This window comes from Sphingobium sp. IP1 (genome assembly GCF_002708645.1).
Taxonomy (GTDB): Bacteria; Pseudomonadota; Alphaproteobacteria; order Sphingomonadales; family Sphingomonadaceae; genus Sphingobium; species Sphingobium yanoikuyae.
The window spans coordinates 57672-105185 of sequence record NZ_NOIW01000007.1; the positions used below are offsets into that span (position 1 = coordinate 57672).

Sequence of the window (47514 nt, forward strand, 5' to 3'; positions counted from 1 at the left end):
TTCATCGCCCCCTTCATCCTCTGGATGCTGCTGGCGCGGCGCTGGACCGTGGCGGCCTTCCACGCGCTGACCCTGGTCGCGATCGTCATCGTCTGGGCCAAGATCTGGCCCGGATTCCTGCTTCATGCGCTGGGCGCGCCGACCGATGTGCGCCCCTCCGCCGGCGTCGCCGACAAGGTGGGCAGCCTGTTCCAGCGCCTGGGCGACCGCTGGCAGCCGCTGGTCAATCTCAGCCGCTATGCCGCCTGGAACAATATATTGATGGTGCCGCTCGCGGGCCTGGGCGTGCTGGCGATGCGCTGGCGCGATGCGATCCGCGGGCGTGAGATCGCCCTGCCGCTGGCGCTCGGCTGCCTTGCCGGGTGCCTGCTGGCGCTGGCCCAGGGCTATGGCTGGGGCTTCCGCTATGCCCATGGCTTCATTGGCCCCTTCTGCCTGCTGGGCGGTCTTGGCTGGGCGCGCTTCCGGCCACAGGGCGCGATGCGGCCGATCTTCATCGGCTTCGTGGTGACGCTGCTCACCGCCGGCTTCCTGGTCTGGCGCACCCATGTCTTCGTCGAACCCTATGCCGCCAGCCACCGGATGATCGACGCCTCGCGCGCGGACGTCGTGCTGGTCGATCCGCGCGGCGGCCTCTACGTCACCGATCTGGTGCGTGGTCGTAATGGCGTGCCGGGCAAGCCGATGGTCATGAACCTCGGCATGCTGACGCTCGATCAGGTGGACGAGCTGTGCAAGACCTATGTGGTCGAGCTGTTTGACCGCGCCGAATTCCGCCCGCTCGGCGTGCCGCTGGCGCGCTGGAACCTGGGGCGCATGGACACGCTGCGCGCCCATATGAAGCTGGCCGGATGCGATCGCCCGGTCCAGCCGCCGCTGCCCGAGACGATCGACGACGCCATGAATGCCGCCGACAACGCCTTCTAGATACCATGGCCGTCATCGCGAGCGAAGCGTGGCGATCCATGGATTGCTTCGCTACGCTCGCAATGACGCAATGCGTTAGCTTGAAGGGCAAGTGAGGGGCATCACTGCCCCTTCACATAGACCCGCTTGCCGTTGATCCAGGTTTCCAGCACCTGCGTGCCGCGAATGTCGGTCGGGCTGGCCGTCTCGATATTGCGGTCGATCAGCAGGAAGTCCGCCCGCTGCCCCGGCACCAGGCTGCCGAACTTCTTCTCGGCAAAGCCGGCAAAGGCCGCCTGCCGGGTAAAGCCGTCCAGCGCCGCCTCGAAGCTTACCTTCTGCTCGGGCGTCCAGCCGCCGGCCGGCTCGCCCTTCGCATCCTGGCGCGACATGGCGGCAGCGATACCGGGGAAGGGATTGGGGCTTTCGACCGGCACGTCGGAGCCGAACGCCAGCGGCACCTTATTGTCCAGCATCGCCTTCCAGGCATAGGCGCCCTTCAGCCGGGCCTCGCCCAGCCGCGCCGTCGCCATGCGCCAGTCCGACGTTTCATGCACCGGCTGCATCGACGCGATCGTGCCATAGCGGGCAAAGCGCGGCAGGTCGGCCGGATCGATGATCTGGGCATGTTCGACCCGCCAGCGCCGGTCGCCGCTATAGGTGTCCGACATTTCCTGGATCGCGTCGAGTATCTCGCCATTGGCGGCGTCGCCGATCGCATGGACCGCGACCTGGAAATTGTCCATCGCCGCCCGGCTCATGATGTTGCGCAACTGGGTCGACGGGATCATCGGCAGGCCGCGCTGGCCCGGCGCATCGCTATAATCCGCCTTCAGCCAGGCACCGCGTGATCCCAGCGCGCCGTCCAGCAGCAGCTTGATCCCGCCCATGCGCAGATGATCGTCATACAGCCAGGGCGTGGGTTCCGGCCCGGCGATCAGCACCATATTGTCGAGGCCATAGGCATAGGACATGATCCGCACGCGCAGCGCGCCGCGGTCGGCCGACCGGCGGAAGGCCTGCCAATCCTCGATGCTGGTGCCCATGTCGGCAATGCCGGTGATGCCCACCGCCAGCAGTGCGCGCTGCGCCTTTTCCAGCGCATTGTCGCGATCCTTGGGGGCAGGGGCGGGCACGACCTTCTGGATCAGGTCCATCGCCTTGTCGACGAAGACGCCCGCAGGCTTGCCCGCCGCCATCTCGATCCGCCCACCGGCCGGCGCCTTGGTCGTGGCGCTGACGCCGGCTGCGCGGATGGCCGCACTGTTGGCCCAGCCCGCATGGCCGTCGACCCGTTCCAGCCAGACCGGAATGTCGCCCACGGCCGCGTCCAGTTCGGCCGCTGTCGGGAACCGGCCCAGCCCCCATGTCTCCTGGTTCCAGCCGGTGCCGATGATCCATTTGCGGCCGGTATTCTCCTGCGCATAGGCGCGGATCTTCGCCTGCGCCTCCGCCAGCGATTTCGTGTCGGACAGGTCCAGCGTGATCAGCGAAAGGCCAAGGCCCATGACATGGCCATGCCCGTCGATCAGACCGGGGATCAGCGTCTTGCCGCCCGCGTCCAGCTTGAAGCTCGGGCCTTTCGGCCGCTCGGGCCAGGGCTGGCCGCGCTTGGGCTTCTTGGGCTTATATTCGGGCTCCTGATAGCGGCCCTGGATCAGCTTCTCGACCTTGCCTTCATCGTCGATCATCAGCGCGCCGAAATGGACGATCTTGCCATCCGGTCCGATGGCGATGCCGTTCACATTGTCGATCACCCCCGATGCATAAGCGGGCATGGGCAGTGCAAGCGCGGCGATCGCCGCCAGCATCATCTTCCTCATGCGCGGGTGATCCGCCGCACCAGCGCGCTGGTATCCTGCCGGTGGCCGCCCATCGCCTGCACGTCGGCATAATATTGATCGACCATCGCCGTCACCGGCAGGGTCGCGCCATTGGCTCGCGCTTCCTCCAGCGCGAGCCCCAGATCCTTGCGCATCCAGTCCACCGCAAATCCGAAATCGAAACTGTCCTGCGCCATCGTCTTCCATCTATTGTCCATCTGCCAGCTTTGCGCTGCGCCCCCCGAAATCGCCTCGAACACCTTGTCCAGGTCCAGTTCCGCCGCCTGGGCAAAGCGCATCGCTTCGGCCAGGCCCTGCAGAACGCCGCCGATGCAGATCTGGTTCACCATCTTCGTCGTCTGGCCCGCACCGGCCTTGCCGACATGGACGATGCGCGCGGCATAGGCCTGCATCACGATCGTCGCGGCCGCCACTGCCGGGGCGGACCCGCCGCACATGATCGACAGCCGGCCATTTTCGGCGCCCGCCTGACCGCCCGACACCGGCGCATCGACGCAGTGAAGGCCCAGGCTCTCGCCCTCGACGGACAATTGCCGCGCGATCCGCGCCGACACGGTCGTATGGTCGATGAACAGGCCGCCCGGCTTCATCGTGCGGAACGCGCCTTCGCGCCCCAGCGTGATCTGGCTCAGGTCATCGTCGGTGCCGACGCAGCTGATGACGATGTCGGCCTCCTCGGCAGCCTTGGCCGGGCTGATCGCGACCTCGCCGCCATAGGCCTCGGCCCAGCTCTTGGCTTTGCCGATCGATCGATTGTAGACGGTCAGATGATGCCCCGCCTTGGCCAGATGCCCCGCGATTGGGCCGCCCATGACCCCCAGGCCGATAAACGCGATATTAGCCATAAGCCTCGTACATTTCGTGCGTGCAACCAAGCCATAGGGCCAGTTTTCGGCAAGTGCCAGTTTCTTCACCGGCAATTTTGCGTTAGGGCGCTGCGCCATGAACACGCTGAGCAAGATAGAGGGCGCCCTGCCGCTGCCCGTCACCGTCGATGACATCCTTGCGGCCCGGACACGCATTTCCGGGTCGATCGTCAAGACGCCGACGCTCATTAGCCAGACCTTCTCGCAAATGCTTGGCTGCAACGTCTATCTGAAGTTCGAAAATCTCCAGTTCACCGCCGCCTACAAGGAACGCGGCGCGCTCAATCGCCTGCTGCAACTCGATGAAGCGGCCAAGGCCAAGGGCGTGATCGGCGCCTCGGCCGGCAACCATGCGCAGGGGCTTGCCTATCATGGCAAGCGTCTTGGCGTGCCCGTCACCATCGTCATGCCCACCACCACGCCAATCGTGAAGGTCACCCAGACCCAGGGCCATGGCGCCACCGTCGTCCAATATGGCGAGAAGTTCGATGACGCCTATGCCCATGCCCGCAAGCTGGAGGTGGAGCAGGGCCTGACCTTCATCCATCCGTTCGACGAGCCCGACATCATCGCCGGCCAGGGCACGGTCGGTCTGGAAATGCTGGAGGATGCGCCGCAGATCGACACGCTGATCATACCGATCGGCGGCGGCGGCCTCTTCTCGGGCATCGCCACCGCGGCGCGCGCGATGAAGCCGGATATCCGCCTGATCGGCGTCCAGGCGGAGCTGTATCCGTCGATGTATGATTTCATCAAGGGCGCGGACCTCGCCTGCGACGGCGACACGCTGGCCGAGGGTATTGCGGTGAAGCAGCCGGGCGAACTCACCCGCCGCTTCGTCGAGCGTCTCGCCGACGATGTGCTGCTGGTCACCGAACGCCGGCTGGAGGAGGCGGTCAGCCTGCTGCTCCAGATCGAGAAGACGGTGGTGGAGGGGGCCGGTGCCGCTGGCCTGGCCGCTCTGCTCAGCTATCGCGAGCAGTTCGCCGGTCGCAATGTCGGCCTGATCCTGACCGGCGGCAATATCGACACCCGCCTGCTCGCCAATGTGCTGCTGCGCGATCTCGCCCGCTCGGGCCGTCTCGCCCGCTTGCGCATCATCCTGCAGGATCGGCCCGGCGCGCTGTTCCATGTCGCCCGCATCTTCGATCAGGAAGCGGTCAACATCCTGGAACTGTCGCACCAGCGCATCTTCACCAATCTGCCGGCCAAGGGGCTCAGCCTCGACGTCGAGTGCGAAACCCGCGATGGCGCCCACCTCCAGCGGCTGATCACGGCGCTGGGCGCGGCCGGTTACGAGGTCGCGCCGATCGAGGTTGCCTGATTTTGGGACATGCTTAACCATCGGTAAAAATTTCGTGGTAAATGACCTTTTCATGGTTGGGCCGGGACGGCATAGTCCGACCATGAAAAGGCAAATTCGCATGACTGAATCGGGGGGAGAGGCATGAGCGCACCATTCCGCTTTCCGCGTTTCTTCGTGACGAACCCCAGCCCTTGCCCCTATCTGCCGGGCAAGAGCGAGCGGAAGGTCTTCACCGAACTCAACGGCGACAATGCCTCGGAACTCAATGATGCGCTCGGCCGCATCGGCTTCCGCCGCAGCCAGAATGTCGCCTATCGCCCCAGCTGCGCCGATTGCTCGGCCTGCGTGTCGGTCCGCGTCGTCGCGCAGGAGTTCAAGCCCAACGCGACCCAGCGCAAGCTGATCCGCCGCAACAGCGACCTCGTCGTCACCGCCTGCAAGCCCTGGTCGACCGAGGAGCAGTTCGAATTGCTCCAGCGCTATCTGCGCGCGCGGCATCCCGGCGGCGGCATGACCGAAATGGACGAGATGGACTTTGCCGACATGGTCGAACAGACCCCGGTCGAAAGCCATGTCGTCGAATATCGCCTGCCCGGCGAGGATGGCCACCCCGGCAAGCTGGTCGGTGCCTGCCTGACCGATCGCCAGGGCGACGGCCTGTCGATGATCTACAGCTTCTTCGACACCGAACTGGAAGATCGTCCGGGCCTCGGCAACTTCATCATCATGGATCATATCCAGCGCGCCGCCCGTGCGGGCCTCGCCTATGTGTATCTGGGCTATTGGGTCGATGGCTCGCAGCGGATGCAGTATAAGATCCGCTATCGTCCGCTCGAAAAGCTCAGCCGCGCCGGCTGGGTCCGCTTCGATCCGGAGGAGCAGGCGCAGGCGATCCGGGTCGTCATGCCACGCGATGAGCCGCCGCTGCCGGTCGAACTGGCCGCCATTCTACGCCGCTGACGGGGCAATTTCTGTAATTTACAGATTCCCGGTCATTCCGGTTACGTGCAGGCTTGTTTAAGCTTTTCCTGCATCATCGCCGGCATGAGGAACAGGGCGGCACGGCAATCGGGGATGGGCGATGGATCGCTTCGCTGATCGGCGCTTTGGCGATGGCGCCCGCGAATTTGGCGGGCCTGCGGCCCATATGCCGTCCGGCGCCCATGTCGCGCACAGGGCATTATCGTCCAAGATCAAGCATGTACGCCCGCCCGTCATTCACTGGTTCGCGGATTATCGCGGTCGCCTGCTGACCTACTGGGTCGAGGGCGAGGTGCGGGGCGGGGGGCTTCGCATGGGGCTGATGCGCCATGGCTGGCGCAAGGGCTTTGATTCGGTCGATATCGGGATCATCATACGGGCCGCCGCCGCGTCGTCGCAGCCGGAACCGCTGGTCGTTCGCCTGCGTTGCGCAGATGGCGCAAGCCGCTGGTGCCTGCTCCGCATGACGCGGCAGGCAATGCCCGCAGGGGCATGGCGCTGGTATGGAACGGTCGAGGATATGCATGATCGTCGCGACAAACAGGCTGAACTGCTGGAAACCGCGCTGGCGGAAAGTCGCGAACATCATCGCTGGTCGGTAGAGCTCAGTCCTCAGGTTCCCTGGACGGCCACCCCCGATGGCGCGATAGAGGAGGTCGGGCCGCGCTGGCGCGATCTGACCGGCAGCTCGCCCGAACAGGCGATGGGCGCCGGCTGGATCAACGCCCTGCATCCCGACGACATGGACCGGACGCTGGCGCTATGGCGCGAGCGGCTCCAGTCGGGCGATCCGGTCGATGTCGATTATCGCCTGCGCCTGCGCGATGGCAGCTATCGCTGGATGCGCGCCCGCGCGGCCGCCCGGCGCGATGGCAAGGGCGCGATCATCCGCTGGTATGGCACGCTGGAGGATATCCATAATCAGAAGCTGGCGCAGCAGGCGGTGGCGGAGAGCGAGGAGCATTTTCGCCTCGCGGTGCAGTCGGCGCGGCTCGGCATCTGGGATTATGATGCCCGCTCGGGCCAGCGTAGCTGGTCGGCGGAGTTCCGGGCGATGCTGGGCCTGACGGCGGACGCGCCGGCGACCACCGAACTGGCCCTGTCGCTGGTGCATCCCGATGATCGGCACAAGCTCAAGGCGATGATGGACGGTGTCGCCGCCAATGTCCTGCCGCCGCATTTCGAGGCGACCCTGCGCGTCCATCGCGCCGACAATGGCGCGCTGCGCTGGATCCGCAGCACCGGCTGGGCGACGCGCACCGAAGTCGGCCAGTTGCGCCGGATCATCGTCACCTTCCTGGATGTCACCGAACAGCGCGATGCGGAAGAACGCATCCGCTGGGCCGCCACCCACGATCCGATGACGCGGCTGCCCAACCGGACATTGTGGCAGGGCGTGCTGGAGGAACTGGCGGATCAGGCGCGCCCGACCGGCGCGGGCTTTGGCCTGATGCTGTTCGACATTGATGACCTCAAGCGGATCAACGATTCGCTTGGCCATGACGCGGGCGATGCGCTGCTCTGCGGCTTTGCCGAGCGGCTAGCCGCGGCGGCGCCGTCCGATGCGGTGGTCGGGCGCCTCGGCGGCGACGAATTCGGCCTGATCGCTGCCTCGCTGGTGGATAGTGCGACCGTGCAGGCCTGCAGCCAGGCGATATTGGACAAGATGCGGGTGCCCTTCGCCTATCAGGGGCAATTGCTCGAAGCCGGGGTCAGCGTCGGTGGCGCCGTGTTCGGCGAACATGGCGACGACGCGCATGAACTGTTCAAGGCGGCCGACCTGGCGCTCTATGCCTCCAAGGCGAGCGGCCGCAGCCGACTCACCATGTTCCATTCCCAGCTGCGCGCCGACGCGCAGCAACGCAGTTCGATGATCCACATGGCGCGCCAGGTGATCGCCGAGCGGCTGGTCGAACCCTATTATCAGCCCAAGGTCGACATGCGCAGCGGGCAGGTGCTGGGCTATGAGGCGTTGCTGCGCTGGCAGCATCCCCGGCTCGGGGTGCAGGCGCCCGCCACCATCGCCGCCGCCTTCGAGCATGGCGAACTGGCCATCCGCCTGACCGACCTCATGCTCGATGCGGTGCTGCACGACATGGCGGCCTGGCTCCGGATGGGCTTCGATCCCGGCCGGGTGGCGGTCAATGCCTCGGCGGCGGATCTGCTCCAGGCCGATTTCGCCGATCATGTCCTGGCCCGGCTGGATCAGCATGGCGTGCCGGCACAGAATTTCGAGATCGAGGTGACCGAATCGGTCTTCCTTGGCCGCGGCGCCGATCAGGTCGCGCGCGCGCTTGATCGGTTCGCGCGCGGCGGGGTGCGCATCGCCCTCGACGATTTCGGCACCGGCTTCGCCTCGCTCAGCCACCTCAAGCAATATCCGGTCAATGTGCTGAAGATCGACCGCAGCTTCGTCAGCCATGTCGACAGCGATGCCGGCGACGCCGCCATTGTCGACGCCGTCATCAAGCTCGGAAGCAGCTTCCGCATGGAGGTGGTGGCCGAGGGCGTGGAGACCGCCGAACAGGCCGCTTTGCTGCTCCAGCACGGCTGCCATATCGCGCAGGGCTATCATTATGGCCGGCCGCAGCCCGCCGCATCGGTCCTCGCCGCGCGCGGCGCGGCGCCTATCGCGCCGAAAAAGTGACCGCCTCTATCTTGTTGCCGTCGGGATCGCGCACGAACGCACCATAATAATGCTCGTCATATTGCGGCCGCACGCCCGGCGGCCCGGCATCGCTGCCGCCCAGCTCCAGCGCCAGCCGATGAAATCCGTCGACTGCGCCGCGATCGGCCGCGACGAAGCAGATATGGATGCCGTTGCCGGCGCTCGCGGGCGCGCCATCGACCGGCGTCTCGACGCTGAACACCACGTCGGTCACGCCATAGTCGAGCGAATGGGGATGGTCGCGCAGGCTGCGATAGCCCAGCAGCGCCATCAGCGGGTCGTAGAAGGCCCGTGCCCGCGCCACATCATTGGTGCCCACCGATACATGATGCAGCATAGCGCCACTCCCGTCGCCTGATCCCGCCCGTCAACGCACCAACCCATGGTTGCGGTTCCGGACGGTTCAGCGCGGCGCTGCCTCGGTCGCGTAGCGGGTGGTCGCCTGGGTCGTGCCATCGGGATTGATGATGATGGTCGTCACCAGTGGCGGCGGATAATAGAAGCCGCCAGAAATATAGCCGCCCGGCGGCAGGCCGGGCACCGGCGGCGCGGCCGACACGACGGTCGTGGTTGCCGGCTGGTTCGACCAGTGCGTGCCGCTCGTCGCCGCCACCGATGCTGGCGGAGGCGTCGGAGCCGCCGCAACAGTCGTCACCGTCGGCGCGCTCGGGCTGACGGCGCTGCTGGCATAGGCCGGCGCATCATAGTCCACGCCGGGGCGGCTGGACGGGGCGGGCTGTGGCGTAGGCTGCGGCGCGGGGCTATAGGTCACCATGTCGTCGGGCGCGCTATAGCCGGCCTCGCCACCGGAACTGGCGATGACGGCCGGCTGCGGCGCGCCCTCTTCATAGCCGCCCTCATAGCGCGACCAGTCGATGCCGCTGCGCACGTCGCGCACCCGGCCATATTGGTCGGTCATCACCGCATCGTCATAATAGCGCGACCAGCCATAGCCGCTGGTCGGCGCCGGCAGGCCATAGACGCCATAATTGGCGATGAAGAAGCGTGGATGGACCCAGTAGGCGGGCAGGGCAAAGCCCACGCGCGGCCGCTGATAGCTTTGCCAGCCACCCGGCGCGGCCCAGCCTGCATACCAGCGCCCGTCATAGCGCGGCCCCCAGCGATGGGCAGTGGCGGTCGTTGTCGTCGCCGTGGTGGTGGTGCGGACCACGCTCGTGCCGGATGCGACCGGTGCCTGCGCGGCAACCGGCCCCGCAAGGCTGGCGATCAGCGCCATGGCGCTGCTGGCGAAGAATAAGCGCGCGGCCATCATCATGCTCCCTGTTCCTGCAGGGGCGTCAGGCCGCCCGCACGGTCATCATGCTAACGCGGAAATTAGCATGACGATCCGTGCAACGCCATGTTCGGCTTATGAAATCCTGTCCCGGAACGGGGCAGGGCGGCGATCAGCCGATGCGGCCGGCGACCCGCGCGACCAGCGCTTCCAGCCCCTGCTGGTCGGCACTGTCGAACCGGGCGGGGCAGGGGCTGTCCAGGTCCAGCACGCCGATCAGCCGGCCGTCATGCACCACCGGCACGACGATCTCCGACGCGCTCGCCGCGTCGCAGGCGATATGGCCGGGGAAGGCGTGGACATCGGCCACCAGCTGCGTCTCGCGCGTCTGGGCGGCGGTGCCGCACACGCCGCGGCCCAGCGGGATGCGGATGCAGGCCGCCTTGCCCTGGAAAGGCCCCAGCACCAGCTCATCCTCGACCATGCGATAGAAGCCGGCCCAGTTGAGGTCGGGCAGGAACTGCCAGATCAGCGCCGACAGGTTGGCCATATTGGCGACCGCATCGGGTTCGTCGCGGGTCAGCGCGTCGGCAGCGGACAGAAGATCGGCGTACAGCGTCGCCTTGTCGGCGTCGGCGGAGGGAGCGAAATCATACATGGGCACGCATATAGGATGGCCCGCACCGCTCGGCCAGAGGCGTAATTGCGCTCAATCCATCCTGACCCGGCCGCGTCCCTGTTTCACGGCGGCGCGCTTGACCTTGCCGTCGACGCGGCGCTTCTGCGATGCCTTGGTTGGCTTGGTCGGGCGCCGCTTCTTGGGCACGATCGTCGCCTCGCGGATCAGCGCGAACAGCCGCTCGCGCACCTCCTGCCGGTTGAGCAGCTGCGACCGTGCGCCCTCGCTGCGCAGGATCAGCACACCGTCGCGGGTCATGCGCGATCCGGCCAGGTCCGCCAGCCGCTGCTTCACTACATCGGGCAGCCCGGGCGATGCGGCGACGTCGAAGCGCAGCATCACCGCGCTGTCGGTGGTGTTCACATGCTGGCCGCCCGGCCCCGACGCGCGCGCGAAGCTCTCGACAATCTCGTCGCTGTCGATCGCGATGGAGCGGGTGACGGGGATGGCGACCATGGCGGCGGGCCGGGGCTTACAGCCCGGCTTCCTCCAATATCTCGGGGCCGAAGCCTGCATCGACGAAGCTTTGCGGCAGCGGCGCGGTCGCCTGCGCGGGCGGCTTGTTGTCGCCGCGCGGCACGCTCAGGAACCGGCTGTGCAGCAGCATCGCGCCTTCGCCGTCGCCATAGACGGGGTCGCCGACAATGCCGAAGCCCAGTCCATGCTGGGCATGGACGCGGATCTGGTGGGTGCGGCCGGTTTCCGGCGTGAAGGCGATCAGCGCGCGGCCGTCCTTCACCGCCAGCTTGCGCCAGTGGGTGACGGCGGGCTTGCCCGCCTTGGCCGCGATCATGCGCCAGCCCTGGGCCTGGGTGCTGACCTTCTTGAGCGACAATTCGATCGTGCCCTCATCTGCCTCGGGCACGCCCTCCAGCACCGCGACATAGCGCTTCTCGACCGTGCCGGCCTCGAACGCGGCGGCAAAGCGCTTGTGCGCCTTGGGATTGCGCGCCAGCAGCAGGCAGCCGCTGGTGTCGCGGTCCAGCCGGTGGACCGCCAGCGGCCAGCGCTGGAAGCCGAAGGTCAGCGAGGCGAGGTGGTTTTCGAGGGCAATCGATCCGTCGCGCGGCGCGTCGACCGGCAGGCCGGCCGGCTTGTCGAGGATGATGGCCTCGCCATCGATGAACAGCACTTTGTCGCTAAGCAGGGTCAAATATCAATCCGATCGGGAAATCTGGCGTCCGGGTAATCTGGCTGGGCGATTGACGCCCACGTCGCATCCTATAGGGCGTGGAACCGATGGAGAATAGGGGCCTTGCCTGTCAACATGCGCCGCAGCGGCTCGACTGGGTCGATGTCGCGCGCGGCATCGGCATCATCGCCGTGGTGGTCGGCCATGTCTGGACGCGCGGCGCTTTGCGCGACGCCATGTACAGCTTCCACATGCCGCTCTTCTTCCTGCTGTCGGGCATGCTCTCGCGCCCGCATCCCGCCGGGTCCTTCACCCGGCGCCAGTTGCTCGGCCAGATGCGCCCCTATGCGGTCTTCCTTGCGCTGCTGATCCTGGCCGATCAGATCATCGAACCGGCCAAGGGCAATCTGCCGATCTTCCATCAATGGCCGCGCGATCTGCTGCCGATCCTGCTCGGCGGCTATTGGCTGCGCGGCCCCTATACCATCTTCTGGTTCGTGCCCTGCCTGATGCTGGCGCGCATCCTGTTCAACTTGGTGCTCAACCGCTGGCCCGATCCGCTCGACCGGCGCTGGCTGATCCTGATGCCGGGACTGCTGGTGCTGGCGGAGGGGCTGGGCTGGATGACGCCGGCTTCGCCGCTCGGCCTGCTGAGCGTGCCGATGGCGATGATCCTGCTCTGGGTCGGTGCGCTCTGGCCCCGGCTGCACTGGCGCAACCTCTGGATCGCGCCGCTCGGCCTGCTCGCGCTGGCGGGGCTGGTCGGCTGGCTGCCGACGCTCAACATGAAGGCGGCCGACTATGGCTGGCCCTTGCTCTCGATCGGGTCGGGCATTGCGACGTCGCTACTGCTCTTCCGCCTGTCCGCTCGCATCGCGCCGGTGGCAGGACCGCTCGCCGCGATCGGCCGGGCGTCACTGGTCATCATGTATCTGCACGTCGCGATCATCCATTATGGCACGCCCTATCTGGCCAGGCCCTGGCTGCTCGCGCTCGCCCTGCTGGCGCCCTTCGCCCTGTGGCACCTCATCCGCCTGTCGCCCCGGCTCAGCCGCTGGATGCTCTAGGACAAGGACGGCGCCGACGCTGGCCAGGATCGCCAGCCTGCCAGGAAAAAGGCGATGGCCGCCATGGCGCGCGCATGCGTCCGGTCTGAAACGCCGGCCGGCTCGATCCCCTGCGCCGCCCGGTCCAGCGCCTCGCCGGCAACCAGCCGCACGAACATGTCCGCGCCCAGCCTGACCGTCTCTGCCGGCCGGCCGCCATCCTCGGCCAGGATGGCCGCGATCGCCGTGCTCGCCCGCTGGAACGGGCCATCGACGCTGAGCGCCAGCCCCGGCTGACGCGCCGCCTCCGCCACGATCATGCGATATAGCGCGATCGCATGGGGATTGAGCAGCCAGCCGAGCAATATCTCGCCCGCCGCCTGCAAGCGCTGTTCCAGTGGACCGGCCTCGACCCGCGCCAGATTGGGCATGCCCGACTGGCGGGCCAGGCGCTCGACCACCTCGACGAACAGGTCCGACTTGGTCCGGGCGCGGCGATAGAGGGTGCGCTTGGTCACCCCGGCGCGGCGGGCGATGGCCTCCATGCTGGCCCCCTGGAAACCGGCCTCGATGAAGGTCGCCAATGCCGCATCCAGCATCGTCGCTTCAATCTGTTCGGCCGCCTCGCGCGATGGCCGGCCGGTCGGCCGCGCCGATCCGTCGCTCCCTGATCCGTCAGCCCGCTGGCTGGTGTCGGCGGCCATCCCTGCTTTCCTTCCATTCGGCTCCGGTATAAAAGGATACGGCACCGGATACTTTGAGTCGAGTTTATTTCCCATCGGTCATGCCGTCGCCCGGCGGCGATAATCAAGGAGCAGTTGGAATGGCGTTGTTTCAGGATCGGGTCGCGATCGTCACCGGCGGTGCATCGGGCATCGGCGAAGCGGTGGTGAAGGATTTGCTGGCGGAAGGGGCGAAGGTCGTCATCGCCGATTTCGACGAAGCGGGGGCGCAGCGTCTCGCGCAATCCTGTGGCGAGGATCGGGCGCGCGCCTTCAAGGTCGATGTCAGCGATGCACAGGCGGTCAGCGCCAGTGTCGACTTCGCCGTCGAAACCTTCGGCGGACTGCATCTGGCGGTCAATAATGCCGGGATCGGCGCGCCGTCCACACCGCTGGCCGACATCGCCATCGATGACTGGCACCGGGTCGTCGGCGTCGATCTGCACAGCGTCTTCTACGGCATGAAATATCAGATCCCGGCGATGCTGAAATCCGGTGGCGGCGCGATCGTCAACATGGCCTCGATCCTGGGCGCGGTCGGCTGGGCCGGTTCCGCCGCCTATGTGACGTCCAAGCATGCGGTCGTCGGCATGACCAAGACCGCCGCGCTCGACTATGCTGGCCAGGGTATCAGGGTGAATGCGGTCGGGCCGGCCTTTGTCGAGACCCCGGCGCTCGGCAAGACCATGACCGATGGGGAACGGGCGGTCCTCGCCGGCCTGCATGCGTTCGACAGGCTGGCGCGCCCGGAGGAGATCGCTGCCATGACCAGCTTCCTCCTGTCCGACCGCGCCTCCTTCATGACCGGAACCTATTATCCGGTCGATGGCGGCTATCTGGCGCGCTGACGGCGCGGGGCGTCATCCCTGCTGGATCAGCGACAGCCGATGATCCTCGCCGGCGCGGGCGACCAGGGCGTAGGCGGCCTGGGCGATGACCTGCGCCTGGCTCAGCGCGGCGGCATCCTCCTGCTGGGCGGGGGCGACCGGGTCGGCGACGGCCGATGCCGCCGGTGACGCATAATAGCCCGCGTCGGACAATTGCGTGTCGAGCGTGGTTTCCGGCGCCGCGACGACCTGCGATCGCGGTGCCGGCGTGGGCGCGCTATAGGTCAGGGGCGACAGCGAAGGTGACAGGGCAACGCTGTCGCTGACGACGACCGCAGGTTCGCTCGCGATCACCGGCGTCGGCGCGGTCGCTGCGGCAGTTGGTGTCGTTTCGACCGCCGGCTGGACGCTGGCGACCGGCTCGCTGGCCGCAACCGGCGTGGTGGCCGCCGGTGTGCTCGCCTCTGTCACTTTCGCTGTCGTGCTGCCGCTATTCTGGTTCCCCTGCCGAACCTTTTCGGCAAATTCTTCCATCGCCTTCTTGAACTGGCCCCAGCCATTGCCCGAGCCGCCGATCGCACCAACCATCTCTGTTTCGCTCCCGGTCCCCGATCCGGGCATGGCGCGGCAGGGGCTGCGATTTTGACAAGGAACGGGCTTATCCGGCGATTAAGCATTCAATGGAGATGGCGCAGCTTGTCCGGGTTGCGCATGATGTAGATAGCGGTCACCTGGCCGTCCTGAATGTCGAGCGCGGTGGTCTGCAACTCGCCATCGGCCTCGCGGGTGACGAAGCCGGGCAGGCCGTTCACCATGCAGGTGCGCAGCAGGGTCGACCCATATTTGCCGAACAGCACGGCCAGCGCCTTGTGGACCTGCATCACCTGGCCATGGCCGATCGCCGGGCGGATCGCGGCCGGGCGCTTGCCGCCGCCATCGCTGTGGAAGCTGACATCCTGCGCCAGCAGCGCGCCCAATGTGCTCATGTCGCCGCTGCGCGACGCGGCGAAGAAGGCGCCGGCAATCTCCAGCCCGCACTGTTTCTCGATCTGGAAACGGGGGCGCGCGTCGCGGACATGATCGCGCGCGCGGGCGGCAAGCTGGCGACAGGCGGCGGCATCGCGCTGGATGGTCCTGGCCACCTCGTCAAAGGCGAGGCCGAACACATCGTGCAGCAGGAAGGCGGCCCGCTCCAGCGGCGACAGTCGCTCCAATGCCAGCATCAGCGGCAGGGTGACATCCTCTTCCTCGTCCGCTTCCTCGACCACCGGCTCGGGCAGCCAGGGGCCGACATAGGTTTCGCGCTGCGCCCGCGCCGACTTCATCTGGTCCAGGCAGAGCCGGGTGACGATGCGGCGGAGAAAGGCTTCGGGCTCGCGCACCGCGTTGCGGTCGGTGCCCATCCAGCGAATGAAGGCATCCTGCACCACATCCTCGGCATCGGCGACCGATCCCAGCATGCGATAGGCGACCCGGATCAGGCGGGGACGCAGCGGGTCGAAGCGCGCCGCCGCGTCCGTCTGCGTCCCCCGCGCCATCAGGCTGCTGCCTTCATCGGCATGTCGTACCAGAGGTTGAAGCCGACGGCGATGCGGTTCCAGCCATTGATGATGTTGATCATCAGGGTCAGCTTGACCTGTTCCTCCTCGGTGAATTCCCAGTTGAGCGCCTCCTTGGCGGCCTCATGGGCATGGCCCTTGGCAATCTCGGTCAGCGCCTCGGTCCAGGCCAGCGCGGCGCGCTCGCGGTCGGTGTAGCAGGGCGCCTCGCGCCAGGCCGACAGCAGGTAGATGCGCTGTTCGGTCTCGCCCTTCTCGCGCGCTTCGTACGTATGCATGTTGATGCAATTGGCGCAGCCGTTGATCTGCGACGAACGGATCTTCACCAGTTCGATCAGGCTCGGCTCCAGGCTGTCGGCGACAGCGGTGGACAGCGCGGTCCAGCTCTTCATCAGCTGCGGCGCGGCGGCATAGGGATTGATCTTGTCGGTCATGATACAGCTCCTTTGCTTGCTATTGCTGACATGACGAGACGGCCGTGCCCGATGTGACATGGGCAGCAACTTTTTTCGCGAGGGGCGAAAATATTTTGCCGATTCCGGCTCTGGACAGGGGGCAGGGGCAGGCGCTAGCGGCCGCGCCCTATGTCTATCATTGCCACCATCATGAACACGGCCACCGGCCAGCCCATCCAGAAGATGAAGTTCGAGCGCATGCCCAAGCCCTGGGTGTCGCTGAACCTTGAAAATGGCGAACTGGTCACCGCCGACCGCGTCGTCGTCGGCAAGCCCGCACCGGGCAAGTTCATCACCCCGGTCGAAGTCTGGGTCACGCCCAAGACGCTGGGATAATAAAACGCAAAAGGAGCTGGCGCGCAGTCCCGGCGTGCCAGCTCCCAACAACCTGATGGCGCACCCATGCGACCGAAGAACGCAGCCAGGCTGCGTCCCCCAGACGGCGCGGGCGGCGATTAACCGTGCAGCTTGATCGCGGTTTCGGCGATCCGGCGGCCCTGATAGCGGGCGCCGTCGAGCTCTTCCTCGCTCGGCTGGCGGCTGCCGTCGCCATCGGCCAGGGTGGTCGCGCCATAGGGCGAACCGCCGCGCACCTTGTCGACGCCCATCTGGCCGGCAAAGCCATAGTCCAGGCCGACGATCGTCATGCCGAAATGCAGCAGGTTGGTGATGATCGAGAAGAGGGTGACTTCCTGGCCGCCATGCTGAGACGCGGTCGAGGTGAAGGCGCCACCGACCTTGCCGTTGAGCGCGCCGCGCGCCCACAGACCGCCGGCCTGATCCAGGAAGGCCGCCATCTGGCTCGACATGCGGCCAAAGCGGGTGCCGGTGCCGATGATGATCGCGTCATAGTCGGCCAGTTCGGCGACGGTCGCGACCGGGGCGTCCTGGTCCAGCTTGAAATGGGCAGCCTTTGCGACTTCCAGCGGTGCGGTTTCGGGCACGCGCTTGATGTCGACCTGCGCGCCGGCGGCGGCTGCGCCTTCGGCCATGGCCTTGGCCATCGTTTCGATATGCCCGTAGGACGAATAATAGAGAACCAGAACCTTAGCCATTGTCACGTCTCCTCATCTGAAACTGAAAGGTTGAAAGGGTGGTCGCCCGCACAAGGGAGGGAGCATGCGGGCGACCCGGACCGGTCCGTCGGGGGGAGGGGATGACGGACCGGTGCGTAAGCGTCATGTCTATTCGCTGTCGACCAGGACGATCTCGCTGTCCTCGACCGCGGTGATGGTGATGGGCGCGCCGCCGATGATGGCCGCGCCGTCCCGTGCCTCGAAGGTCTGGCCGTCAATCTCGATCCGGCCCGTCGCCGGGACCAGATAGAGATGGCGACCTTCGCCGGCCTGATAGGTCACGCTGTCGCCGGCCTTGATCGTGCCGCCCAGCAACCGGGCGTCGGCCCGGATGCGCAGCGCTTCCTTGTCCTCGTCATGGCCGCTGGCCAGCACGACCAGCTTGCCAGAGCGATCGCCCTTCGGGAAGGGCTTGGCGCCCCAACTGGGCGACCCGCCGACCGACCGGGGAATGACCCAGATCTGGAACAGCGTGGTGGTCTCGTCCTCCAGATTATATTCGGCGTGGCGAATACCGGTGCCGGCCGACATCACTTGGACGTCGCCCGCCTCGGTGCGGCCCTTGTTGCCCAGGCTGTCCTGGTGGGTGATCGCGCCGGTGCGGACATAGGTGATGATCTCCATGTCGCTGTGCGGGTGGGGCGGAAAGCCCGAGCGCGGACCGATCTCGTCGTCGTTCCATACCCGGATCGCGCCCCAGCCCATGCGGGCGGGATCATAGTAATTGGCGAAGGAAAAATGGTGCCGTGCGTTCAGCCAGCCATGGTCGGCATGGCCGAGCGACGCGAACGGGCGGCGCTCGATGCGGCTCGCGGTTGTCGTGCTCATGGGGTCTGCCTTTCGATTGCGATGCCGGATGCTTCCGGCTTGCTTTCCGACAATCTAGCGATCAGGTTCGTTTCTTGAATAAGCAGTGTTGAAACGGATTGTTTCCCTATGCGCCTACCTGATTTCGAGGCCTGGGCGATGTTCGCCGCCGTGGTCGAACATCGCAGCTTTACCGACGCGGCCAAGGCGCTCAGCGTCTCCAAGGCCACCGTATCCAAGGCGGTGACCCGTCTGGAGCAGCATCTCGACACCAGCCTGTTCAGCCGCACCAGTCGCCGCCTGGCGCTGACCGAGAGCGGCCGGCGCCTTGCCGATCATGCCCAGCGCATCCTGGCCGAAGGGCAGGCGGCGGAGGAGGCTGCGCGCGACGAGACCGCCGAACTCTCCGGCACGGTGCGGCTGGGTGCGCCGATGAATTTCGGCCTGCTGCGGATCGCGCCGCTGATCGCGCAGTTCACCAAGGAAAATCCGCTGGTCGATGTCGACCTGCATCTGTCCGATGCCAAGATCGACATCGTCGAACTCGGCCTCGACGCCACCATCCGCATCGCCGACATGCCTGACAGTTCGCTGCGCGCGCGCCGGCTGGCCGACGTCCATATGCATGTCGTCGCCTCGCCCGCCTATCTGGCCGAGCGCGGCCGTCCGACCCATCCGTCCGACCTCGGCAGCCATGACTGCCTCTGCTATTCCAACGTCACCGCGCCCGATGTCTGGCGCTTCACCGGGCCGGGGCAGCAGAATGTCACGGTGCAGGTCCGCCCGCGCATCACCGTCAACAGCGGCGAGGCGATGATGCCCGCGCTGCGGCTGGGCGTCGGCATCGCCCGTTTGCCCGATTTCATCGTTGGCGATGCGATCCGCTCGGGCGAGCTGGAGGAGATTTTGCTCGACTGGCGGCCGCCGCCCTTCGGCCTGCATCTGGTGACGCCGCCCTCGCGGCTGCGGCCGGCACGGGTGGAGGCGCTGCTCGACTTCCTGACCCGCCACCATGGTTGCTGAGGCTGGTTTACGAAGTGCAAATTTCCGCCTTGTGACGGCCGTGGATCGCCCGTGCGAAAGGGGGAACCAGGGCAGGACTTTGCTCGTTTCATCCCGTAATCCAGCTTGACTCGGCGGGCTTCGTTACGGGGTCAACGCTTTGTAAATAGATTCGTTTTTATACGACTCGCGGATTCCTGCGGGTTAGCGAAAAATTAACCTTTGTCCTTCAGAAGTTTTTTGGTTAATGATTGCGAGCAGAAACCGTTCTGGTGGGGTGAACGGACCTGCGACACGAAGGGGCTTCCAATGCGCGTGCTGCTGATTGAGGACGAACCGACCACCGCCAAGGCGATCGAGCTTATGCTCACGACCGAGGGCTTCAATGTCTACACCACCGATCTCGGGGAAGAGGGCCTCGATCTCGGCAAGCTGTACGACTATGACATCATCTGTCTCGACCTGAACCTGCCCGACATGCACGGCTATGACGTGCTGAAAAAGCTGCGGGCGGCACGGGTGCAGACCCCGGTGCTGATCCTGTCGGGCGTCGCCGAAATGGACAGCAAGGTCCGTTCCTTCGGCTTCGGCGCCGACGATTATGTCACCAAGCCGTTCCATCGCGAGGAACTGATTGCGCGCATCCATGCCGTGGTCCGCCGCTCGAAGGGCCATTCGCAGTCGGTCATCCGCACCGGCAAGCTGGCGGTGAACCTCGACGCGAAGACCGTGGAAGTGGACGGCAACCGCGTCCATCTGACCGGCAAGGAATATGCGATGCTGGAGCTGCTTTCGCTCCGCAAGGGCACGACCCTCACCAAGGAGATGTTCCTCAACCATCTCTATGGCGGCATGGACGAGCCCGAACTCAAGATCATCGACGTCTTCATCTGCAAGCTGCGCAAGAAGCTGGCGCTGGCCTGCGGCGGCGACAATTATATCGAGACCGTCTGGGGCCGCGGCTATGTGCTGCGCGATCCCGATGAGGTCGAGGCGCTCGAAGCGCGGGTTGCCTGATCGACCGCTGATTGCATGTCAGGGGGTGGAAAGGCCGGCGGTCCGATGGGATAGCCGGCCTTTTCCGTGCTCGCATGATTGTGACAAAACATGTAATTTATGTAAAATTTAAAGCGATGTTTACTGCCTTCCGCTACGTCAGGCAGGAAGGAGTTTTCACGCTGATGGCCCAGTCCATTCATCCACATAGCCGCGATGCCGTCTGGGACGCCATCTGCCGTTCGCAGGCGGTGATCGAGTTTGCACCGGATGGTACGGTGTTGTGGGCGAACGACCTGTTCCTGACCACCATGGGCTATGCGCTGCACGAAATTGCTGGCCGGCATCATCGCATGTTCTGCGATGAGGAGCTGGCGCGTTCGGCTGTCTATGCCAATTTCTGGGAGAAGCTGGCGCGGGGCGATTTTGATGCCGGTGAATATTGCCGGCTTGGACGGGACGGGCGCGAGGTCTGGCTGCAGGCTACTTATAATCCGGTGCTGGATTCCAATGGGAAGGTCGAGCGCATCCTCAAAATTGCGACCGATACCACCCCGTCCAAGATCTTGCGCGCGGAACTCAAGAGCACGGTCGACGGGCTGGTCGATATTGTCGAGACGATCAGCGGCATCGCCAACCAGACCAATCTCCTCGCCCTCAACGCCACGATCGAGGCGGCACGGGCGGGCGAGGCCGGGCGTGGCTTCGCGGTGGTCGCCGCCGAGGTCAAGAAACTGGCGGGGGACAAGCGCGCGGCGACCGATCGCGCCCGCGCCATGGTGGTCGCATCCAGCTGATCCCGTCGCCCGATTGCGGACATGATGCGGCCGGCGATCCGATGGGGATCGCCGGCCGTTTCCGTCAGGCGACGGCTACGGGGTTATGGGGTCAATCGGTCGCCTGATCGGAAGATGAAGGGGTAGCGGCCTCGCTCTGCGGCTGGCTTGTGCTGCCATGGGTCTCGCCACTGCCCGAAACCTGCCCGCTGGCGTCGATCGAGGCAGCGCTGCCGACGGCATTGGTCGCGCTGCCCGCGACATTGCCCGCCGCTGATCGCGCGCCGCCGGCCGTCGAGCCCGCCCGATCCCGCGCGGTGGCAACCGTGCTGCCTGCCCGGTCACGGGCCGATGCCACGGTGCTGCTCGCCCGATCACGCGCCGTCGCGACGCCGCTTTCCGCCCGGTCCCGTGCGGCGCCGACCGTGTCGCTCGCCCGGCTGCGCGCCGCATCGGCCGCGCTGGTCACATCGCTGGTGCCCAGCGTATCGACCGCCAGATTGCCGCTGGCCGATCCCGATCCGCTGGCCGAGCGGCTCTTGCCACGACGGCTTGCCGATCCTTCGGCGCGGCCATTGCCGTTGCCGCTGGCACCGACCCGGCCATTGTCGAGGTCGATGCTGCGATCGAGACTCCCCGATCCGCCGAAGGAACCGCCCAGCGTGCCGCCCAGGCCGCCGGTCATGCCGCCCAGGCCGCCACCGCCAAGCCCACCACCCAGGCCGCCGCCGCCCAGCAATTGGGCCGAGGCGGGGGCCGTGGTGAGCGCCGCGAGGCAGGCGGTTGCGATGATAATCTGCGTCTTCATGGACCGTCTCCTTGGTCATCTTGATCCGATGACAGGACAACGGCGGGGCGTTTCGCTTTAATCCCGGACGTCTGAATCTTTCTCGCAAGATACGGAAATTCAATCAATATTTCTGCAGGTGTCGCACAATATGCCGGCGCCATAGCCCTTGCCGCGACCGGGTTTTGCCTCCCGCCGCAGCGCCTCGACCGATCCGCCAGCCATCAGCCGCCCGGCCACCAAAGGCGCCGCAAAGGATGTGCCGCGCACCTTGTCCCGGCCGCCCGCCATGTCGGCGGCCATCATGTCCGCACCGGGCGCGGCGAAATCGACATGGGCCGCACGCCCGGCCTCGGGCAGCAGCCGTCCACGCCCGTCCACGCCGGTCACCGCGATCACCTGCGGGTAGGATGCGGGGTAGGCGGGCGGGGCGGCGGGGCCGTCATTGCCGACCGCCGCGACCAGCATAACCCCCTTGTCGCGCACCAGCCGGATCGCCCCGGCCAGCAAGGGATTGTCCGGCCCGACCAGGCTGATGGTCACTACCTTCGCGCCGCGCGCCGCCATCCAGCCCAGCGCGCGGACGATGGCAAAGCTGCTGCCGCCGGCCGGATCGTCGCCATAGACATCGGCGACCAGCAGCGGCGTGCCCGGCGCGGCGCCCTTCACGCTGCCATATCCGCCGATCAGCGACGCGACCGCCGTGCCATGGGCGCTGGCCCGCGGCGAGCCCGCGCTGCCCGACCGCGCCGGCCGGCGCGGGATGGGCGGCCACGCCGCCATCGATCAGGCCCGCCGCGCCGCGCCCGACACTGCCATGGCCCGCCAGTGTAGCGGATCGTCCCTCCGCAGCCGCGCCGCTCGGGAAATAGAGATTGTCGGCGCTCGCCTGCGCCTTGGGCGCGATCTTGCGCACGCTGCGCAGCGCCCGCGCCAGGCTCTGTCCGTCCGGCACGGTCAGGCGGGTGATCGCCATGTCGATCCCCTCGGCCTCGATCCGTTCCACGCCATAGCCGGCCGCACGCAGCGTCTCGATCGCGGCCGCGTCCGCCCCCGTCAGCAGGATGATGCCGCGCCGCGCCGGCTCTCGCCGGTCATCCAGTTCGACCGCGTCGCCATGCTGGCGCAGCAGCGCGTCGATCCGCGCCGTGCGCGCTGCCGCCAGCCGATCGGCCAGACGTGCCGGTGACAGCCGGTCCAGTCCACTCTGATCGACGATACCGCCCAGCCGGTCGAGCGTGTCGGGCACTATCTGGCCGACCCCGCCCAGCGCACCGCCCCCCAACGTCCCGGCGGCCGGGGCGGGCAGCAATTGCGCCTGCGCACCCGGTGCCGCCAGCCACAGCCCCGCGATCAGCAACGGGCGCATCCATCTCATCTCTGTCTCTTCCCGCCGGTCATCGCCGGCCTTTTCAGCGTCAAAATCGTCCATCGTCAAAAAAATTCCGGTTGCTGGACTTTCTGAAGGATGAAACGGCCGGGCAGGGACGTTTCATCCCTGTAAGAATATGTTGGAGACATAATGTCGTTCGAGCGCGACCTGCTGGCGATCCTGCCCCGGCTGCGGCGTTTTGCCGCCAGCCTGTCGCATGATCGCGCCGATGGCGACGATCTGTGCCAGGCGGCACTGGAAAAGGGGCTGCGCGCCCGCGACCAGTGGCAACCGGGCACGCGGCTCGACAGCTGGATGTATCGGATCATGCGCAATCTTTGGATCGATGAGGGCCGCGCGCGGCAGCGCGCCGCCAAAACCTTCGCCCCGGAAGAGGCGGGGGCCGATGTCGGCTATGCGGGCGACAAGGCGGTGGAACAGGCCATGACCCTGTCCGACGTCGATCGGGCGATGCAGGCATTGCCGCCCGAACAGCGCGAGGCAATCGCGCTCGTGCTGGTGGAGGGGCTGTCCTACAAGGAGGCGGCTGCGATATTGAACATACCGATGGGCACGCTGACCTCGCGACTGGTGCGCGGTCGCGGCGCGCTCATCGAACTCTTGGGGGAAGCGGCATGACCGACATTGACGAAGCCATGCTGATCGCCTGGGTGGATGGCGAACTGGACGAGGTGACGCGGCGGCGGGTTGACCGCGCCGTGGCGGACGATCCCGCGCTGGCCGCCCGGCTGGAGCAGCATCGCCGGCTGCGCGCACGGCTGGCCGGCCATTTCGCGCCGATCGCGCAGGAGGATGTGCCCGCGTCGATGCAGGCCATGCTGGCGCCGCCGACGGTGGTGCCGATCGCCCGGCCGTCGCGGCGCTGGGCGTGGGCGACGGGCGGCGCGATCGCCGCCAGCCTGCTGCTGGGCCTTGGCATCGGCCATATGTCGGGCGGGCCGGCAGGGCCGATTGCGGTAAAGGACGGCGCGATGCTGGCACAGGGATCGCTCGCCACCGCGCTCGACAGTCAACTGGCCTCGGCCGGGGAGGATGGCTCGGTCCGCATCGGGCTCAGCTTCCGGCGCAAGGGCGGAGGCTGGTGCCGCAGCTTCGACGGCGCGGCCATGGCGGGCGTTGCCTGCCGCACCGATGCCGGCTGGCAATTGCTGCAGGCGGTGCCCGGCAAAGGCGAGACGAGCGAATATCGTCAGGCCGCCTCGGCCGATCCGCGCCTTCTCGCTACCATCGACGGCCTGATCGACGGCGCTCCTGCCGATGCGCAGGGCGAGCGGGCAGCGCAGGCGGCCGGCTGGCGCTAACTGCCGCTTCGCTGTCGCCTGACTGTCGCTTCGATGTCGCTTCACCGTTGCGTCACTGTCGCTTCGGTGGCGCGTCAGGGACGCGTGGCGGGCGCGCCAGGCCGTGAAAACGGCTGATTTGGCGTCGCACGACACTGTGAACTTTCAACTGTCGCGTCAGAATTCCAGGTTCAGTCGGCCATAATAGAAACCGCCGCTGATCCCATAGGGGGCATAGGCATTGTAGAGGCTCCCGGCCGTCCGGTTCACGGGCTTCAATTTGTTGGGATAGGTGTTGAGCAGATTATTGGCGCCGACCGACAGCTTGACCCCTTGGGTCAGCTTGTAGCCCAGTTCGAGGTCGAGGATCGTCTTGGGGCTTAGCTTCTCGTCGACATAGCCCAGGGTGCAGCCGGTGCTACCGGCGGTGCAGGCGGCAAAATCCTCGGGATGATAGACGGCGGCGCTCGCCCGCTGATAGATTTTGCCATAGCGGGTGGCACGCAGGTTCAGGTTGAAATCGCCCTTTTCCCACAGGATGTTGCCGATCAGCTTGTCGCGCGGCGTGCCTTCGGAAAGGTCGCCCTGCTTGGCCCGGCCGATCAGCACCAGCCCGGATGCGGCAATTTCGTCGGGGACCGGGTCGATATGGGTGAAGATGGTCTTGTTGAAATTGGCCGACAGGCTGATCGTCGCGGTGCCAAGGTCGCCCAGCCCGGCCCGATAGGTGCTGACGATGTCGAGGCCGCGGGTGCGCGTGTCGGCCGCGTTGGAGAAGATGAGGCCGCCGGCAATGCCCTGGATGCCCGCTGCCGCCAGCGCGTTCATGACCACCGTGCCGCTCAGCGTTTCGGACAGCAGGATACGGTCCCTGACCTTGATCTGATAGGCATCGACCGTGACGTTGAAATTGGGCGCCGGGGTCAGGACGATGCCGGCGGAAAAGTTGGTCGATTTTTCGGGCTTCAACGGCTGCGCCCCCAGCGCTCGCGCGGCGACGCCATCTACCGGCAGCGCCTGCACCGGCAGCAGCTGGTTCACGCCGTTGACGGTGACGTTGATCGTGGAGGAGGAGGCATAATGTTGCTGCTGCAGCGTCGGCGCGCGAAAGCCGGTGCTGGCGGTGCCGCGAATGGCAAAGTCGCGAAACGGCTCGATGCGCAGCGACGCCTTGCCGGTATCGGTGGTGCCGAAGTCGGAATAATCCTCGTGCCGCCCGGCCAGGCCGAACTCCAGCCCCTCGACGATCTGGCCTTCCAGGTTGATGTATGCGCTCCAGTTGTCGCGGCTCCAGCTACCCGATCCTTCGGGCAGGAATCCGGTGACGCCCTGCGACCCGACCCCGGTCCGCGTCGCCCCCGCGAACCAGCTGCCGGCCGGCGAGACATAGCCGCCATCGATATAGGATTCCGGGTCGCCCGGACCGATCAGGAACTTGTTCTTCTTATATTCGGCGCCGACCGCGACGGACAGCGGGCCGGCAAGGCCGATGTCCAGTTCCTTGCTGAAGTCGAGATTGCTGGTCCATTCGTCGAAGCGGATCTTGCCGAGATAGAAATGGGTCGGGCTGGCCGGCCCCATGGAGGGATTGAGCGATGTGGTCTGCGCATATTTGACCTCGTCCTGCGCGTAGCTGGTCGACAGGTCGACATGAATGCCGCCGCCAATCTCGCCGCGCAGGCCGCCGGCGACCTGAAAATCCTCGTCATAGACGTGGATGCGCGGGATATAGCCCTCGGGGTAAATCTCCAGGATGTTGTTGAGCGCCGCCGGATTGCGATAGGTCAGCCAGCCGGCGGCATGCCGCTTGGAGTAGGTACCGAAGCTGTACAGCTCCATGTCGCCGCCGACCGGCATCATCGCGTCATAGCTGGCATTGCCGCCGATCACCTGCGGCTGGCCATATCTGGCGCGGATGCGGTCCGGGTCGGCATTGCGCGCGTCGCCGGTGGGGTAGAAGGGATTGCTGGTGATCGGACTGCTGTTCACCACCGTATTGTCCTGCAGCACGCCTTCGCCCGACAGGTGGATATAGCCGCCGTCCGGCCCGATCGCGAAACCCTTGTCGATCTGCCAGCGGCCCTGCCAGCCGCCATTGTCGGCGGTGCTGCCCATGGTCAGCGCCGCGCCGCCCTGGGTGTCGTTCTTCAGGATGATGTTGACGACGCCGGCGATCGCATCCGACCCATATTGGGCCGACGCGCCGTCGCGCAGCACCTCGATCCGCTGGATCGCATTGCCGGGGATCAGGTCCAGGTCCGGCGGCGACTGGCCATTCTGGACCGACCCGTTGATGAACAGGGTGGCGGTATTGTGCCGTCGCTTGCCATTGACCAGCACCAGCAACTGGTCGCCGCCCAGGCCGCGCAGCGACAAAGTGCGCACCGCCCAGCTGGCGCCGGCGCCGTTGTTCGACACGTTGATCGACGGCACCAGCGTGCCCAGCAGGTCGCGCACCGACTGCTTGCCGCTGGCTTCCAGATCCTTTTCGCCCAGCACGTCGATCGGCGCCAGGCTTTCGGCGACGGTGCGGGTCGTCTGGCGGGTGCCGGTGACGATGATGGGCGCGGATTCCGCTGCCGGCTCCGGCGCAGGCGCCATGGCGAGGCCATCGAGCGTAGCGGTGCCGCTCGCCTGGGCGAACTGGATCGCCAGCGGGCGGCGGCGCACCGCGCTGCGGTTGGGCGGGATGATAAGGGCGATGACGCCGGCGCCGGCCGGGGATCGGCGCAATTCGGTGCCGGCCAGCAACTGGCTGAGCGCATCGTCGGTGCTCAGCCATCCTTCGACCCGGCGGCTGCGGATATTGGCGACTTCGTCATAGGGGAACAGGATGCGAATGCCGGCCTGCGCCGACAGTGCCCGCAGCGCGCCGCTCAGGGGCTGCGACGGGATGGAGAATTTGTGCCGCTGCGACAGGTTCGTGTCCGGCGCAGGGGCGGCAAGCAGTTGGGTCGGCGCAACAAGGCATGTGGCGAGCGAAAGCCCCGCCAGAACATGGCGTTTCTGCATGATATGTCCCCTGCTGGTCGGCATTTTTTGCCGTTGGTCATGGGAACGAAATATGGCGGGCGATCCGCCATGGACCGGCAACAAAAGCGCCAGGCCATGGCAGTTGCTCTGGAAGGGCTCAGGTCTCGCCGGTCTGAAGGAACCAGCGATCCGCGCCCTCCAGGCCGATGGCGGTCAGCCGGCCGGAATAATAGGCGCCGGTATCGATGCCGATGCGATTGGCCAGATTTTCGACCTCCAGCGTGATGCTATGGCCATGGACGACCATCTTGTCATGCCGTCCGCCATGGTTGAGGAAGTCGCCGCGTATCCAGCGCAGGTCCGACGGTCGCTGCTCGGCGATCGGCACCCTGGGGCGGATGCCGGCATGGACGAACAGATAGTCGCCGACCGTCAGATGATCGACGAAGCTGTCGAGGAAGTCGACATCCGCGCGCGGAACATGGTTCAGCATCCAGTGGGCGATCGCCCCATCATCCATGTCGGCGCTCAGCGAAAACGGCAGGCCGTAGCTGGCGAGCGTTTGCATGCCGCCGATCCGCCGGAAGAAGCCGACCGCGCCCTGATCGCCGCGCGCAGCCATGACGAAAATCTCTTCATGATTGCCCTTGAGCAGCCGGATGTCGCTGCCCGATCCGTGCAGTGCCCGGACCCGTTCGATCACCTGGGCCGAATGTGGCCCGCGATCAATCAGGTCGCCGAGCAGGATGAGGCACCGGCGCTTTCCAGGCCGCAGCGCATCGTCGGCGGCGAGCATGCCGAGCAGATGGTCGAGCAGGTCGAGCCGACCATGAATGTCGCCGATCGCATAGACGCGCCAGTCATCCCCCACACTGGGAGGCAGCCCGTCCTGGTCGTCGGATCGGCGCAGAAATCTCAGCATCGGGAGGGCCATGTGCGCTTCATGGCCCGCGATGCTGCCACAGCGTCACAGGCGCGGCAATGTCACGCCCTGCTGTCCCATATATTTTCCGGCCCGGTCGGCATAGCTGACCTCGCAAGGCTCGTTGCCCTGCAGGAACAGGAACTGGCAGGCGCCTTCATTGGCATAGATCTTGGCGGGCAGCGGCGTGGTATTGGAAAATTCCAGCGTCACATGGCCTTCCCAGCCCGGCTCCAGCGGCGTGACGTTCACGATGATGCCGCAGCGGGCATAGGTGGATTTGCCAAGGCAGATCACCAGCACGTCGCGCGGCACGCGGAAATATTCGACCGTGCGGGCAAGGGCGAAGCTGTTGGGCGGGATGATGCAGACGTCGGTCTTGCGGTCGACGAAGCTGTTGGCGGCGAAATCCTTGGGATCGACCACGGCGCTGTCGACATTGGTGAAGATCTTGAACTCGTCGGCGACGCGCGCGTCATAGCCATAGGAGGACAGGCCATAGCTGATGCAGCCGTCGCGGCGCTGATTCTCTACGAACGGCTCGATCATGCGGTTCGACTGGGCCTGCTTGCGGATCCAGCGGTCGGAAAGGATGGACATGGGTCTGTCAGCTCTTCTGTGCAGGGGTGATGCCAAGGTCGGCCGGGCCGAAGGCGTGGGGCAACAGGTCGGCAACGCGATGTTCGACCAGGCCGTCACCTTCGGGCGCGACGCAATAGATGGCCAGGGTGCGGCCGGCCATCTGTTCGGCCTCGTTGATGACCTGACGGCATCGGCCGCAGGGGCTGACGATCGCCTCGCCGCCGACGCTGCCGTCCGCCGCCATGCCGCCGCCGACGACCGCGATCTCGGCGACATCGGCCAGGCGGCCCTGCGCGTTGACGGTCGCCAGCGCGACCGTTTCGGCGCACAGCGACAGGCCGTAGCTCGCATTTTCGAAATTGCTGCCGGTGACGATGCTGCCATCGGTCAGGCGCACGGCGGCGCCCACGGCAAAGCGGCTGTAGGGCGCATGGGCATGGGCCAGCGCGCCGCGTGCTGCCGCGACCAGCGCGGCGATATTCTTGTCTTCTGCACTCATGGTGCCACCACATCCCATCTGATCGGTCCGTCGACGCCGTCGATATGCCGCATGTTGCTGGCTGTCCACATCACCCAGGGCCGTTTGGCATAATCGGGCGCGAAGAAATTGCCATCGACCCACAAGGTCCGGTTGATGCCGCTGGCAATGTCATATTGGGCGTCGAAATCGGCGCTGATGTTGAGCAGGGCGGGCTTGCCGGCATGGCTTTCGACCAGATTGACCAGCGTGTTGAGTTCCGACAGCACCTGGTCGCGGCCCGGCCGCGTGGTGCAGGACGGATCGAATCCCAGCCGGATGACCGGGGGCAGGGCGGCATTGTCGCGCGGCACGGTGGTCATGAACTGGGTCGCCTGATCGACGGCCTTGGCGCACAGGCTATAGTCCAGCGCCGCGCCATAGCGCATGCCCGCGCCGCGTGCGCCGCGCCAGTTGGCGGCGAACAGCGGGTCGCGCAGGCTGGCGCCCCTGGCCGCGCGAATATAGGCGAAGTCCGCCCCCTGCGCGGCCAGCGTGCCCCATTCGACCAAGCCATTGTCGGATGTCACCGATACGCCCTGGGTCGGATATTCGTCACGGTTCGGAGCCCATCCGCGTGCATAGATCCACAGTGCCGAACCCAGCACCATGATGATTGCCAGAACCGCCCCCAAGCGGACCAGCAAGCCCCCCAAAGTCAAACGCCCGATGATATTACCCCTTGATGTGCAGGACGCAGATAAGTGTGAACAGGCGGCGCGCGGTGTCGAAATCGACCGCGATCTTCCCCTCCAGCCGCTCCTTCAGCATGTCCGCTGCGTCGTTGTGAATGCCCCGCCGGGCCATGTCGACGGTTTCGATCTGCGCGGGCGAGGCATTGCTGATCGCCTGATAATAGCTGTCGCAGATCGCGAAATATTCGCGGATCGGCCGGCGGAAACGGCCCAGGCCCAGGATGATCGCCTCCAGCGGGCTGTCGTCCGCGCGATTGATCTCGATAACCAGGCGCCCTTCTTCGACCCGCAGCACCACCTTGTAGGGGCCGGCATAGCCGTCGGCATGGACGCGCTCGGGCGCGAAATGATTATCTTCCAGCAGGTCGAAAATGGCGATGCGCCGTTCCTGCTCGACATCCGCGTTGCGCCACAAGATGGTGCGCTCGTCGAGCTTGATGTCTATGATGCGCGGATCGGCCATGGCGGGTCTGCTGTCAGTGCGGCGGCGGGCCACGAAAAGCAAGCGGGACTTGTGGCGGGGGAGATGCGGTTGTTTCAACCTTCGCCCTTGCGCGACCCGCGTCGTGGCGCGATGAGGGCCCATGGTCGAACTCGTGAAACTCAATGCCGCTCCCGAAGAGGGCGGGCTGGAACTGCCGCGCAACGTCGAAGCGGAGGCTGCGCTGCTCGGCGCGCTGATGATTGACAACCGCATCGCGGAGGATGTGCAGCTCAAGCTGAAGCCCGAACATTTCTTCGAGCCACTGCATGGTCGTATCTATGAGGCGGTGATGCGCCTGATCGAGCGCGACATGATCGCCAATCCGGTGACGCTCAAGCCGATGCTGGAACAAGATCCGGCGCTCAAGGAGCTGGGCGGCGCGGCCTATCTGGCGCAGCTCACCGGCAGCGGCGCGGCGCTGCTGGGTGCACGCGACTTCGCGACCCAGATCTATGACCTTGCCCTGCTTCGCCAGCTTGTGAATGTCGGTCGAGAACTGGTTGATAATGCTCTGGATACCAGCGAGGATGTCAATCCGCGTGAGCAGATCGAGCTGGCCGAAGTCGCGCTTTACAAAGTGTCGGAAGGCGAGGGCGAGAGCGGGTCGGTCAAGAGCTTCCTTTCGGCCTCTACCATGGCGGTACAGGTGGCTGAACGTGCGCTCAACAGCGGCGGCCATGTGTCGGGTATCACCACCGGCATCAACAGCCTCAACGAGAAGATCGGTGGTCTGCACAATTCCGACTTGATGATCCTGGCCGGTCGTCCGGGCATGGGCAAGACGTCGCTGGCGACCAATATCGCCTATAATGCGGCGTCGCGCTGGCTGCGCGACCATAATGACGGCATTCCGCCGGAAAAGAATATGGGCGCCAAGACCGCCTTCTTCAGCCTCGAAATGTCGGCCGACCAGCTCGCGACCCGCGTTCTGGCCGAACAATCGGGCATCAGCGGCGAAGCGCTGCGTATGGGCAAGATCAGCCGTGCGGACTTCCAGAACCTGTCGCGCGCCGCGCGCGACCTTCAGGAACTGCCGCTGTTCATCGACGATACGCCGGGCCTGACGATCGCGGCGCTGCGGACCCGCGCTCGTCGCCTCAAGCGCCGTCATGATGTCGGCTTCATCGTCGTCGACTATCTCCAGCTGCTGCAGGGCAGCGGCAAGGCGGGCGATAGCCGCGTCAATGAAATTTCGGAAATTTCCCGTGGTTTGAAGACGTTGGCGAAGGAACTTCATGTGCCGGTGCTGGCGCTGTCGCAGCTCAGCCGTGCGGTGGAACAGCGCGAGGACAAGCGTCCGCAGCTGTCCGACCTTCGCGAATCGGGCTCGATCGAGCAGGACGCGGACATGGTCTGGTTCGTGTTCCGCGAGGATTATTATGTCGCCGCCAAGGAACCGGGCAACAAGGAAGGCCCCGAGCATCAGGAATGGGTGCAGGAGATGGAGCGCATCTACGGCCTGGCCGAAGTGATCGTTGCCAAGCAGCGTCACGGTTCGACCGGCCGTATCCGCATGAAGTTCGACGCCAAGATCACGCGCTTCTCGGATCTCGCGGAGGGCAGCTCCTACCTCGAAGACCTCGAATAAGCGGGCATGGCGGCGGACATGTCCGCCGCCACCCGGTTCAGCCGGCGACGAACGCCTTGAAGACGATGCACAGGCCGATCATGCTGGCGAGATAGGCGAGCGAGCGGACCACCGGCACGCCCAGGCCATAGAGCGGCAGATAGAGCGCGCGCGACACCAGCCACAGCCAGCCGCCGATCGCCGTCCATTCGCTGGTGCGGCCGGCCACGACCACGCCGAACAGGACGATGATCGCGATCGGGAAGGTTTCCAGGAAATTCGCCTGGGCGCGAACCAGCCGGCCGCCGACGGGATCGAGCGGGGGCAGGTTTTCATCCCGCGCCCCGGTATTCCATTTCAGGCCATATTGCTTGGTCTTGAGATGCGCCGCCGCGAAGATATGGACCAGCAGCAGGACGCAGGCCCAGGCCAGGATCTTCAGTTCAACCGCCATCATGCCCTCCCTTGATCGCGGCGGCGCCATGCCATCCGCTTATTTGACGATCGGCAACCATATCGCGCTGGCGCCCGCCGCGCCATATTGCACGCTCTGGGTCGCCGGCTTGTAGTCGCCCGGCTTCGCATCAAAGATCGACGGCACATAGGTCTGCGGGTTGCGGTCATAGACCGGGAACAGGCTGGACTGGATCTGCACCATGATGCGATGGCCCGGCTTGAACACATGGTTCACATTGGGCAGGCCGAACTTGTAATTTTCCGCCTTGCCCGGCGTCAGTGCTTGCGGCTTGTCGAAGCCATGGGCGTAGCGGCCCCGGAAAATGTCGATGCCGATCGGCAGTTCATATCCGGCCATCACCGGATTGGCGGTGTTCTCTTCCGGATAGACGTCGATCAGCTTCACCACCCAGTCGCTGTCGGTGCCACTGGTGGCGGCGAACAGGTCGACCATCGGCTGGCCGGCAATATGGACCTCCTTGTCCAGCACCGGCGTCACATAGGTCAGCACATCGGGCCGACCATCGACGAAACGCTGGTCCTTGACCAGCCAGGTGCGCCAGGCCTCATTCTGGTCCTGATGGATCGGCCGGGGCAGATAGGGCACCGGCTTGGCTGGATCGGAGACATAGGAGTCGCTGCCCGCCGCTGCGGGCTTGGCCCAGGACAGGCTGTAGCTGGCACCGAGATAGAGCGGCGTCGGCGTGCCGCCCGGCCATTTGGCGCGGGTTTCCCATTTGTCGATGCCGGTGGCGTAGGTGAGCGAGCCGGGCATGGTGTAGCCGGCGGGCGGATTGTCCTTGAGATAATGGTCGAGGAAGGGCTTCATCGTGCCGACGCGGAACTGGCGGCCGGTATCGCCCTCGAACTGCAGATCGCCCAAGCTGCGCCCCTCATAATTGACGCCGCTATGGCGCCAGGGACCGATCACCAGGCTGACCATGTCATTCTTCTTGTCCTGGGGGTCCAGCGCCTTGTAGACCGCTGGCGCGCCATAGCTGTCTTCCTGGTCCCACTGGCCCACGACCAGCATGGTGGGCACGGTCAGCGTGCGCTTGGCCAGCAGCTTGTCGACCGCCTGTTCCTGCCAATAGGCGTCATAGGCCGGATGTTCGAGCAGCTTGCGGACCGAGGGGAAGGCGTCGAGGCCATAGGCGCGGGCGAAGTCGCCGGCCGATCCGGCGTTCAGCATCGTCGTATATTCGTCGCCATTACCCATCGGGATGGCGCCGCCGCCCTTCTTGGCGGTCTGCGACAGGCTGTAACCGAAGCCGAAATTGCGGAACGCGCCATTGTGGAACCAGTCGTCGCCCATCCAGCCGTCGACCATCGGGCTCTGCGGCACGGCGGCCTTCAACGCGGGGTGTGGATCGATCAGCGCCATCAGCGAGGTGAAACCGGGATAGGAGGAGCCGGTGATCGCGACCTTGCCGTTGGTTTCCGGCACATTCTTCACCAGCCAGTCGATCGTGTCATAGGCGTCGGTGCTGTTGTCGACATCGGTCTTGTTGAGCGGGCCACGCAGCGGCCGGGTCATGACATAGTCGCCCTCCGACCCGTGCAGGCCGCGTACGTCCTGATAGACGCGGATATAGCCGTCATTGACGAAATCGGCGTCCATGACCGGCAGGATTTCCTCGATCCTCTGGCTGCGGTTGCGGCTGGTCGCCTTGCCGGCATCATAGGGGGTGCGGGTCAGCAGGATGGGGCCGTGGCTCGTGCCCTTGCGCATGACGATGACGGTGAACAGCTTCACCCCGTCGCGCATCGGGATCATCACTTCCTTGCGCACATAGTCCGCCTGCGGCCGGGCCGGATCATAGACATCGACCTTGTCCGGGGTCATCGGATCGGTCTGGGCGGCGATCGGCGCGGCGAGCGCGGCGATCATCAGGGCGGCGGTCGAAATCTGCGCGGCACGAAGCATGGCGATACCCCTTTGTTCTTTTGTGATCATGCAACGGGTCCGGCCTTGAGGGAAGGCCGGACCCGCTTGTCCTTTGTCAGGCCTGCGCGAGGGCGCGGGCGCGATCCTCGATCCGCTTTTCCAGGATCGACAGCGGCATCGCGCCTTCCTCAAGAACGGCGTGGAACTGCTTGATATCGAACTTGTCGCCCAGCAGCGCCTGCGCCTTTTCGCGGGCCTTGGTCCAGCTGCCATGGCCGACCTTGTAGCTGGTCGCCTGGCCAGGCTGGGTGCAATAGCGCTCGACCTCGCGCTGGCAGCGGGGGCGGGCAAAACCGGTCTTCTCGACCATGTAATCGGTCGCCTGCTTGACGCTCCACTGCTTGGAATGGATGCCGGTGTCGACCACCAGGCGGGCGGCGCGGAACAGGAAGGACTGGAGATAGCCGGCACGGTCGATCGGCGTCGCATAGCCGCCCAGTTCGTCGGCCAGTTGCTCGGCATAGAGCGCCCAGCCTTCGCTATAGGCGCTCATGAAGGCGACCTTGCGCAGCATCGGCACGTCACCGGCAGTCTGCGCGGTCGAGATCTGGAGGTGATGGCCGGGCACACCTTCATGATAGGTGAGGGCGGGCAGGCCATATTTCGGCCAGTCGCCGACGTCCTTCAGGTTGATGAAGTAGATGGCCGGGCGCGAGCCGTCGAGCGCGGCGCGGTTATAATAGCCGTTGGAGGCGCCATCCTGGATCTCGACCGGCACCGCGCGGATTTCCAGCGGGGTATTGGGGATGGTCGTGAACGCCTGGGGCAGCTTTGCCTTCATGGCGTCGAGGTCGCGGTTGAGCTGGGCGAGCAGGGCGGCGCGGCCGTCCGGGCTGTCGGCATAAAGCTGGGCCGGGTCGACGTTGAGCGCGGCGAGCTTTTCGCCGACGCTGCCCTTGGTGAAGCCGGCGCCGTTCAGGATCACGTCCAGCTTGGCGCTGATGTCGGCGACCTGCTCCAGCCCCATGGCGTGGATCTGGTCGGCGCTAAGATCGGTGGTGGTCGCCTGCTTGAGGGCGGCAGCATAGATTTCGTCGCCGCGCGGGGTGCGCCATACGCCGTCGCCGGCGGCGGTCTTGGACTTCAATGCCTCGATCGCGGCGATCTGCTCGTCGAGCGCGGGGTAGATCGCCTTTTCGACGATCGCGGCGGCCTGCGCCTGCCAGTCGCCGGTCACGCCCTTGGCCGCAGCGCGCTTCACCAGCGACTGGACCAGGCTGCTGGTCGCGGCGGGCTGGCTGCGCAGCTTCTTCATCTGGCCAAGCGTCAGGTCGAGCGACCAGCCGGGCGCGAGATAGCCGCGCGCGGCCTCGTCCCGCTGCAGAGCGGTGTCGGTCCGCAGGTTGCGGGCAAAGGCGTCGAGGCGGGCGACATAGGCGTCGCAATCACCGGCCGTGTTGATGGTGTGTGCGGTGTTCAGGAAATCGGGCGTCTGGAAATAGCTGCCGCCCTGCTGGAAGATGCGATAGGGGCGCTGGACGCTGTTGAGGCCGAATTTTGCCGGGGAGACCGTCTGCTGGTCGAGCGAATAGAGGATGACCTCCAGGTTCAGGCGCTGCGCATCCGACAAGGCGGCGCCCTCATAACCCTTGAACTCCTTGATCGCGGCCTGGGTAGCGGCCAGCTTCTTCATCGTGCCCGACTTGCTGTTGTCGTCGAGCTGGCTCTTGGCGGCGGAGCGGGCGCCCTTGTCGAGGCCGAGGCTGGTGACCATGGCCGGCGACAGGTCGAGCTGGCGCTCGAAGGCGGTGGCGAAGGCGGCCGACAGGCGCGCATCATCGGCGCCAGCCGCCTGGGCCAGGGCACGGGGCGTGGCGGTGGCGAGCGCAACCGCGCCCGAGGAAAGCAGGAATTGACGACGATCCATGGGGCGACTCCCTTAAGTCCCGTTGGAAAGGGGGGAGTGTATTGCGCTGCTGACACGACAGGTCCAGCGCGCGCCCGTGCTTGTTACGCAATGTTACAATAAGATAAGGGACGGGCGCCCCGCAGGGCGCCCGGTGCGATCAGAAGGCGGGCAGGTTTGCCGGGTCTTCCGGATCGATAACGGGGATCGGCGTCACCGGCGAATGGATGCCGCACTCCACCTTGTCCCAACCGCGCCAGCGGCCGGCGCGCGGGTCTTCGCCCGGCAGAACCTTGGACGTGCAGGGTTCGCAGCCGATCGACAGATAGCCCTGTGCTTCCAGCGGGTGACGCGGCAGTTGTTCGGCCTCGAAATAGGCTTCCAGATCGGTCTTGGTCCAGTCGCCCAGCGGATTGATCTTGAGCCGGCCGTCCTCGACCTCGAAGCGGGGCAGGTTCTGGCGCGTGACCGACTGGAAGGCCTTGCGGCCAGAAATCCAGGCGTCCAGACTCGCCTTGGCACGCTTCATCGGCTCGACCTTGCGGATTTCGCAGCAGCCGTCGGGATCATAGGACCAGCGCAGGCCGGTTTCGTCCTTCTTGGCCAGCACGGCGGCGTCGGGCGCGACCACGCTGCTGTTGGTGAAACCCAGCCGCGCGACCAGCGTGTCGCGATAGTTGAGCGTCTCGGCGAACATCTTTTGCGTATCGACGAAGATCACCGGGATAGCCTTGTCGGCCTTGGCCACCAGATCGAGCAGCACCGCGCTTTCCGTGCCGAAGGAAGAGACGACGCCGACATTGCCGGCGAGGCCTTCCGCAAACACGGTCTTGAGCATGGTCAGCGTATCGACACCCTCGAAGCGCGCGTTGAGCGCATCGGCATCCCCCTGGGTAAAGACGGGGCGGGCATCGATCACATCTACTAGCCGCTCTGGGATCTGGCGGGCAGGTTCAGCCATCAATTTTCTCCGGATGCCGTTTCGCCCAGACGGGCTGACGGCCATCGATCGTCTTCTGATAGACGTCGGCATAGCGGGTGAGCGCACGCTCCACGGCGGCGTCATCCAGGGCTTTGGCGGGGTGGAAACTGTCGAAGCCGCAGCGGCGCATGGCGTTGATCTGGTCGACCAGCACGTCGCCTACGGCGCGCAATTCGCCTTGATAGCCCGATTCCCGCAGGATGCGCGCGGCCGAATAGCCGCGCCCGTCGCCATAGGCCGGGAAGTTCACCTCGACCAGCGAGAGGCGGTCGAGATGGGGCAGCAGTTCGCGCGCATCCTCGCCTGGCTCGATGCGGACGGCGGTGGCGTTGGACTGGCCGGTGAAGGATTCGACCGTGACGGCCGGTTCCTGTGCGGCTTCACCGTCGCGGAAGGAGAGGAACTCAACCATAGATCGCCTCCTTGAAGGGCTTCATGCCGATGCGGCGATAGGTGTCGAGGAAGCGCTCCCCGTCGGTGCGTTCGGCGAGGTAGATGTCGGTGACCTTCTCGATCGCGTCGACCACGCCGTCTTCGGAGAAACCGGGGCCGGTGATCTGACCGAGCGACGCATCCTCCGCGCCCGATCCGCCGAGCAGCAGCTGGAAATTCTCCACGCCCTTCCGGTCGACGCCCAAAATGCCGATATGGCCGGCATGATGGTGGCCGCAGGCATTGATGCAGCCCGAAATCTTGAGCTTCAGCTCGCCCAGTTCCGTCTGACGCGCATTGTCGGCGAAGCGCTGCGCGATCTTCTGTGCCAGCGGGATCGAACGGGCATTGGCCAGCGCGCAATAATCAAGGCCGGGACAGGCGATGATGTCGGTGATGAGGTCGAGATTAGCCTCGGCCAGACCCGCTTCGTCCAGCTTCTGCCAGATGGCGTAGAGATCCGCCTTCCTGACATGCGGCAGGACGAGATTCTGCGCATGGGTGACGCGCAGTTCGTCGAGGCTGTACTGCTCGGCCAGCGACGCGACCAGTTCGATCTGTTCCGCCGACGCGTCGCCGGGAATGCCGGTCAGCGGCTTCAGGCTGATATTGACGATCGCATAGCCGGGCTGCTTGTGGGCTGCAACCTGACGGTCGACCCACAGGGCGAAGGCCGGATCGGCACGGTCGATTTCTTCGCTCAGGCCCGTTTCATAGGCCGGGTTGGCGAAGAAGGCGCGGATGCGATCTAGTTCCTCGGTCGGCGGGTTGAGGCCCAGTTCGCGCATATGGGCGAACTCTTCCTCGACCTGGCGCTTATATTCCTCGACGCCGATCTCATGGACCAGGATCTTGATCCGGGCCTTATACTTGTTGTCGCGGCGACCGTAGCGATTATAGACGCGCAGGCAGGCCTCCAGATAGGAGACGATCTCCTCTTCGGCCACGAAATCCCTGATTTGCGGCGCGACCATTGGGGTACGGCCCATGCCGCCACCGGCATAGACTTCGGCACCAATGATGCCATCCTTCGACACCAGCTTCAGGCCGATATCGTGCAGGCGCATCGCCGCGCGATCATCGTCGCTGGCAATCACGCAAATCTTGAACTTGCGCGGCAGATAGGTGAATTCCGGGTGGAAGCTCGACCATTGACGCAGCAGTTCGGCCCAGGGGCGAGGGTCCGCCACCTCGTCGGCGCTAACGCCGGCATATTGGTCGGAACTGATGTTGCGGATGCAATTGCCGCTGGTCTGGATGGCGTGCATCTCCACCGTCGCCAGTTCGGCGAGGATGTCGGGCGCATCGGCCAGTTTGATCCAGTTATATTGCAGGTTCTGGCGCGTGGTGAAGTGGCCATAGCCCTTGTCGTACTTCGCCGCGATCTCGCCCAGCTTGCGCATCTGCTTGCCGGACAGGGTGCCATAAGGGATGGCGACGCGCAGCATATAGGCGTGAAGCTGGAGATAGAGGCCGTTCATCAGCCGCAGCGGCTTGAACTGATCCTCGGTCAGCGCGCCGGTCAGGCGGCGTTGCACCTGGTCGCGAAATTCATCGACGCGGGCGTCGACGATGGACTGGTCATAGCTGTCGTAGCGATACATGTCAGATCACCCAGTTGCCGGCGTCGGCGTCATTCGGTTTCAAATTGAGGTCGGGGCGGACCGTGGGGCCAAGGGCGCGGATACGGTCCTTGATATGGGCCGGGCGCACGCCCTCGTCAGTGACGGTCGCGTCGATCACATAAGCGCCGACGACGCGCAGCGCCGCTTCCTCGGTGCGGACGAGGTCGTCGCCCTGTTCGCCGACATCGGCGCTGTCGCCGACCTGGCGCGACCAGCCGTCGCCGGCCCACCAGATGACATCACCGGTCACCAGATCATTGCCCGTCAGGATCTTCACGAACGCATCTCCGAAATACTCTCCCCTTTTGCAGCCCAGTCCGCCAGCACATCGCGTGCCAGGGCATGGGCTGCCACGTCGCCGACCACGATCAGGGCCGGGCTTTTGACTTCTTCACGCGCCACCATGTCGCCCAGATCGGCGAGCAGGGTGCGCAGGCTGCGCATATCGGCGCGCGTGCCATTTTCCAGCACCGCGACCGGGATTGCCGGCGACACGCCGTCGGCCATCAGCTTGTCGGCGATGTCGGCGGCGGTCGCGACGCCCATATAGATGACGAGCGTGCGGCCTTTTCCCGCAAGGCCCGACCAATCCTGATCGGTAAGCCCCTTGCACTGGCCGGCGACGAAACTGACCGCGCTTGACGCCTCGCGATGGGTCAACGGCAGTTGCGCCTGGGCGGCGGCGCCGATCGCGGCGCTGATGCCCGGCACGACCTCGACCGGCACGCCGGCAGCGCGGCAGGCATCCACTTCCTCGCCGCCACGGCCGAAGATGAAGGGGTCGCCACCCTTCAGGCGGACGACCGGCTCACCGGCCAGGGCAAAGCGGACCAGCAGGGCGTTGATCGCCTCCTGCGGCATGGAATGGCGGCTGCGCTGCTTGGCGACCGATACCAGTTCGGTTTGAGGCCCGGCCAGCGCCAATATGTCGTCGGACACCAGCCCGTCATGCACGATCAGGCGCGCGTCGCGGATCAGGCGCACGGCCTTGATGGTCAGCAGTTCCGGGTCGCCCGGTCCCGCGCCCACCAGGTGGACGGTAGCAGGTGCAATGTCAGCCATGCTCGCCACATGGCGAAAGGGCGACGGAGTTTCAATTCAGAATGGATATGGAGGGGCTTAGGAAAAGTTTTGTCCAGTAGCCGGGTTGTCAATCGCCCATGGCGCTGACGTCGATGTCCTTGAGCCCGATGCCGATGGTGGCGCGGGGCTGTTCGATCTCGGCCGATGCGACCGGATAGGCGCAATAATCGGCGGCATAATAGGCGCTGGGGCGGTGGTTGCCGGATACGCCGACGCCGCCGAACGGGGCGGTGCCCGACGCGCCATTGGTGGGCCGGTTCCAGTTGATCACGCCGGCGCGGACGTTGCCCCAGAATTGCGCATATTGTTCGGGACTGCCGCCGACGAGCGAGGCGGACAGGCCATAACGGCTGCTATTGGCTTCGGCGATGGCGGTTTCGAAATCGGGCACGCGCACGATCTGGAGCAGTGGGCCGAACAGCTCGACATCGGGCCGTTCCTTCATCGCGGTCACGTCGATGATCGCGGGCGTCAGGAAGGGCAGGCCCTTTTGCGGCCGGACCATATGCTTGATCGGCCGGCCGCCATGGCTCATCAGATAGAGGAAGCTTTCGGTCAGGCCATCGGCGGTCGGATTGTCGATGACCGGCCCCATATAGGGCTGCGGATCGGCATGGGGGTGATCGACGATCAGCCGGTCGGCAAGCTTCTTGACCTCCGCGATCAGGGCGTCGGCCATGGCGTCGCGCACGATCAGCCGGCTGGCGGCGGTGCAGCGCTGGCCGCTCGACAGGAAGGCGGACTGGATGACCAGCGCGGCGGCGGCGCCGATTTCCGGCGTATCCCAGACGACCAGCGGATTGTTGCCGCCCATTTCGAGCGCGAGGATCTTGCCCGGCTGGGTCGCGAACTGGCGGTTGATGGCGATGCCGGTCTGGGCCGATCCGGTGAACAATATGCCCGCGACATCGGCATGGGCGGCGAGCGCCTTGCCTTCCTCCGCGCCGCCGAGCAGCAACTGGACGGCGTCGGTCGGGACGCCCGCCTCATGATAGAAGCGCACCAGCATCTCGCCGACTGCCGGGGTTTTTTCCGACGGTTTGAAGATGACGGCATTGCCCGCCAGCAGCGCCGGGATGATGTGGCCATTGGGCAGATGGGCCGGGAAATTATAGGGGCCAAGCACTGCCATCACGCCATGGGGCTTGTGCCGCACCGACTGGCGGGCGCCCAGATTGGCCTCCAGCCGGCGCTGGCCGGTGCGTTCGGAATAGGCGGCGACCGATGTGTCGATCTTGGCCATCACCGCCGTCACCTCGGTCCGGGCGTCCCATAGCGGCTTTCCGGTTTCGCGGGCGATCAGGTCGGCCAGTTCTTCCTCATGGGCGCGCACGACATTGACGAAGCGGCGCAGCGTTTCGATGCGGAAGGCGACCGGCTGCGCGGCCCAGCGCGGCCAGCCGGAGCGGGCGCGGGCGACGATATCGTCCACGTCGCCGCTTTCGCCCTGCCATAGCAGGGCGCCGGTCGCGGGTTCATGGGACGTCAGCGCGGCGGACATGGTGCAGGATATGACCGAAAATGGTTAACGAAGGAAGAGCGGGGCATGGAGGGCGCTCTTCTACGTTCGGCCAATAGGAAATGTTCCGCTTAACTTCCCATATTTCCCGCATATTTGGGCATTTAAGAACCGAAGTTGGAAATTTTATGATGCTGGGCCGATCCGGCCGGGCTGGGCGCCCGTGCCGGATCGATCCTGTACCATCCTGCCGTCGAATAGGACAGCGCGACCGCCTGTCAGCAGCGATCAGAAGCCGTAGCGGATCGACATTTCGGCGCTGCGCCGGGCTTCTTCGTTGCGGACCGCGGCAAGATCGGCCGGCGTCGTCCGATCGGTCAGGCGGTGGAGCAGGAACTGGCCGAAATTCCATTCGCCCAGATCCGACGCGGCGTTGATATGGCCGCTTTCGCCCGCGTCGGCGAACTGGCTGCCCCAGAATTGGGCGAGCCGCCGGGCGCTGGCAAAGTCGATATAGGGATCGTTGCGGCTGGCGACGACGATCGAGGGGAAGGGGAGCAGCCCCTTGGGCGTGGGGCCGAAGCCGACGAGGCGGCGGTCGACCGCGCCGCTGTCCACTTCCGGCGGCGCCACAAGCAGGGCGCCGGCCACCTTGTCCCGCAACTGTCCGGTTTCGAACGCTGCCCACCAGGCGACCGCATGGCAGCCAAGGCTGTGCGCGGCCAGGATCACCGGCCCGTCAACCTGGGCGATGGCATGGCCCAGATTGGTGATCCAGGCATTGCGATGGGGCGCGTCCCAGCTGCCCAGTTCGACCCGATGGCAGTCGGGAAGCGCCTTTTCCCAAAGGCTTTGCCAATGGCCCGGACCGCTGTTCATCAGGCCGGGCACGGTCAGGATGGTGGGGGTCTGGTCATCCGACAGGGTGTGAATCGTCATCTGCACCTCCAAATCTATGGGGCGATTTTATCACTACTGATTTGATTGACAATAAAGCTTTGCTGATGCGTGGCGAAGCTGCGGTGGATTGCGTTATGCGAAAAATGCCAAATATAAAAATTTAACGCCGACTGTTGGTGTAATTTTCGTGCGATAAATATGGTCTGCGCGAACTGAAGCCCGATTTTCCGGGCTTTCGGCAAATTGGCACGGCCCCTGCAATGCTCCTGGCACGACCCGATCGGGGTCGCGGAACGAGATTTCAGGGAAGGAATTTGCTCATGAAGACCATCGCCATCATCGCCGCCGCTGCCGCCATGACCGTTGCCGCCACGCCGGCCTTCGCCCAGCCCGAAGGCAAGTTCGGCAACGCGAAGGTCAGCTATGAAGAAAAGACCGACCGCTATTGCTTCCGCGAAGTGCAGCCCAGCACGCTGGTGCCGCGCGTCGATTGCCGCAGCAGGCAGGATTGGGCCGACGCGGGCCTGACCATCAGCCGCAAGCCGGCCGTCCAACTGGCCCAGCGCTGAACGCCAACGCCACCGATCCATCAAAATCAGGGAAGGAATTTGCTCATGAAGACCATCGCCATCATCGCCGCTGCCGCCGCCATGACCGTTGCTGCCGCACCCGCCTTCGCCCAGCCCGTGGGCAAGTTCGGCAACGCCAAGGTCAGCTATGAAGAAAAGACCGACCGCTACTGCTTCCGCGAAGTGCAGCCCAGCACGCTGGTGCCGCGCGTCGATTGCCGCAGCAGGCAGGATTGGGCCGATGCGGGCCTGACCATCAGCCACAAGTCGGCCGTCCAGCTTGCCCGGCGCTGAGGTGCAGTGCCTCCTGGCGATACGAAGTCGGGAGGCTGCCCTGATGGGGCAGATTTTGCGACGGATCGCGGCAGGGCTGCGATCAACCCGGGAACGACCTTTTGCCCATATCGTTGGTTCGACGGACGCGGCCCGCGCATGGTTATCACGGGGCGGCCTGCGACCGATGGAGCGTCCCGTCCCGCCTTCCGGGGCAAAGGCGGGACGCTTTTTCCGTGTTACGCTGCTGCGATCAGCGGTAATCGGCCGGACGGATCCGGCTTCTTCCTGAAAATTGCTGGCGGGTCTCGACCCGAAATCGACGCGACAGTCGAAGTTCACAGTGTCGTGAGGCTGATTTTGGGGAAAAGCACCGGTGATGCTCCTGCGACGCGCCGACGACGCGCCTGTGAAGCGACACACGCATCGAAACCGGGTCATCACCACGCGTCGGTGACGCGACAGTGGGGCGACAGTGAAGCGACGCCCATGCGCCAGCAGGCGGTTGCGGAGCGACCGCGAGATGGCCTGAAGATCGTGTGATTGATCCATGTCGAAGGGTAGATCAGAGACCGGCCGAGTAGGAAAGCTGAGTTGGGCGGTCTGGAAGCGACCAAAAGCAGACGTTTCTCATTCCTCCCCAAGCTTGCTTGGGGAGGTGGCAGCGCGAAGCGTTGACGGAGGGGCATGGCGCAAACGCAACGCCATTGCCCCTCCACCGCCTTCGGCGGTCCCCCTCCCCAAGCAAGCTTGGGGAGGATTATCGGGCAGACCGCTTCCCACCCCATTCCGCCACGCGATCAGGTGTGGTGACACTCGCTTTGCCGGGCCTTGGCCCTTTTCACGGCAGTTCCGGCGCTGCCCCATGCGCCTCGCCCATGCGGCGGATGGCGGTGACCTTGGCGTGGAGCGGGGACCAGTCGTCGGACTGGTCGATGGCGCTCCAGATCGCTTCCACCTCGTCGATATGCATGGAGCAGGGGGCTTCGTCCGACCAATAGGCGTGGTCGCGGGCGCCGGGGACGGGCGCATGGTCGGCCAGCTGGTCGCGCAGTTCGGCCCAGATGGGTTCGCTGTAGCGGACGGGGTTGCGGGGTGTGCCGCCGCGCCAGTCGTGGAAGAAGATGTCGATTGGCGTCGCGGTGGTCATCATCGCGCGCACGGCGGTTTCGGTCATGGCGGCGCTGTCCGTGCCCGGTTGAACGCCGAGGCGCCAGCAGAAGCGGCGCTGCATCGCCTGGGCATAGAGGGCGGGGAAGCGTTCGAGCTGTTCGATCAGTGGTGGTGCCTCGGTAAGCGGGCGCAGCGACACGGCGAGCTGGGCGACGTCCCAATGGATCGCCTCGGCCTGGCGGGCGAAGGCGTAGAGGCCGGCATGGTCGAAATAGGCGGCGGTGAAGCCGGCGTCCCACAGCGGCGTGAAGCGCCAGGGGCCATAGTCGAAGCTTTCGCCGGTGACATTGATATTGTCGCTGTTGAGCACGCCATGGACGAAGCCGGCGACCATGTAGCTGGCGGCAAGGTCGGCGGTGCGATCGACCACGCGGCCGAGCAGCTGGGCGGGCGGATTGTCGCCGGGCTTCTCCCCATACAGGCGGGTGAGGGCATAGTCGGTCAGCCGTTCGAGCAACCTATTATCCTCGATATAGGCGGCGCGCTGGAAGCTGCCGATGCGGATATGCGAATGGCTGAGGCGGACCATTGCCGCGCCGCGCGTGGGCGAGGGTTCGTCATTGCGCTCCAGCGCCTCGCCGGTCTCGATGATCGAGAAGGTCTTGGACGTGTTGACGCCCAGCGCCTCCAGCATCTCGGTCGCCAAAATCTCGCGCACGCCGCCCTTGAGCGTCAGGCGGCCGTCACCGAAGCGGCTATAGGGGGTCTGGCCCGATCCCTTGGTGCCAAGGTCGAGCAGGCGGCCATCCGCGTCGCGCATCTGCGCGAACAGGAAGCCGCGGCCGTCGCCGATATCGGGATTATAATGGCGGAACTGATGACCATGGTAGCGCAGGGCGAGCGGCTGGGGGAGCGTGCCGGGCAGCGGCGTGAAGCGGCCGAAATGGGCGATCCACTCTTCGTCGCTCAGATGATCGAGGCCGACCGATGCGGCAGCGCGGTCATTGCGGAAGCGCAACAGGGTCTGCGGAAAGTCGGCAGCATGCACCGGATCGGCGATGTCGGGCATCAGCGCGGTGATTTCCGTGGCGGGGTGGTAATTGGCGGCTTGCGGCTTGTTGTCCATGCGGCGATATGGGGGAGCATGGGCGGAAGGATCAAGCTTGACCGGCTATAGTGACGCATATTGGTGGTCCCCGGATGGACTGCGGCTGCATTATCGCGACTATGCGGGCGGTGAGGACGGGCGGCCGCCCTTGCTGTGCCTGCCGGGGCTGACCCGCAATGCGCGCGATTTCGAGCCGCTGGCGCAGCGGCTGGCGGGCGAGTGGCGGGTGATCTGCCCGGATATGCGGGGGCGCGCGGAAAGCGCCTATGCCAAGGATCCGATGAGCTATGTGCCGCTGACCTATTTGCAGGATATCGGCCGGTTACTGGCGGACCTGGCGATCACCCGCTTTGTGGCCGTCGGCACGTCGCTGGGCGGGATCATCACCATGCTGATCGCCGCGACCCATCGCGAATGGCTGGCGGGTGCGGTGCTGAACGATGTCGGCCCGACGCTGGACGAGGCGGGGCTGGAGCGGATTCGCGGCTATGTGGGCGTGGGTCAGTCGCACCCGAGCTGGGTCCATGCGGCCCGCGCGCTGGAGGAAGCGAATGGCGATGTCTATCCGGCCTATGGGCTGGAACAATGGCTGGCCATGGCCAAGCGCCTCTATCGGCTGAACAGCGGCGGGCGGATCGTGCTCGACTATGACATGCGCATCGCCGAGCCGCTGCGCGCGCCCGGTGGCGAGGCGGGTGTCGACATGTGGCCGGTAATGGCGGCTTTCCACGGTATTCCGACGCTGCTGCTGCGCGGTGGCCGGTCGGACCTGCTGAGCGCGCCGACGGCGGAACGGATGGCGCGCGAGGTGGGGGCAAGCGCGGAACTGGTGACGGTGCCCGATGTCGGCCATGCGCCGGCTTTGGACGAGCCGGAGGCGGCGGCCGGGATCGACCATTTGCTGGAACGCGTGCTGCGTGGCTGATGGCGGCGGCGTGAGGCGGGGCGATCCGCCGCGCATCCTGCATATCCATGGCAGCTTCACGCTGGGCGGCAAGGAAGCCCGCGCGATCCGGCTGATGAACATCTGGGGCGACAAGGCGCGGCACAGCATCGTCAGCGCCGCGCCCGAGGCGCTTGCCGCCCGCAGCGCGATCGAGCCGCAGGTGCCGGTCGACTTTCCCGAAGCGCCGCCCTTTGCCGGGCGGCCGGGGCTGGCGCGGTTCCGCGCGATCGCGCAGTTCCTGTCCGGCTATGACCTGGTGCTGGGCTATAATTGGGGGGCGATGGACGGGGTGATGGCGCACCGGCTGTTCGCCCGGTCGATGCGCCTGCCGCCGCTGATCCATCATGAGGATGGCTTCAACGCCGATGAGGCCGCGGGGCTGAAGCCGCAGCGCAATCTCTATCGGCGCATGGCGCTGGGCCGGGCGCAGGCGCTGGTCGTGCCCTCGGCCCGGCTGGAGCGGATCGCGCATCAGGCGTGGAAGCAGCCGGCGGGCAAGGTGCATCTGATCCGCAACGGCATCGATGTGGCGCGCTATGCGCAGGCACCGGCACCGGATGCGATACCGGGGCTGGTGCGCACGCCGGGCAAGCTGCTGGTCGGCACGCTGGCGGGGCTGCGCGCGGTCAAGAATATCCCCCGGCTGGTGCGGGCGGTGGCGGCCCATCGCGCGGGGCTGCAACTGGTGGTGG

At 65.8% G+C, this 47514-nt stretch carries 48 protein-coding genes and 1 pseudogene (1 of these 49 cut by a window edge); 17 read left to right on the plus strand and 32 right to left on the minus strand.

The window, feature by feature from the left end:
* A protein-coding gene (locus CG471_RS03740; protein ID WP_099230725.1) for an MFS transporter crosses the window boundary here: on the plus strand, positions 1 to 927 show its 3' portion. Its footprint begins 816 nt before the window's first position; the window shows 927 of its 1743 coding nt (coding positions 817–1743); its start codon lies off the left edge, out of view; it ends in the stop codon at positions 925 to 927.
* A gap of 101 nt (positions 928 to 1028) precedes the next feature.
* Here the strand turns inward: CG471_RS03740 and CG471_RS03745 are convergent, their stop codons facing one another.
* Together CG471_RS03745 and CG471_RS03750 are read right to left on the minus strand one after the other, a co-directional pair.
* Positions 1029 to 2717, minus strand: a complete 1689-nt coding sequence (locus CG471_RS03745) for an amidohydrolase (RefSeq protein ID WP_099230776.1) — start codon at positions 2715 to 2717, stop codon at positions 1029 to 1031.
* Between the two features lie 8 nt (positions 2718 to 2725).
* Positions 2726 to 3595 carry an NAD(P)-dependent oxidoreductase gene (locus CG471_RS03750; RefSeq protein ID WP_010339958.1) on the minus strand — a complete coding sequence of 290 codons (870 nt, stop codon included), beginning with the start codon at positions 3593 to 3595 and terminating at the stop codon, positions 2726 to 2728.
* Between the two features lie 97 nt (positions 3596 to 3692).
* On the opposite strand from CG471_RS03750, the gene CG471_RS03755 reads away from it, so the two are divergent.
* The 3 genes from CG471_RS03755 to CG471_RS03765 all read left to right on the plus strand — a co-directional run bounded on the left by CG471_RS03755 (position 3693) and on the right by CG471_RS03765 (position 8550).
* On the plus strand, positions 3693 to 4940 hold the full coding sequence (locus CG471_RS03755; protein WP_004212176.1) for a threonine ammonia-lyase: 1248 nt from the start codon (positions 3693 to 3695) through the stop codon (positions 4938 to 4940).
* Positions 4941 to 5063: 123 nt separating this feature from the next.
* A complete protein-coding gene (locus CG471_RS03760) occupies positions 5064 to 5882 on the plus strand; it encodes an arginyltransferase (protein ID WP_099230726.1) in 819 nt (272 codons plus the stop codon).
* A 121-nt stretch (positions 5883 to 6003) separates the two neighbouring features.
* The gene (locus CG471_RS03765; protein ID WP_099230727.1) at positions 6004 to 8550 is read left to right on the plus strand and encodes a GGDEF domain-containing phosphodiesterase; all 2547 of its coding nucleotides are present in this window, start codon (positions 6004 to 6006) and stop codon (positions 8548 to 8550) included.
* Here the strand turns inward: CG471_RS03765 and CG471_RS03770 are convergent.
* The 5 genes from CG471_RS03770 to CG471_RS03790 all read right to left on the minus strand — a co-directional run bounded on the left by CG471_RS03770 (position 8531) and on the right by CG471_RS03790 (position 11637).
* Positions 8531 to 8908 (minus strand): VOC family protein, encoded by a 378-nt coding sequence (locus CG471_RS03770; protein ID WP_099230728.1) that lies wholly within the window; start codon positions 8906 to 8908, stop codon positions 8531 to 8533. The two genes, CG471_RS03765 and CG471_RS03770, sit on opposite strands and share 20 nt — an antisense overlap.
* Positions 8909 to 8974: 66 nt before the next feature.
* Entirely contained in the window at positions 8975 to 9847 is an 873-nt protein-coding gene (locus tag CG471_RS03775) for an RcnB family protein (RefSeq protein ID WP_099230730.1), read from the minus strand.
* A 130-nt stretch (positions 9848 to 9977) separates the two neighbouring features.
* Positions 9978 to 10463 (minus strand): GAF domain-containing protein, encoded by a 486-nt coding sequence (locus tag CG471_RS03780; protein WP_099230732.1) that lies wholly within the window; start codon positions 10461 to 10463, stop codon positions 9978 to 9980.
* Between the two features lie 51 nt (positions 10464 to 10514).
* Entirely contained in the window at positions 10515 to 10940 is a 426-nt protein-coding gene (gene arfB / locus CG471_RS03785; RefSeq protein ID WP_010339963.1) for an alternative ribosome rescue aminoacyl-tRNA hydrolase ArfB, read from the minus strand.
* Between the two features lie 16 nt (positions 10941 to 10956).
* Positions 10957 to 11637 carry an RluA family pseudouridine synthase gene (locus tag CG471_RS03790; RefSeq protein ID WP_099230734.1) on the minus strand — a complete coding sequence of 227 codons (681 nt, stop codon included), beginning with the start codon at positions 11635 to 11637 and terminating at the stop codon, positions 10957 to 10959.
* A gap of 86 nt (positions 11638 to 11723) precedes the next feature.
* Here CG471_RS03790 and CG471_RS03795 point away from each other — a divergent pair, with 86 nt between their 5' ends.
* A complete protein-coding gene (locus CG471_RS03795; protein ID WP_099230736.1) occupies positions 11724 to 12683 on the plus strand; it encodes an acyltransferase family protein in 960 nt (319 codons plus the stop codon).
* Here CG471_RS03795 and CG471_RS03800 read toward each other — a convergent pair.
* A complete protein-coding gene (locus CG471_RS03800; RefSeq protein WP_099230738.1) occupies positions 12680 to 13366 on the minus strand; it encodes a TetR/AcrR family transcriptional regulator in 687 nt (228 codons plus the stop codon). The genes CG471_RS03795 and CG471_RS03800 overlap by 4 nt on opposite strands.
* 119 nt (positions 13367 to 13485) lie before the next feature.
* On the opposite strand from CG471_RS03800, the gene CG471_RS03805 reads away from it, so the two are divergent.
* Positions 13486 to 14232: an SDR family NAD(P)-dependent oxidoreductase gene (locus CG471_RS03805; protein ID WP_099230740.1), complete on the plus strand. Its 747-nt coding sequence runs from the start codon at positions 13486 to 13488 to the stop codon at positions 14230 to 14232.
* A gap of 12 nt (positions 14233 to 14244) precedes the next feature.
* On the opposite strand, the gene CG471_RS03810 is transcribed toward CG471_RS03805, so the two are convergent.
* The 3 genes from CG471_RS03810 to CG471_RS03820 form a co-directional block, all read right to left on the minus strand.
* Complete coding sequence (locus tag CG471_RS03810; protein WP_099230742.1) at positions 14245 to 14799, minus strand: hypothetical protein; 555 nt, start codon at positions 14797 to 14799, stop codon at positions 14245 to 14247.
* 89 nt (positions 14800 to 14888) lie between these two features.
* A complete protein-coding gene (locus CG471_RS03815; RefSeq protein ID WP_099230744.1) occupies positions 14889 to 15749 on the minus strand; it encodes a sigma-70 family RNA polymerase sigma factor in 861 nt (286 codons plus the stop codon).
* The gene (locus CG471_RS03820) at positions 15749 to 16204 is read right to left on the minus strand and encodes a carboxymuconolactone decarboxylase family protein (protein ID WP_099230746.1); all 456 of its coding nucleotides are present in this window, start codon (positions 16202 to 16204) and stop codon (positions 15749 to 15751) included. Before CG471_RS03820 ends, CG471_RS03815 begins: the two co-directional genes overlap by 1 nt.
* 150 nt (positions 16205 to 16354) lie before the next feature.
* Here CG471_RS03820 and CG471_RS03825 point away from each other — a divergent pair, with 150 nt between their 5' ends.
* A complete protein-coding gene (locus CG471_RS03825) occupies positions 16355 to 16561 on the plus strand; it encodes a hypothetical protein (RefSeq protein WP_010339971.1) in 207 nt (68 codons plus the stop codon).
* Positions 16562 to 16680: 119 nt separating this feature from the next.
* Here CG471_RS03825 and wrbA read toward each other — a convergent pair whose 3' ends face one another.
* Positions 16681 to 17280: an NAD(P)H:quinone oxidoreductase gene (gene wrbA, locus CG471_RS03830; RefSeq protein WP_004212197.1), complete on the minus strand. Its 600-nt coding sequence runs from the start codon at positions 17278 to 17280 to the stop codon at positions 16681 to 16683.
* Positions 17281 to 17409: 129 nt separating this feature from the next.
* Entirely contained in the window at positions 17410 to 18129 is a 720-nt protein-coding gene (locus CG471_RS03835) for a pirin family protein (protein ID WP_099230748.1), read from the minus strand.
* A gap of 108 nt (positions 18130 to 18237) precedes the next feature.
* Here CG471_RS03835 and CG471_RS03840 point away from each other — a divergent pair, with 108 nt between their 5' ends.
* From CG471_RS03840 to CG471_RS31635, 3 genes are all read left to right on the plus strand, one after another.
* Complete coding sequence (locus CG471_RS03840; RefSeq protein WP_029548055.1) at positions 18238 to 19131, plus strand: LysR family transcriptional regulator; 894 nt, start codon at positions 18238 to 18240, stop codon at positions 19129 to 19131.
* 288 nt (positions 19132 to 19419) lie between these two features.
* Positions 19420 to 20127: a response regulator transcription factor CtrA gene (ctrA, locus tag CG471_RS03845; protein WP_004212203.1), complete on the plus strand. Its 708-nt coding sequence runs from the start codon at positions 19420 to 19422 to the stop codon at positions 20125 to 20127.
* Positions 20128 to 20291: 164 nt separating this feature from the next.
* The gene (locus CG471_RS31635) at positions 20292 to 20903 is read left to right on the plus strand and encodes a methyl-accepting chemotaxis protein (RefSeq protein ID WP_099230750.1); all 612 of its coding nucleotides are present in this window, start codon (positions 20292 to 20294) and stop codon (positions 20901 to 20903) included.
* Positions 20904 to 20994: 91 nt separating this feature from the next.
* Here CG471_RS31635 and CG471_RS03855 read toward each other — a convergent pair whose 3' ends face one another.
* Positions 20995 to 21690 (minus strand): hypothetical protein, encoded by a 696-nt coding sequence (locus tag CG471_RS03855; RefSeq protein ID WP_099230752.1) that lies wholly within the window; start codon positions 21688 to 21690, stop codon positions 20995 to 20997.
* A gap of 99 nt (positions 21691 to 21789) precedes the next feature.
* Positions 21790 to 23101, minus strand: a pseudogene (locus CG471_RS03860) (S8 family serine peptidase).
* 90 nt (positions 23102 to 23191) lie between these two features.
* Between CG471_RS03860 and CG471_RS03865 the strand changes: the two are divergent.
* Together CG471_RS03865 and CG471_RS03870 are read left to right on the plus strand one after the other, a co-directional pair.
* A complete protein-coding gene (locus CG471_RS03865; RefSeq protein ID WP_099230754.1) occupies positions 23192 to 23680 on the plus strand; it encodes an RNA polymerase sigma factor in 489 nt (162 codons plus the stop codon).
* Entirely contained in the window at positions 23677 to 24363 is a 687-nt protein-coding gene (locus CG471_RS03870) for an anti-sigma factor (RefSeq protein WP_099230756.1), read from the plus strand. Before CG471_RS03865 ends, CG471_RS03870 begins: the two co-directional genes overlap by 4 nt.
* A 156-nt stretch (positions 24364 to 24519) precedes the next feature.
* On the opposite strand, the gene CG471_RS03875 is transcribed toward CG471_RS03870, so the two are convergent.
* From CG471_RS03875 to CG471_RS03900, 6 genes are all read right to left on the minus strand, one after another.
* Positions 24520 to 27354 (minus strand): TonB-dependent siderophore receptor, encoded by a 2835-nt coding sequence (locus CG471_RS03875; protein ID WP_099230778.1) that lies wholly within the window; start codon positions 27352 to 27354, stop codon positions 24520 to 24522.
* Positions 27355 to 27472: 118 nt separating this feature from the next.
* Positions 27473 to 28249 carry a metallophosphoesterase family protein gene (locus tag CG471_RS03880; RefSeq protein ID WP_099230758.1) on the minus strand — a complete coding sequence of 259 codons (777 nt, stop codon included), beginning with the start codon at positions 28247 to 28249 and terminating at the stop codon, positions 27473 to 27475.
* A gap of 33 nt (positions 28250 to 28282) precedes the next feature.
* Positions 28283 to 28837 (minus strand): dCTP deaminase, encoded by a 555-nt coding sequence (dcd, locus tag CG471_RS03885; protein WP_004212213.1) that lies wholly within the window; start codon positions 28835 to 28837, stop codon positions 28283 to 28285.
* Positions 28838 to 28844: 7 nt separating this feature from the next.
* Positions 28845 to 29318: a cytidine deaminase gene (locus tag CG471_RS03890; RefSeq protein WP_004212214.1), complete on the minus strand. Its 474-nt coding sequence runs from the start codon at positions 29316 to 29318 to the stop codon at positions 28845 to 28847.
* On the minus strand, positions 29315 to 29947 hold the full coding sequence (locus tag CG471_RS03895) for a GH25 family lysozyme (protein WP_099230780.1): 633 nt from the start codon (positions 29945 to 29947) through the stop codon (positions 29315 to 29317). The genes CG471_RS03890 and CG471_RS03895 overlap by 4 nt, the downstream gene beginning before the upstream one ends.
* Positions 29948 to 30011: 64 nt before the next feature.
* On the minus strand, positions 30012 to 30494 hold the full coding sequence (locus CG471_RS03900; protein WP_010339983.1) for a UPF0262 family protein: 483 nt from the start codon (positions 30492 to 30494) through the stop codon (positions 30012 to 30014).
* Between the two features lie 121 nt (positions 30495 to 30615).
* Here CG471_RS03900 and CG471_RS03905 point away from each other — a divergent pair, with 121 nt between their 5' ends.
* Positions 30616 to 32103, plus strand: a complete 1488-nt coding sequence (locus CG471_RS03905; RefSeq protein WP_010339984.1) for a replicative DNA helicase — start codon at positions 30616 to 30618, stop codon at positions 32101 to 32103.
* 37 nt (positions 32104 to 32140) lie between these two features.
* Here the strand turns inward: CG471_RS03905 and CG471_RS03910 are convergent, their stop codons facing one another.
* The 10 genes from CG471_RS03910 to CG471_RS03955 all read right to left on the minus strand — a co-directional run bounded on the left by CG471_RS03910 (position 32141) and on the right by CG471_RS03955 (position 42852).
* Positions 32141 to 32536 (minus strand): MAPEG family protein, encoded by a 396-nt coding sequence (locus CG471_RS03910; protein ID WP_004212218.1) that lies wholly within the window; start codon positions 32534 to 32536, stop codon positions 32141 to 32143.
* 39 nt (positions 32537 to 32575) lie between these two features.
* Complete coding sequence (locus tag CG471_RS03915; protein WP_099230760.1) at positions 32576 to 34465, minus strand: CocE/NonD family hydrolase; 1890 nt, start codon at positions 34463 to 34465, stop codon at positions 32576 to 32578.
* Positions 34466 to 34541: 76 nt separating this feature from the next.
* Positions 34542 to 36353, minus strand: coding sequence for a DUF885 family protein (locus tag CG471_RS03920; RefSeq protein ID WP_099230762.1), 1812 nt, complete (start codon positions 36351 to 36353; stop codon positions 34542 to 34544).
* A 139-nt stretch (positions 36354 to 36492) separates the two neighbouring features.
* Positions 36493 to 37293 carry a phosphoadenylyl-sulfate reductase gene (locus tag CG471_RS03925; protein WP_097382852.1) on the minus strand — a complete coding sequence of 267 codons (801 nt, stop codon included), beginning with the start codon at positions 37291 to 37293 and terminating at the stop codon, positions 36493 to 36495.
* Positions 37286 to 37726 (minus strand): DUF934 domain-containing protein, encoded by a 441-nt coding sequence (locus CG471_RS03930; RefSeq protein WP_004212223.1) that lies wholly within the window; start codon positions 37724 to 37726, stop codon positions 37286 to 37288. Before CG471_RS03930 ends, CG471_RS03925 begins: the two co-directional genes overlap by 8 nt.
* Positions 37719 to 39350 (minus strand): nitrite/sulfite reductase, encoded by a 1632-nt coding sequence (locus CG471_RS03935; RefSeq protein ID WP_099230764.1) that lies wholly within the window; start codon positions 39348 to 39350, stop codon positions 37719 to 37721. The genes CG471_RS03930 and CG471_RS03935 overlap by 8 nt, the downstream gene beginning before the upstream one ends.
* Position 39351: 1 nt before the next feature.
* Positions 39352 to 39648 carry a DUF2849 domain-containing protein gene (locus tag CG471_RS03940; RefSeq protein ID WP_037520914.1) on the minus strand — a complete coding sequence of 99 codons (297 nt, stop codon included), beginning with the start codon at positions 39646 to 39648 and terminating at the stop codon, positions 39352 to 39354.
* Entirely contained in the window at positions 39645 to 40433 is a 789-nt protein-coding gene (gene cobA, locus CG471_RS03945; protein WP_048936929.1) for a uroporphyrinogen-III C-methyltransferase, read from the minus strand. The genes CG471_RS03940 and cobA overlap by 4 nt, the downstream gene beginning before the upstream one ends.
* 88 nt (positions 40434 to 40521) lie before the next feature.
* The gene (astD, locus tag CG471_RS03950; RefSeq protein ID WP_004212228.1) at positions 40522 to 41955 is read right to left on the minus strand and encodes a succinylglutamate-semialdehyde dehydrogenase; all 1434 of its coding nucleotides are present in this window, start codon (positions 41953 to 41955) and stop codon (positions 40522 to 40524) included.
* Between the two features lie 246 nt (positions 41956 to 42201).
* Positions 42202 to 42852 (minus strand): alpha/beta hydrolase, encoded by a 651-nt coding sequence (locus CG471_RS03955; protein WP_180275603.1) that lies wholly within the window; start codon positions 42850 to 42852, stop codon positions 42202 to 42204.
* Positions 42853 to 43133: 281 nt separating this feature from the next.
* Here CG471_RS03955 and CG471_RS03960 point away from each other — a divergent pair, with 281 nt between their 5' ends.
* Together CG471_RS03960 and CG471_RS03965 are read left to right on the plus strand one after the other, a co-directional pair.
* The gene (locus CG471_RS03960) at positions 43134 to 43382 is read left to right on the plus strand and encodes a hypothetical protein (RefSeq protein WP_099230768.1); all 249 of its coding nucleotides are present in this window, start codon (positions 43134 to 43136) and stop codon (positions 43380 to 43382) included.
* Positions 43383 to 43427: 45 nt separating this feature from the next.
* Positions 43428 to 43676 carry a hypothetical protein gene (locus tag CG471_RS03965; RefSeq protein ID WP_069337251.1) on the plus strand — a complete coding sequence of 83 codons (249 nt, stop codon included), beginning with the start codon at positions 43428 to 43430 and terminating at the stop codon, positions 43674 to 43676.
* Between the two features lie 820 nt (positions 43677 to 44496).
* Here CG471_RS03965 and CG471_RS03970 read toward each other — a convergent pair.
* On the minus strand, positions 44497 to 45894 hold the full coding sequence (locus tag CG471_RS03970; protein ID WP_099230770.1) for a protein adenylyltransferase SelO family protein: 1398 nt from the start codon (positions 45892 to 45894) through the stop codon (positions 44497 to 44499).
* 37 nt (positions 45895 to 45931) lie between these two features.
* Between CG471_RS03970 and CG471_RS03975 the strand changes: the two genes are divergently transcribed.
* Together CG471_RS03975 and CG471_RS03980 are read left to right on the plus strand one after the other, a co-directional pair.
* Entirely contained in the window at positions 45932 to 46801 is an 870-nt protein-coding gene (locus CG471_RS03975) for an alpha/beta fold hydrolase (protein WP_099230772.1), read from the plus strand.
* Positions 46794 to 47514: glycosyltransferase (locus tag CG471_RS03980; protein ID WP_143560139.1), on the plus strand; the 721-nt coding region annotated here is incomplete at its 3' end. The genes CG471_RS03975 and CG471_RS03980, both read left to right, overlap by 8 nt.

What these genes read in the sequence shown, in the direction of transcription:
- dcd (WP_004212213.1), bottom strand. Translation starts at nt 28,837, where the DNA reads ATGTCCATCCTTTCCGACCGCTGGATCCGCAAGCAGGCCCAGTCGAAC.
- CG471_RS03820 (WP_099230746.1), bottom strand. Translation starts at nt 16,204, where the DNA reads ATGACCGACAAGATCAATCCCTATGCCGCCGCGCCGCAGCTGATGAAG.
- astD (WP_004212228.1), bottom strand. Translation starts at nt 41,955, where the DNA reads ATGTCCGCCGCGCTGACGTCCCATGAACCCGCGACCGGCGCCCTGCTA.
- arfB (WP_010339963.1), bottom strand. Translation starts at nt 10,940, where the DNA reads ATGGTCGCCATCCCCGTCACCCGCTCCATCGCGATCGACAGCGACGAG.
- CG471_RS03855 (WP_099230752.1), bottom strand. Translation starts at nt 21,690, where the DNA reads ATGAAGACGCAGATTATCATCGCAACCGCCTGCCTCGCGGCGCTCACC.
- wrbA (WP_004212197.1), bottom strand. Translation starts at nt 17,280, where the DNA reads ATGGCTAAGGTTCTGGTTCTCTATTATTCGTCCTACGGGCATATCGAA.
- CG471_RS03910 (WP_004212218.1), bottom strand. Translation starts at nt 32,536, where the DNA reads ATGGCGGTTGAACTGAAGATCCTGGCCTGGGCCTGCGTCCTGCTGCTG.
- CG471_RS03925 (WP_097382852.1), bottom strand. Translation starts at nt 37,293, where the DNA reads ATGGCTGAACCTGCCCGCCAGATCCCAGAGCGGCTAGTAGATGTGATC.
- CG471_RS31635 (WP_099230750.1), top strand. Translation starts at nt 20,292, where the DNA reads ATGGCCCAGTCCATTCATCCACATAGCCGCGATGCCGTCTGGGACGCC.
- CG471_RS03805 (WP_099230740.1), top strand. Translation starts at nt 13,486, where the DNA reads ATGGCGTTGTTTCAGGATCGGGTCGCGATCGTCACCGGCGGTGCATCG.
- CG471_RS03780 (WP_099230732.1), bottom strand. Translation starts at nt 10,463, where the DNA reads ATGTATGATTTCGCTCCCTCCGCCGACGCCGACAAGGCGACGCTGTAC.
- CG471_RS03760 (WP_099230726.1), top strand. Translation starts at nt 5,064, where the DNA reads ATGAGCGCACCATTCCGCTTTCCGCGTTTCTTCGTGACGAACCCCAGC.
- CG471_RS03875 (WP_099230778.1), bottom strand. Translation starts at nt 27,354, where the DNA reads ATGCAGAAACGCCATGTTCTGGCGGGGCTTTCGCTCGCCACATGCCTT.
- CG471_RS03800 (WP_099230738.1), bottom strand. Translation starts at nt 13,366, where the DNA reads ATGGCCGCCGACACCAGCCAGCGGGCTGACGGATCAGGGAGCGACGGA.
- CG471_RS03930 (WP_004212223.1), bottom strand. Translation starts at nt 37,726, where the DNA reads ATGGTTGAGTTCCTCTCCTTCCGCGACGGTGAAGCCGCACAGGAACCG.
- CG471_RS03770 (WP_099230728.1), bottom strand. Translation starts at nt 8,908, where the DNA reads ATGCTGCATCATGTATCGGTGGGCACCAATGATGTGGCGCGGGCACGG.
- CG471_RS03865 (WP_099230754.1), top strand. Translation starts at nt 23,192, where the DNA reads ATGTCGTTCGAGCGCGACCTGCTGGCGATCCTGCCCCGGCTGCGGCGT.
- CG471_RS03765 (WP_099230727.1), top strand. Translation starts at nt 6,004, where the DNA reads ATGGATCGCTTCGCTGATCGGCGCTTTGGCGATGGCGCCCGCGAATTT.
- CG471_RS03825 (WP_010339971.1), top strand. Translation starts at nt 16,355, where the DNA reads ATGTCTATCATTGCCACCATCATGAACACGGCCACCGGCCAGCCCATC.
- CG471_RS03920 (WP_099230762.1), bottom strand. Translation starts at nt 36,353, where the DNA reads ATGGATCGTCGTCAATTCCTGCTTTCCTCGGGCGCGGTTGCGCTCGCC.
- cobA (WP_048936929.1), bottom strand. Translation starts at nt 40,433, where the DNA reads ATGGCTGACATTGCACCTGCTACCGTCCACCTGGTGGGCGCGGGACCG.
- CG471_RS03890 (WP_004212214.1), bottom strand. Translation starts at nt 29,318, where the DNA reads ATGAGTGCAGAAGACAAGAATATCGCCGCGCTGGTCGCGGCAGCACGC.
- CG471_RS03900 (WP_010339983.1), bottom strand. Translation starts at nt 30,494, where the DNA reads ATGGCCGATCCGCGCATCATAGACATCAAGCTCGACGAGCGCACCATC.
- CG471_RS03905 (WP_010339984.1), top strand. Translation starts at nt 30,616, where the DNA reads ATGGTCGAACTCGTGAAACTCAATGCCGCTCCCGAAGAGGGCGGGCTG.
- CG471_RS03935 (WP_099230764.1), bottom strand. Translation starts at nt 39,350, where the DNA reads ATGTATCGCTACGACAGCTATGACCAGTCCATCGTCGACGCCCGCGTC.
- CG471_RS03955 (WP_180275603.1), bottom strand. Translation starts at nt 42,852, where the DNA reads ATGACGATTCACACCCTGTCGGATGACCAGACCCCCACCATCCTGACC.
- CG471_RS03840 (WP_029548055.1), top strand. Translation starts at nt 18,238, where the DNA reads ATGCGCCTACCTGATTTCGAGGCCTGGGCGATGTTCGCCGCCGTGGTC.
- CG471_RS03870 (WP_099230756.1), top strand. Translation starts at nt 23,677, where the DNA reads ATGACCGACATTGACGAAGCCATGCTGATCGCCTGGGTGGATGGCGAA.
- CG471_RS03915 (WP_099230760.1), bottom strand. Translation starts at nt 34,465, where the DNA reads ATGCTTCGTGCCGCGCAGATTTCGACCGCCGCCCTGATGATCGCCGCG.
- CG471_RS03775 (WP_099230730.1), bottom strand. Translation starts at nt 9,847, where the DNA reads ATGATGATGGCCGCGCGCTTATTCTTCGCCAGCAGCGCCATGGCGCTG.
- CG471_RS03835 (WP_099230748.1), bottom strand. Translation starts at nt 18,129, where the DNA reads ATGAGCACGACAACCGCGAGCCGCATCGAGCGCCGCCCGTTCGCGTCG.
- ctrA (WP_004212203.1), top strand. Translation starts at nt 19,420, where the DNA reads ATGCGCGTGCTGCTGATTGAGGACGAACCGACCACCGCCAAGGCGATC.
- CG471_RS03745 (WP_099230776.1), bottom strand. Translation starts at nt 2,717, where the DNA reads ATGCTGGCGGCGATCGCCGCGCTTGCACTGCCCATGCCCGCTTATGCA.
- CG471_RS03965 (WP_069337251.1), top strand. Translation starts at nt 43,428, where the DNA reads ATGAAGACCATCGCCATCATCGCCGCTGCCGCCGCCATGACCGTTGCT.
- CG471_RS03895 (WP_099230780.1), bottom strand. Translation starts at nt 29,947, where the DNA reads ATGGTGCTGGGTTCGGCACTGTGGATCTATGCACGCGGATGGGCTCCG.
- CG471_RS03960 (WP_099230768.1), top strand. Translation starts at nt 43,134, where the DNA reads ATGAAGACCATCGCCATCATCGCCGCCGCTGCCGCCATGACCGTTGCC.
- CG471_RS03750 (WP_010339958.1), bottom strand. Translation starts at nt 3,595, where the DNA reads ATGGCTAATATCGCGTTTATCGGCCTGGGGGTCATGGGCGGCCCAATC.
- CG471_RS03810 (WP_099230742.1), bottom strand. Translation starts at nt 14,799, where the DNA reads ATGGTTGGTGCGATCGGCGGCTCGGGCAATGGCTGGGGCCAGTTCAAG.
- CG471_RS03880 (WP_099230758.1), bottom strand. Translation starts at nt 28,249, where the DNA reads ATGGCCCTCCCGATGCTGAGATTTCTGCGCCGATCCGACGACCAGGAC.
- CG471_RS03970 (WP_099230770.1), bottom strand. Translation starts at nt 45,894, where the DNA reads ATGGACAACAAGCCGCAAGCCGCCAATTACCACCCCGCCACGGAAATC.
- CG471_RS03755 (WP_004212176.1), top strand. Translation starts at nt 3,693, where the DNA reads ATGAACACGCTGAGCAAGATAGAGGGCGCCCTGCCGCTGCCCGTCACC.
- CG471_RS03795 (WP_099230736.1), top strand. Translation starts at nt 11,724, where the DNA reads ATGGAGAATAGGGGCCTTGCCTGTCAACATGCGCCGCAGCGGCTCGAC.
- CG471_RS03815 (WP_099230744.1), bottom strand. Translation starts at nt 15,749, where the DNA reads ATGGCGCGGGGGACGCAGACGGACGCGGCGGCGCGCTTCGACCCGCTG.